The 57671-nt window shown below is 45.2% G+C and carries 46 protein-coding genes and 1 pseudogene (2 of these 47 only partly in view); 22 read left to right on the forward strand and 25 right to left on the reverse strand.

The genetic code is table 11. The features are described 5' to 3' along the window. Together BCT11_RS11275 and BCT11_RS11280 are read left to right on the forward strand one after the other, a co-directional pair. On the forward strand, nucleotides 1-10 hold the final stretch of the coding sequence (locus tag BCT11_RS11275) for a helix-turn-helix domain-containing protein (protein ID WP_102388396.1). It extends 1427 nt beyond the left edge of the window; 10 of the gene's 1437 nt are visible here — the last part of the coding sequence; its start codon lies off the left edge, out of view; the stop codon is at nucleotides 8-10. Nucleotides 11-139: 129 nt separating this feature from the next. Then, a complete protein-coding gene (locus BCT11_RS11280) occupies nucleotides 140-2797 on the forward strand; it encodes an alpha-amylase family glycosyl hydrolase (protein WP_198593939.1) in 2658 nt (885 codons plus the stop codon). 103 nt (nucleotides 2798-2900) lie between these two features. Here BCT11_RS11280 and BCT11_RS11285 read toward each other — a convergent pair whose 3' ends face one another. Further along, the gene (locus BCT11_RS11285) at nucleotides 2901-4067 is read right to left on the reverse strand and encodes a D-alanyl-D-alanine carboxypeptidase family protein (protein WP_102388347.1); all 1167 of its coding nucleotides are present in this window, start codon (nucleotides 4065-4067) and stop codon (nucleotides 2901-2903) included. Between the two features lie 253 nt (nucleotides 4068-4320). On the opposite strand from BCT11_RS11285, the gene BCT11_RS11290 reads away from it, so the two are divergent. Next, on the forward strand, nucleotides 4321-5616 hold the full coding sequence (locus BCT11_RS11290) for an alpha/beta fold hydrolase (RefSeq protein ID WP_039977904.1): 1296 nt from the start codon (nucleotides 4321-4323) through the stop codon (nucleotides 5614-5616). 100 nt (nucleotides 5617-5716) lie between these two features. On the opposite strand, the gene BCT11_RS11295 is transcribed toward BCT11_RS11290, so the two are convergent. The 4 genes from BCT11_RS11295 to BCT11_RS11310 form a co-directional block, all read right to left on the reverse strand. Beyond that, nucleotides 5717-6205 (reverse strand): GNAT family N-acetyltransferase, encoded by a 489-nt coding sequence (locus tag BCT11_RS11295; RefSeq protein ID WP_005441955.1) that lies wholly within the window; start codon nucleotides 6203-6205, stop codon nucleotides 5717-5719. Nucleotides 6206-6436: 231 nt separating this feature from the next. Continuing rightward, nucleotides 6437-6679 carry a glutaredoxin domain-containing protein gene (locus tag BCT11_RS11300; protein ID WP_005529518.1) on the reverse strand — a complete coding sequence of 81 codons (243 nt, stop codon included), beginning with the start codon at nucleotides 6677-6679 and terminating at the stop codon, nucleotides 6437-6439. Between the two features lie 25 nt (nucleotides 6680-6704). Then, nucleotides 6705-7637, reverse strand: coding sequence for a ribonucleotide-diphosphate reductase subunit beta (locus BCT11_RS11305; RefSeq protein ID WP_102388348.1), 933 nt, complete (start codon nucleotides 7635-7637; stop codon nucleotides 6705-6707). 52 nt (nucleotides 7638-7689) lie between these two features. Then, the gene (locus BCT11_RS11310) at nucleotides 7690-9948 is read right to left on the reverse strand and encodes a ribonucleoside-diphosphate reductase subunit alpha (protein WP_102388349.1); all 2259 of its coding nucleotides are present in this window, start codon (nucleotides 9946-9948) and stop codon (nucleotides 7690-7692) included. 464 nt (nucleotides 9949-10412) lie between these two features. Here BCT11_RS11310 and BCT11_RS11315 point away from each other — a divergent pair, with 464 nt between their 5' ends. Then, nucleotides 10413-11393, forward strand: a complete 981-nt coding sequence (locus BCT11_RS11315) for a rhodanese-related sulfurtransferase (protein WP_102388350.1) — start codon at nucleotides 10413-10415, stop codon at nucleotides 11391-11393. Nucleotides 11394-11471: 78 nt separating this feature from the next. Here the strand turns inward: BCT11_RS11315 and BCT11_RS11320 are convergent, their stop codons facing one another. The 3 genes from BCT11_RS11320 to BCT11_RS11330 form a co-directional block, all read right to left on the reverse strand. After that, a complete protein-coding gene (locus tag BCT11_RS11320) occupies nucleotides 11472-12641 on the reverse strand; it encodes a DUF1501 domain-containing protein (RefSeq protein ID WP_102388351.1) in 1170 nt (389 codons plus the stop codon). Between the two features lie 8 nt (nucleotides 12642-12649). Beyond that, nucleotides 12650-14038, reverse strand: a complete 1389-nt coding sequence (locus BCT11_RS11325) for a DUF1800 domain-containing protein (protein ID WP_102388352.1) — start codon at nucleotides 14036-14038, stop codon at nucleotides 12650-12652. Nucleotides 14039-14116: 78 nt separating this feature from the next. Further along, on the reverse strand, nucleotides 14117-14422 hold the full coding sequence (locus BCT11_RS11330; protein WP_009706480.1) for a DUF6482 family protein: 306 nt from the start codon (nucleotides 14420-14422) through the stop codon (nucleotides 14117-14119). A 110-nt stretch (nucleotides 14423-14532) separates the two neighbouring features. Here BCT11_RS11330 and BCT11_RS11335 point away from each other — a divergent pair, with 110 nt between their 5' ends. The 3 genes from BCT11_RS11335 (at nucleotide 14533) to BCT11_RS11345 (ending at nucleotide 17326) form a co-directional block, all read left to right on the forward strand. After that, nucleotides 14533-16014 carry a deoxyribodipyrimidine photo-lyase gene (locus BCT11_RS11335; RefSeq protein WP_102388353.1) on the forward strand — a complete coding sequence of 494 codons (1482 nt, stop codon included), beginning with the start codon at nucleotides 14533-14535 and terminating at the stop codon, nucleotides 16012-16014. An 80-nt stretch (nucleotides 16015-16094) separates the two neighbouring features. Continuing rightward, nucleotides 16095-16595, forward strand: coding sequence for a fasciclin domain-containing protein (locus tag BCT11_RS11340; protein ID WP_102388354.1), 501 nt, complete (start codon nucleotides 16095-16097; stop codon nucleotides 16593-16595). A gap of 41 nt (nucleotides 16596-16636) precedes the next feature. Further along, nucleotides 16637-17326, forward strand: coding sequence for a flavin reductase (locus tag BCT11_RS11345; protein WP_102388355.1), 690 nt, complete (start codon nucleotides 16637-16639; stop codon nucleotides 17324-17326). 17 nt (nucleotides 17327-17343) lie between these two features. Here BCT11_RS11345 and BCT11_RS11350 read toward each other — a convergent pair whose 3' ends face one another. Together BCT11_RS11350 and BCT11_RS11355 are read right to left on the reverse strand one after the other, a co-directional pair. Next, nucleotides 17344-18216 (reverse strand): patatin family protein, encoded by an 873-nt coding sequence (locus tag BCT11_RS11350; RefSeq protein WP_005437919.1) that lies wholly within the window; start codon nucleotides 18214-18216, stop codon nucleotides 17344-17346. Between the two features lie 182 nt (nucleotides 18217-18398). After that, complete coding sequence (locus BCT11_RS11355; RefSeq protein WP_005437917.1) at nucleotides 18399-19040, reverse strand: MarC family protein; 642 nt, start codon at nucleotides 19038-19040, stop codon at nucleotides 18399-18401. Between the two features lie 212 nt (nucleotides 19041-19252). On the opposite strand from BCT11_RS11355, the gene nfsA reads away from it, so the two are divergent. The 5 genes from nfsA (at nucleotide 19253) to BCT11_RS11380 (ending at nucleotide 28602) form a co-directional block, all read left to right on the forward strand. Next, a complete protein-coding gene (nfsA, locus tag BCT11_RS11360) occupies nucleotides 19253-19975 on the forward strand; it encodes an oxygen-insensitive NADPH nitroreductase (protein WP_102388356.1) in 723 nt (240 codons plus the stop codon). Nucleotides 19976-20545: 570 nt separating this feature from the next. Then, a complete protein-coding gene (locus BCT11_RS11365) occupies nucleotides 20546-21667 on the forward strand; it encodes a polysaccharide export protein (RefSeq protein ID WP_102388357.1) in 1122 nt (373 codons plus the stop codon). Between the two features lie 72 nt (nucleotides 21668-21739). Further along, nucleotides 21740-22180, forward strand: coding sequence for a phosphotyrosine protein phosphatase (locus BCT11_RS11370; protein WP_038881349.1), 441 nt, complete (start codon nucleotides 21740-21742; stop codon nucleotides 22178-22180). Nucleotides 22181-22210: 30 nt separating this feature from the next. Then, entirely contained in the window at nucleotides 22211-24361 is a 2151-nt protein-coding gene (locus BCT11_RS11375) for a polysaccharide biosynthesis tyrosine autokinase (RefSeq protein WP_102388358.1), read from the forward strand. Between the two features lie 173 nt (nucleotides 24362-24534). Next, entirely contained in the window at nucleotides 24535-28602 is a 4068-nt protein-coding gene (locus BCT11_RS11380; protein ID WP_042604763.1) for a hypothetical protein, read from the forward strand. A 48-nt stretch (nucleotides 28603-28650) separates the two neighbouring features. Here BCT11_RS11380 and BCT11_RS11385 read toward each other — a convergent pair whose 3' ends face one another. After that, a complete protein-coding gene (locus BCT11_RS11385) occupies nucleotides 28651-29025 on the reverse strand; it encodes a hypothetical protein (RefSeq protein WP_102388359.1) in 375 nt (124 codons plus the stop codon). Between the two features lie 4 nt (nucleotides 29026-29029). Next, a complete protein-coding gene (locus BCT11_RS11390; protein ID WP_102388360.1) occupies nucleotides 29030-29338 on the reverse strand; it encodes a monooxygenase in 309 nt (102 codons plus the stop codon). 109 nt (nucleotides 29339-29447) lie between these two features. Here BCT11_RS11390 and BCT11_RS11395 point away from each other — a divergent pair, with 109 nt between their 5' ends. Together BCT11_RS11395 and BCT11_RS11400 are read left to right on the forward strand one after the other, a co-directional pair. Then, a complete protein-coding gene (locus BCT11_RS11395) occupies nucleotides 29448-30338 on the forward strand; it encodes a LysR family transcriptional regulator (protein WP_102388361.1) in 891 nt (296 codons plus the stop codon). Nucleotides 30339-30569: 231 nt separating this feature from the next. Continuing rightward, complete coding sequence (locus tag BCT11_RS11400; RefSeq protein ID WP_102388362.1) at nucleotides 30570-31841, forward strand: DUF1835 domain-containing protein; 1272 nt, start codon at nucleotides 30570-30572, stop codon at nucleotides 31839-31841. A gap of 9 nt (nucleotides 31842-31850) precedes the next feature. On the opposite strand, the gene BCT11_RS11405 is transcribed toward BCT11_RS11400, so the two are convergent. Further along, nucleotides 31851-32447, reverse strand: a complete 597-nt coding sequence (locus tag BCT11_RS11405; protein ID WP_038881339.1) for a TetR/AcrR family transcriptional regulator — start codon at nucleotides 32445-32447, stop codon at nucleotides 31851-31853. Between the two features lie 280 nt (nucleotides 32448-32727). On the opposite strand from BCT11_RS11405, the gene BCT11_RS11410 reads away from it, so the two are divergent. From BCT11_RS11410 to BCT11_RS11425, 4 genes and pseudogenes are all read left to right on the forward strand, one after another. Next, nucleotides 32728-33534: a hypothetical protein gene (locus BCT11_RS11410; RefSeq protein WP_038868995.1), complete on the forward strand. Its 807-nt coding sequence runs from the start codon at nucleotides 32728-32730 to the stop codon at nucleotides 33532-33534. A 12-nt stretch (nucleotides 33535-33546) separates the two neighbouring features. Then, nucleotides 33547-34671 (forward strand): annotated as a pseudogene (locus BCT11_RS11415) (BamA/TamA family outer membrane protein). Nucleotides 34672-34680: 9 nt separating this feature from the next. Further along, complete coding sequence (locus tag BCT11_RS11420) at nucleotides 34681-35748, forward strand: DUF4056 domain-containing protein (protein WP_102388363.1); 1068 nt, start codon at nucleotides 34681-34683, stop codon at nucleotides 35746-35748. A 317-nt stretch (nucleotides 35749-36065) separates the two neighbouring features. Then, a complete protein-coding gene (locus BCT11_RS11425; protein ID WP_038868990.1) occupies nucleotides 36066-37370 on the forward strand; it encodes a dicarboxylate/amino acid:cation symporter in 1305 nt (434 codons plus the stop codon). A gap of 78 nt (nucleotides 37371-37448) precedes the next feature. Here BCT11_RS11425 and BCT11_RS11430 read toward each other — a convergent pair whose 3' ends face one another. The 6 genes from BCT11_RS11430 to BCT11_RS11455 all read right to left on the reverse strand — a co-directional run bounded on the left by BCT11_RS11430 (nucleotide 37449) and on the right by BCT11_RS11455 (nucleotide 42283). Then, nucleotides 37449-38573: a lipase family protein gene (locus BCT11_RS11430; RefSeq protein WP_038868987.1), complete on the reverse strand. Its 1125-nt coding sequence runs from the start codon at nucleotides 38571-38573 to the stop codon at nucleotides 37449-37451. A gap of 3 nt (nucleotides 38574-38576) precedes the next feature. Then, the gene (locus tag BCT11_RS11435; RefSeq protein ID WP_133152148.1) at nucleotides 38577-39092 is read right to left on the reverse strand and encodes a DUF6795 domain-containing protein; all 516 of its coding nucleotides are present in this window, start codon (nucleotides 39090-39092) and stop codon (nucleotides 38577-38579) included. A gap of 251 nt (nucleotides 39093-39343) precedes the next feature. Then, nucleotides 39344-39718: a YkvA family protein gene (locus BCT11_RS11440; protein ID WP_009698021.1), complete on the reverse strand. Its 375-nt coding sequence runs from the start codon at nucleotides 39716-39718 to the stop codon at nucleotides 39344-39346. A gap of 223 nt (nucleotides 39719-39941) precedes the next feature. After that, nucleotides 39942-41066 (reverse strand): M20 family metallopeptidase, encoded by a 1125-nt coding sequence (locus BCT11_RS11445; protein ID WP_042604770.1) that lies wholly within the window; start codon nucleotides 41064-41066, stop codon nucleotides 39942-39944. A gap of 9 nt (nucleotides 41067-41075) precedes the next feature. After that, on the reverse strand, nucleotides 41076-41543 hold the full coding sequence (locus BCT11_RS11450) for a YjiG family protein (RefSeq protein WP_005374849.1): 468 nt from the start codon (nucleotides 41541-41543) through the stop codon (nucleotides 41076-41078). Then, entirely contained in the window at nucleotides 41543-42283 is a 741-nt protein-coding gene (locus BCT11_RS11455) for a nucleoside recognition domain-containing protein (protein ID WP_063344166.1), read from the reverse strand. The genes BCT11_RS11450 and BCT11_RS11455 overlap by 1 nt, the downstream gene beginning before the upstream one ends. Before the next feature lie 376 nt (nucleotides 42284-42659). Here BCT11_RS11455 and BCT11_RS11460 point away from each other — a divergent pair, with 376 nt between their 5' ends. Both BCT11_RS11460 and BCT11_RS11465 read left to right on the forward strand, forming a co-directional pair. Next, nucleotides 42660-43028, forward strand: coding sequence for a hypothetical protein (locus tag BCT11_RS11460; protein WP_038868980.1), 369 nt, complete (start codon nucleotides 42660-42662; stop codon nucleotides 43026-43028). 97 nt (nucleotides 43029-43125) lie between these two features. After that, nucleotides 43126-43842 carry a DsbA family protein gene (locus BCT11_RS11465; protein WP_038881328.1) on the forward strand — a complete coding sequence of 239 codons (717 nt, stop codon included), beginning with the start codon at nucleotides 43126-43128 and terminating at the stop codon, nucleotides 43840-43842. Between the two features lie 129 nt (nucleotides 43843-43971). Here BCT11_RS11465 and BCT11_RS11470 read toward each other — a convergent pair whose 3' ends face one another. After that, nucleotides 43972-44769, reverse strand: a complete 798-nt coding sequence (locus BCT11_RS11470) for a helix-turn-helix transcriptional regulator (RefSeq protein WP_102388365.1) — start codon at nucleotides 44767-44769, stop codon at nucleotides 43972-43974. A 192-nt stretch (nucleotides 44770-44961) separates the two neighbouring features. Between BCT11_RS11470 and BCT11_RS11475 the strand changes: the two genes are divergently transcribed. Next, the gene (locus tag BCT11_RS11475; RefSeq protein ID WP_042604805.1) at nucleotides 44962-46134 is read left to right on the forward strand and encodes an MFS transporter; all 1173 of its coding nucleotides are present in this window, start codon (nucleotides 44962-44964) and stop codon (nucleotides 46132-46134) included. An 88-nt stretch (nucleotides 46135-46222) separates the two neighbouring features. On the opposite strand, the gene BCT11_RS11480 is transcribed toward BCT11_RS11475, so the two are convergent. The 5 genes from BCT11_RS11480 to BCT11_RS11500 all read right to left on the reverse strand — a co-directional run bounded on the left by BCT11_RS11480 (nucleotide 46223) and on the right by BCT11_RS11500 (nucleotide 56770). After that, entirely contained in the window at nucleotides 46223-48283 is a 2061-nt protein-coding gene (locus tag BCT11_RS11480) for an alpha-amylase (RefSeq protein ID WP_042604773.1), read from the reverse strand. Nucleotides 48284-48463: 180 nt separating this feature from the next. After that, nucleotides 48464-49138, reverse strand: coding sequence for a monofunctional biosynthetic peptidoglycan transglycosylase (gene mtgA / locus BCT11_RS11485; RefSeq protein ID WP_268988996.1), 675 nt, complete (start codon nucleotides 49136-49138; stop codon nucleotides 48464-48466). 166 nt (nucleotides 49139-49304) lie between these two features. Beyond that, nucleotides 49305-51509: a 1,4-alpha-glucan branching protein GlgB gene (glgB, locus tag BCT11_RS11490; RefSeq protein WP_347231046.1), complete on the reverse strand. Its 2205-nt coding sequence runs from the start codon at nucleotides 51507-51509 to the stop codon at nucleotides 49305-49307. A 250-nt stretch (nucleotides 51510-51759) separates the two neighbouring features. After that, nucleotides 51760-53940, reverse strand: a complete 2181-nt coding sequence (gene malQ / locus BCT11_RS11495; RefSeq protein WP_102388367.1) for a 4-alpha-glucanotransferase — start codon at nucleotides 53938-53940, stop codon at nucleotides 51760-51762. Between the two features lie 376 nt (nucleotides 53941-54316). Continuing rightward, entirely contained in the window at nucleotides 54317-56770 is a 2454-nt protein-coding gene (locus tag BCT11_RS11500) for a glycogen/starch/alpha-glucan phosphorylase (RefSeq protein WP_102388368.1), read from the reverse strand. Between the two features lie 569 nt (nucleotides 56771-57339). On the opposite strand from BCT11_RS11500, the gene malT reads away from it, so the two are divergent. After that, nucleotides 57340-57671: the start of an HTH-type transcriptional regulator MalT gene (malT, locus tag BCT11_RS11510; RefSeq protein ID WP_038868966.1), read on the forward strand. Its footprint extends 2377 nt past the window's final position; 332 of the gene's 2709 nt are visible here — the first part of the coding sequence; the start codon lies at nucleotides 57340-57342; the stop codon falls past the right edge of the window.

A 57671-nucleotide genomic window follows, 5' to 3' on the forward strand; every position in this document is an offset into this window, starting at 1 on the left:
ACTCAGTTAAATATGTAACACAGTTCAAATTCAGCACTTCGTGACATCATTTCACGTCTCTTTTGGCGCGAAATGACACTCTCAACTTCAAACCTTTGATTTATCGTTTCCGCATTGCTGCATAACGGAGACAAAAGCCGTGTTTGAAACCTTACCTAACCCTATGAATAAAATAAAAATACTCCCTCTAGCGATCGCCCTAGCTCTTTCTGGCTGTGGTAGCGATGAAACTACGCCAACCGACATAGGAAGCCACGTGGCATCTCCTGATTGGCAAGACCAGATCATTTACTTCTTGATGATCGACCGTTTTAACGACGGCGACAACACGCTAAACGATCAAGGTCAGAATGAGTACGATCCTACCTCAGACAAGAAATTCAGTGGTGGTGACCTTGTTGGTGTCAGTGACAAGCTAGGTTACATCGAAGACCTAGGCGCAACCTCTATCTGGATTACGCCGCCAGTGGCAAACCAGTGGTGGGACGCAGAACAAAACTACGGCGGCTACCACGGCTACTGGGCGCGTGATTTCCAAAAAGTGGATGAGCACTTTGGTGACATGGAAAGCTACCAAGCGTTAGCGCGAGAAGTGCACGCTCGTAACATGTTTTTGATCCAAGACATCGTGACCAACCACGTAGGTAACTTCTTCACTTACGATGACCCATACAATTACGATCCTAGCCTACCTTGCCAAGGTTTCCGTTTGATCGAAAATGCGCTGCCAGCAGGGCAAGAACTGCCTTACCCACTCAACATGAATGAGTGTAAAGAAGATGGCACAGGCATTTACCACTGGACGCCAAGCATCACCGACCACAACGACCCAGTACAAGAAAAAACCTGGCAACTGTCGGATCTGGATGACCTGAATACATCCGATCCTGAAGTACGCGCTTATCTAAAAGAGAGCTACCGTAAATGGATTCGCGAAGTGGGCGTTGACGGTTTCCGTATCGATACTGTGAAGTTTGTTGAGCACGATTTCTGGAACGACTTCCTGCACGCCGATGATGGTGTGATGACTCAAGCGGTTGATACTGGTCGCGATAACTTCCTGACCTTTGGTGAAGTCTTCGAAACATCTACGCCTTACAACACAGAAGGCGAAGAGAAGATGCTGACTTACATCGGCGAAAGCGGCTCGCCGGAGCAGTTAACCTCGGTGTTGAACTTCCCATTGCAAGCCACCATGACTCGCGTATTTGCAGCAGGACAACCGACCGATTACCTACGCTTCCGTCTTGAGAAAATGATGGAGATGTTCCCGAATCCATACATCATGCCAAACTTCATTGATAACCACGATATGCCACGTTTTCTATCACAAGGCAGTGTCAATGATATGAAGCAAGCGCTGATTACCATGATGGCGGTACCGGGCATCCCTGTGATTTACCAAGGTACAGAACAGGAGATGTCAGCGGCGCGCGATGCGATGTTTGCTGGCGGCTACCGTGAAGACGGCGACTACGTAGACTCATTCGACCAAAACAGCGAGATGTACTTGTTCATCCAAGAGCTTGCTAAGTTGCGTACCGAGAACAAAGTCATGACACGCGGCGAAATGAAAGTGATTGGTAGCGATAAAGCCGGCGCCGGTGTGTTCGCCTTTACCCGCACTTTGGATAGCGACGAAGTCTTGGTGGTAATAAACACATCGAATTCCCCAATGTTGATGAACCAACTCGATGTAGAGCAAGCGGGCGGCACCGTCTTCCAACAACAAATCATGTCGAATTGGGCGGACGCTCCAGAGCAGTTAATCGCCGATGAAAACGGTCACGTAACCCTTGAGCTACCAGCCAAATCTGCCGTGATTTACTCAAAAACTGACGACACCCAATCGGTAGATACCCCAGACCTCAACATCCAACTGGTACAGGATTGGGAAGGACAAACCATTACTGATGACATCGTGATTGCTGGTACTGCTAACGCAAACGAGAAATTAAACCTTGTCGTCGACGGTAATCTGGAAACAGCACAAGCCATTACCGTGGGTGCTGACGGTCAATTTAGCGTGACTTTATCTACCCGTCACTTTGCGATTGGCGAACAGCAACACCGCTTCGCGATTTACTCCACTGAGAAAAAAGCAGGCATTGAAGATGTGAACTTTGTGTCGGACTTAAGCTGGTCGAACACGCCAGACGACACTATTGATGACGCTGGTGATGCGCAAGATGGTATGGGCGGCCCTAACGGTAACTACTCGCTACCAACGGATCCAACGTTCGATAAAGACAATAGCCAACTCGCAATCAACAAAGCCGAGGTATTTACCGTCGGCAGTAACGTGCGCTTGACCTTCACCATGGACAAGATAACCGATACTTGGTTACCGCCAAACGGCTTTGATCACGTTGGTTTCACCATCTTCATTGATTTACCGGAAGAAGCAGCAAGCAACCTAACGGAACTGCCAAAGATCAACGCTTCTATGCCAAGTGGAACATGGAGTCGCAATGCCGTGGTCTTCGGCTGGCAAAGCTCGATTTACAACACTCAAGGCGCAAACGCGACAACATGGGGTGAAGCGGTAACGCCGGCACCAATGGTCACCGTAGACAAAGCCAACAACACCATTTCGATGGACTTCGCGAGTGACGCACTAGGTCGACCTGATTCACTGGATGGCATTCGATTCTATGTGACAACTTGGGACTTGGATGGATTGTCTGCCACTTACCGTCCACTGGAACAAGACAAAGGTCCTTGGAACTTCTCTGGCGGCGCATCGGATGAGAGTAAGATTTGGGATGACTTACCAATCATCACCTTGTCTGAATAATCACTAAAACTGCAATAAACGCGAAAGCAAAAAGCAGCTCACCTTCGAGCTGCTTTTCTTTGTCTGAAATTCTGAAATCACTATCGCGAAACTCGCCCTTGCACTAGTTAAACAGCGACTTCACCCAAAGTACTAAACTGTCCCATAACTTCCCAATCCACGAGCCCTCTTCCACTGCTTGGTTACTCACCAGCGGATAGCTCGCCACGGTTTTATCGTCACTCTTCCACACGACTTTACCAACCACATCCCCTTTTGCGATGGGTGCGATCAACGGTTCATTCACGACCACGCTCTTGTCTAAACCAGCGGTTAGAGAGCGGGGCAGCGTCAGGTACGCATCTTGAGCGAAGCCCAAATCAATCTCACTGACATCACCCTTCCACACTTTTGCACTCGCCTGAACTTCGCCCTGTTTTGCCACTTGTTTGGTGTCATAGAAGCGGAAGCCATAACTGAGCAGGTTCTTAGACTGGCTAATACGCGACTGTTTGCTTGGTGTCCCCATCACTACCGAGATAAGTCGCATCTTTCCTTGCTTAGCAGAACTGACCAAACTGTACCCTGCATTGCTGGTGTAGCCCGTTTTACCGCCATCGACATCCATCGATTTGTCCCACAACAGTTTATTACGGTTGTATTGGGTGATCTTGTTCCACTTAAATACCTTCTCACTATAAAACGCATAGACTTCGGGCACATCATTGATGATGGATTGCATCAGCGTCGCCATATCATTAGGAGAAGTTTGAATGCCCTCGCTATCCAGACCATGCGAGTTAACGAAGTAGGTATCGTTCAAGCTGAGCTTATCCGCCCAACCATTCATCAAGGCGACAAACGCCCCTTCACTACCGGCAACATGTTCGGCGAGCGCCACACAAGCATCATTACCAGATTGAATGATCACTCCACGCATTAGATTGGCGACGGTGATTTCATCTTTGGGTTGGATAAACATTTTTGAGGAGTCTGGGAATTTGGCTGACCACGCGTTCTCACTCACCGTCACTTTATCATCCCATTGAAGCCGCCCAGATTTGATTTCTTGCCCCACGACGTAAGCGGTCATCAGTTTGGTTAAACTGGCTGGGGCTAATCCGGCACGCGCGTTTTGCTCAGCAATGATGGCACCGGACTGAAAGTCCATTAACACATAGCCTTTCGCCTGCAACTGAGGCGGATTCGGCGTTACAACTGCCAATGCAGGGGCGCTTATGGTCTGTAGTAGTAAACAAGTGAGCGTTATTCGGGTAAGTGACGTGTTCATCAAGCATCCTCCATGGTCAATGACCGCCAAATGTCTCGTTTCATAAATACGGTAAGACAGTGATGTCTAAACTGCACCTATCAGATCATAGTTCACTCAGTGCATACCAACACGGAAAGATCGAAGAGTTTCTGTTTTGAGTGCCATTCCTTGCCTTTCCCGCTTCAAAAATCGAGTTCTTACAACAAATCTATTGTTTCTAATAAGGAATTCGATATCGTAAAGCGACTATAAACAAGGACAGACCATAACAATGAACGCTCAATCATTTATCGACGCAGGACTGCATTACACGCCCCACTCGTTCACCGTGCCACTGGATTACCAAGATCTAAGCAAAGGCACGATCAACGTCTTCGCTCGCTCCGTTTGTTTAGTCGGCGATGAAGACTCCGACAAACCATGGTTAGTGTATTTTCAAGGTGGTCCGGGCTTCCCTTCTCCTCGTCCAAACGGAAACAACGGTTGGATAAAACGCGCACTGAGTGAGTATCGTGTATTGCTGCTCGACCAACGCGGCACTGGCAACAGCAGCGTGATCAATCATCAGACGCTTGCGCACCTCACGCCGAAGCAACAGGCTGACTACTTAAGCCACTTCCGCGCAGACAACATTGTTCGCGATGCGGAATTTATCCGTGAACAATTTGGTGTTGAGAAGTGGGCGATTTTGGGGCAGAGCTTTGGCGGCTTCTGTTCACTAACTTATCTATCGCTGTTCCCGAACAGTTTGCTCCAAAGCTACATTACGGGTGGTGTGCCTTCGGTTTCTCGTCATGCCGATGATGTGTATCAAGCAACCTTTAAGCGCACCATGGAGAAGAACCAAGCCTTCTTCCAGCAATTCCCACAAGCGCAGCAACTGTGCCAAAACATTGCCAATCACTTATTGGAGCACGAAGAGTTTCTGCCAAATGGTCAGCGTTTTACTGTCGAACAATTCCAACAAATTGGGATTAACTTTGGTGTCAGTGATACCTTCTTGCCAACTTATTACTGGCTAGAAAGTGCCTTGATTGAAGTGAACGGTAAACCTCAGCTTCGTTATGAATTCCTCAACGACATGTTGGCACAGCAAAACTTCCAGACCAATCCAATTTACGCGATTCTGCACGAATCAATTTACTGCCAAGGGTTTGCTTCTCAATGGAGCGCACACCGAGTGCGCCAAGAGCATGATGCGTTCAATTACGAACAAGGTAAGTCGTTCTACTTCACTGGAGAAATGGTCTTCCCTTGGATGTTCGATCAATACGTAAACTTAAAGCCACTGAAAGAAGCTGCAGAATTACTGGCAGAGAAAGCCGATTGGACGCCGTTATACGATGCCCAACAACTGGCAAACAATAAGGTGCCTGTGAGCTGCGCTGTCTATGCCGACGATATGTTTGTAGAAATGGACATTAGCCGTGAAACACTCGCTGCAATGCCAAACTCAAAAGCGTGGATCACCAATGAATATGAGCACAACGGTCTTCGTGCAGATGGTGAGCGTATTCTCGACAAGTTAATTGCGATGGGTAAACAAACCGCAACAACGTTGAAATGAGCAGCTAACGCTCAGAATTCGCTAAAAACCTAGATAGAAAAACGCCTCTTTATCACGAGATAGAGAGGCGTTTTTGATTCGATTCAGGTTTAAATTAGCGCTAGTCTTTGACTCGCTTGGTCATCATTTTGGTGATCACGCGGTAACCCATCTTATGGTAGAAATCTTCGCCTTCGTGATTAAATGACGCCACGGTTAAACCAAGCTCTTCAATATCTTGGCTGCACAAATCACTCTCGATTTTATCCATCAAAGACAAGCCAATACCTAAGTTACGATGGCTTTCAGACACCACCAATTCATTGATATAACCGACGCGTCTTTCCGGAGAGAGAATCGAGTTAACCTCTCGCACGGTGCCAGAAATAAAGCCAACCACCTGTCGGTTAGAACAAGCAATAAAAGCCGTGATGCTGCCATCAAAATATTTATCGAAGATGTTGCGATCTTCCCTTAACTGCGCCATTTCTTCCGGAGAACGGTAGAAATCTGGCTCAGCATTATAATGAGAGGTGTCGAGTTCGACCAAGAGCGTTTTCAACAGTGGGACGTCTTCTTCTCTTAGTCTTCTGATATGAAACTGTTGCATGTTGAATTCCTTTGCCAACCGACCTGTATCAAGCACAGATCTTTGCTTCAACTGATTATCGGATAAGAAGTTTTAGGAATGTGAAGCGATTCAACAGTACAAATTTCGACCATTTATGTCGAGTACGTTTTCAACAGTTTTACGAGTTTTTACTGATAATTTGAACATCCACAAAATTTAAGTGGAAATAAAACTCTCCTTTTCTCAATAAAAGGGGATTATATACATAATTTAGAAAGCGGCATTTTGCTCAAAAGCGAGTGCCGATTTTAAGCGACTAAAATCACCAATCGGTTCGCCATCGAGCATAAACTGCGGATAGCTTCTTGCGGTTGGGAATAACTCGAACAAGGTTTCCCGATCAAACTCCACATCCAACTTAAGCGTTGCCACGTTAAAGCCCTGATTTTGCAACCACATCGCAGCGGTCTCACATTGGGAGCACTGCTCCTTACTGTACATTTCTATTTTCATCACTCTTCTGTGCTATTCCTTGCCGTTAGAAATCTGCATCAAAACTCAACTGGCGATCTTGAGGTCGTTTGTATTCAGTAACGCGTTTTTCGAAAAAGTTAGTTTTTCCTTCCATGTCCAATAAGCGCATGTAATCAAATGGGTTTTCAGCACCAAAGAGCGGGGTGAAACCAAACAAACCAGCGATAACATCGGCAGTGTGCTCAATGTATTGGCACATCAGCTCAGCATTCATACCAATCAAGTCCACTGGTAAGGCTTCCGTTACAAACTCTTTCTCAATTGAAACGGCTTCTCGGCAAATCTCTTCAAACTCTTGTTGTGTTACCTTGCCTTGACCTAAGGTTTTGAATAGCAGCGCAGAGAAACTAAAGTGCAACCCTTCATCACGAGCAATCAAGTCATTACTTGCCGCTAAGCCTGCCAGCAAACCACGTTTACGGAAGTAATAAATGGCGCAGAAGCTGCCAGCGAAGAACAAGCCTTCCACTAGACCAAAGGCAATCAAACGCATTGCCAATGGTTTGTCGGAAGAGATCCACCTCATTACCCACTCCGCCTTACGTTTTACGGTCGGGACGTTTTCAATCGCATTGAACAAACGCTCACGCTCTTCAACATCAGGAATGTAAGTTTCGAGTTGCAGCGCGTAAGTTTCTGCATGAATGACTTCATTAAATGCCTGCAAAGCAAGGAAGCAGCGCGCTTCTGCGATTTCAATTTCGCCATAAAATCGAGTCAATAAGTTCTCGTTAATCATCCCTTCGCTCTGAGCAAAGAACGCCAACACATGTCGAATGAAGTGCTTTTCGCCTTCGGTCAGCTTGGCAAGATCAGCAAGGTCTTGAGCAAAATCGAGTTCTTCTGTCGTCCAGAAAGCCGCTTCGTGAGTTTTATACGCTTGCCAAATCTCTTCGTATTGAATGGGGAACAAGCTAAATTTGTTTTTAACAATCATACCGTTTCCTTACTTTCGGTTGATGTGAATCTTTTTAATTGGCGAGATAGGTTTATGCGCCGCAGTTTAGGCAATCTTCATCTTCGCTCTGCTGACCAACGGTGACTTTCACCGCATTCGTCGATGGCTTGGAGCGCAAGTAGTACATGCCGGTTTTTAGACCACGTTTCCACGCATAGAAGTGCATCGCATTGATTTGGGCGAATGTTGGTGATGCGAGCCATAAATTGAGGCTCTGCGATTGGCAAACAAACGGGGCACGAGCTGCCGACATATCAATGATCTCTTTCTGAGAGATTTCCCACACGGTGCGATACACGGATTGAAGATCGTCTGGAATGGCATCGATACCTTGTACTGAACCGTTATTGAGAATAATGGCGTCACGGATTTTGCTCGTCCAAAGACCACGTTGTTCCAGATCGCTCACCAGATGTTTGTTGATGATGATGAACTCACCCGATAATGTTTGGCGTTTGTAGATATTGCTGGTTTGCGCTTCAAACGCTTCGTTGTTACCTAAAATTTGCGCTGTCGACGCCGTTGGCATTTGAGCAATCAGTAGTGAGTTACGCACACCGTGCTCTGCGATTTGGCGCTTTAGCTGTGACCAATCCCAGCGGCTGCTTGGATGTTCACCCCACAGATCAAATTGGAACTGACCATGACTGATTGGTGAGCCGTCATAACTGGAGTACGCGCCTTTTTGCGCCGCGATTTCACAAGACGCTTCAAGGGAGGCGTGATACATGGTTTCCGCGATGTCACGGTTTAGCTGCAATGCTTCTTCGCTATCGAATGGAAGGTGCATTTTGAAGAACACATCCGCCAAACCTTGAATACCCAAACCAACAGGACGATGCGCGTGGTTCGATTTTTCAATCTTATCGGTTGGGTGATAGTTCACATCGATAACGCGGTCGAGGTTTTTAATCGCAACTTTGGTGACTTGGTGAAGTTTGTCGAAATCAAACCCCGTGTCTGTAACGAACTTAGGCAGTGCCATGGACGCCAAGTTACAAGCCGCCGTTTCATCTGGCGTCGACACTTCCATGATCTCTGCGCACAAGTTACTCGATTTGATGGTGCCGAGGTTTTTCTGATTCGACTTTTCATTACACGCGTCTTTGTAGAGCATGTACGGCGTACCCGTCTCGGCTTGTGACTCAATGATTTGCGTCATCAATTGGCGGGCTTTGATGGTCTTCTCGCCCAAGCCCATACGCTCGTATTCTTGGTACTTCTGAGTAAACTCAGCGCCGTATAAATCAGACAAACCTTTGGTATTGTGAGGGCTAAATAGAGTCCATTCCGCATCGTTTTCAATACGTTCCATGAACAAGTCTGGTACCCATAGAGCGAGGAACAAATCACGAGCTCGGAACTCTTCTTTACCGTGGTTTTTACGTAAATCGAGGAAGGATTCGATATCCGCATGCCAAGGTTCCAGATAAACCGCAAACGAGCCCTTGCGCTTACCGCCACCTTGGTCGACATAGCGAGCCGTTTCATTGAAAACTTTCAGCATTGGCACGATGCCATTCGACACACCGTTAGTGCCAATAATTGGCGCACCCGTCGCTCGAATATTGTGGATGTGTAGCCCAATGCCACCCGCCGATTTAGAAATCAGCGCACAATCTTTGAGGGTGTCGTAAATACCGTTGATGGAATCTTCTTGCATCGCTAATAGGAAACACGAAGATAGTTGTTGCATCTTACAGCCAGCATTAAACAGCGTTGGCGTAGCGTGAGTGTAGTAACCAAGGCTGAGCAAATCGTATAGCTCTCTAATTTCTTCAAGATCGTCACCCGCGACAGCGACCGCTACACGCATGAACATATCTTGTGGTCGTTCAACCACCACACCTTTTACTTTCAATAGGTAGGAACGCTCGAGAGTTTTGTAGCCGAAGTAATCAAACTGATAGTCACGTTTGTAGTCAATCATCTCTTCGAGCGCAAACTGATTCTTGGCAACAAAGTCGACGTAAGCATCGGAAAGAATACCGATTTCAGAGAGCTCACGTGTTGCAGTGGCGTATCCGCTGGTTTCTTTTTGCAGAGAACTCACCATCACGCGAGCCGCAAGCTTGGCATAATCGGGGTGTTCCGTCGCAAGGCTTGCTGCCGTTTCAGCGAGGAATACATCGATTTCCGTCACCTTAATGCCGTCGTACAAACCGCTTACCACGCGTTGTGCAACCGCAATAGGTTCGACTTTTAGTCCATCAGCCAGCGCTTCGGCTCTTCGAGTAACCTTATCTAGACTGGCTTTTTCTTTCCGTCCATCTCGTTTTATAACGTCCATAATCTATATCTTGTGTGTAGTTTGAATGATGAGCACCATATGTACGCAATAGATCTAGATGATAATAGTTATCATTACAAGAAAGTTTTTTAAAAGTTAGAACTGACGATAGAGAGGGTAAGGAAACATATTGACACTGACCCAAGCTCGATAGGAACAGCAATCAGAGCCAAGCACCGCAAACGTGATAAAGTGATGAAGTTTTCCACAAAGCTTTAATTTTCATTAACTTAGTTCAATTCTAGAAAAGAACAACAAATGTGATCCAGTTCAAATTTTCATACCCTTTAATTTCCAATGCTACGCGCTGAAATTTGTTGAAAAAATCGCTGGGGCAACATGACTAAAAATATCCGCATAGTTTGTCCGTATTTCCGACTAAATTACTCAGGTATACTCCGAGCCGCTAAAATTGTTAGGTATCGAGCCGTCGAACCATCGACCCTTTAAAGTAAGGAATAATCATGAGTCAGTATGTTGTCTGCGCCCTGTATAAGTTTGTGGAACTGAAAAACTACCAAGAGTTACGCGAGCCATTGCTTGCCCTAATGGAAGCCCACGGTGTACATGGAACGTTGCTACTGGCGAGTGAAGGTATTAACGGTACGGTAGCAGCGAAACGCGAAGGTATTGATACACTGCTTGCATGGCTAAATGCCGAACCTCGCCTTACTGGTATTGTTTACAAAGAGTCGTACTCAGATACTCAGCCGTTTAACCGCACCAAAGTAAAGCTAAAGAAAGAGATCGTGACATTGGGCGTTGAAGGCATCGATCCTCGCCATGTCGTTGGCACCTACGTGAAGCCCCAAGATTGGAACGATCTGATTGCTGATCCAGAAGTTTTTGTGGTTGATACTCGTAATGACTATGAAATCGAAATCGGAACATTTAAAGGTGCAGTTAACCCAAATACTGACACGTTCCGCGAATTTCCTGACTATGTAAAACAAAACATGGATCCAGAGAAACACAAAAAAGTCGCGATGTTCTGTACGGGTGGTATTCGCTGTGAAAAGTCGACTGCTTACATGAAAGAGCAGGGCTTTGATGAGGTGTACCACCTAGAAGGCGGTATTCTGAAATACCTTGAAGAAGTACCAGAAGAAGAAAGCTTGTGGGAAGGCGATTGTTACGTATTCGACGGTCGCGTTGCGGTGAACCACCAGCTGGAAAAAGCAGATTACGACTTGTGTAATGCTTGCCGACTGCCAATCACGGAAGAAGACAAACAATCAGAGCAATTTGAGCAAGGCGTAAGCTGCCCGAAATGTTTTGGTAAACACAGTGAAGAGCAAGTAGAGCGCTTCCGCGAGCGTGAAAAGCAAGTGTCGTTAGCAGCGGTTCGTGGCGAACAACACGTCGGTGGTGAAAGTGCCAAACAACGTGAGCAGCGACGCGTAGAAAAGTTGGCAAAGAAAGACACACAACGTAAACAAGCATAAGATTCAAACACATTAAATACAAACGCCCCGCTTCTGGCTTGCAGACGGGGCGTTTTTGTTATCGTTGTAAGGTAAAAACTAAGATGTTCTAATAAGGCCTGCGTAAGCTTTATCTGAGACGCTGTCAGGAAATACGCTTTCTAGCGCACTCGATTCTATGCTCATGTGTTGCTGTAGAACGGCTTTGATCACCGCCCTCATATCATTAGCAGGGGCTAAGTCTCTCCCTTGATAAAGCTCAGTTTGGGCAAGCCCTGGAAATTCTCCCAATACCTTGCCACCTTCGATGGCTCCACCAGCAATAAACATGGCGTTTGCTGTTCCATGATCGGTGCCTTTGGTTCCGTTTTCCGCTGCGGTGCGTCCAAATTCACTTGCCGCCATCACGACAGTTTTCGACCAGTTATCCCCTAACGCTTTCTTTAGGTTGGCAAGACCGTTATCCAATTTACGCAATTGATTGGCGAGCCTTCCTGTTTCTGCGCCTTGGCCTGCATGAGTATCCCATCCGCCCAGTTCCAATACCGCGATGTTTGGACCGCCTTCAGCAGAGAGAAAAGTTCCCGCTTGAGACGCCAAGACAGGAAACTGCTTACCGGGACGATTACGATTCGACATCATTTCAATCTTCAGCGCTTCTTCAAAATTACTCGCAAGCTTCTCATCACTTTGAAACAAAGCCTCTAGCAGCTCCACTTGGCTGTCTCGCGCTTGCAAATTGTTTGGATACCAACTGCTGACCGCCTTCTCTCCTTGAACAATCAAAGGTAACCCTGAATCGATCGCCAAACCTTTCGACTTGGCATCCAGTTGCAGCAATCGGTTTAACCATCCATCACGATGTAACGGATTGTCTGTGCCGTTCTCCAACACCTTTTGCCCATCAAAATGAGAGCGCTCACGATACGCGGTGGCACAAGCGTGCACCATCGCCATCTGCTTATTTTGATACCACTCGAAGCTGGTTTTCATCGCCGGATGCAAACCATAAAAATCGTCGAGTTTATTCAGTTTTTCTGTTGCTAAACCAATCGTCGGACGGAGAGCTAAATACTGCTTATCAGCATAAGGAACCACAACGTTTAATCCATCCATCGCACCCCGCAACGTAATCCAAACAAAGATATTTGGAGAGCTTGATTGAGCAAAGACTGCATTAGGCAACAAGCTTGTTGCGCCCACGGCTAAAGCGGATTTTAAAAATTGTCGACGAGTCGATGTTAAGTTCGTTTGTTTATCTATTGTCATCACTCACCTCATCGATACTGAAATTGCGGACTAAGCCAAAGTAGAGAAAGCTTCATCTCTGCCGATGGGGCTTTGTTCATCACCAACCTTGTGTGTTCGTCTAACGCATTGCCGTAAAGCTGTTGGCTAATTTGCTCAACAAAAGCTTGTGGTTTCACACCTTGGGACTTGGCACTTTTCACCGCCAGTCGAGCGATTCGATTCGCTAACTGCCACCGCTGAGTTAGCGCCGATGGACTGTTGTAATCCGCGTCTTTGTCTGGCCAACCAGCAGGAGAACCCGCCATAAAAGGAGGCTGCCCTAAGCTTCTTTGCGCACCGAGTAATTTATTCCCAGACTTGCTCATTTGCATGTCATTCGATTCAGGAAAACGGACATCAGCACTGCGCAAAACCGCGAATAACCACTCTTGAGAAGTACGAAAGCGCACCGCTTCTGCCGATTGGCTCAAAGCGCTTTGAATCAACAATCGATAAACCAGGAGCAAATCCCCTTTACCTTTTAGGTAAGCTTGGCTGAGCGGTTCAACCAAGGCTTCACCGGAAGGTCCTAGGAAATGCTGCACCAACTTACGTGCAATATGTTTTGCAGTATCAGGATGAAGCGCAAGATCTCTCAAACACGCTCGTCCTTGTTCAATACCTTGTTGAGAATAGCGCTTGCCAAGCAGAGTTATCGAGCCTGGCTCATGGGTTCTTGCATTAAATTGGAAACCAACTTTTGGCGCTTTGAATCCAACGCTCCAGCCAGTAATGGCTTTTGCCAGCTCAATTACGTCTTGTTGTGTATATTGGCTATCGACACCAAGCGTATGCAGCTCCATGATTTCTCGCGCGAGGTTTTCATTGAGCCCTTTACCCTGTTTCAGTCCTTGTTTGGAGTTCGGTCCTACCGACAAGTTGTTATCCAGAAACATCAGCATGGTTGGGTGCTGACTCACCGCTAAGAGCATCTCAACAAAGTTGCCATTCCAGTGTTCTCGAATCACTTCATTTTCAACGCTAGCCACAATCGGACGCACCTTTCGTGTGTCTGCCGATATGGCAAAATGGTTGCTCCAAAATTGAATCAAGCGTTCCTGAAATCCACACGGAGTGTGCAAAGTCTGTTGGTTGCGAGCCTCGACTTGTCGCAAATATTGCTCACGAAAGAACGCACCAATTTGCTTTTGCACTTCACGCTTTTTGGTTGGGGATTGCTTGAGCTCTCGTTTGGTGTCATTGAGCTTTCTCAGTTCCAACAACACTTCGTTTGTACTCGGCAACTTGGTTATTGCCTCATGCCAATAGGTATTACTGCTTAGTTGCTTTTCTAAACTTGGCGAACTGTGTTGATAAAGGGGCCCAAAGCCGAACCGCTGCTCATAGATAATGTCTTGAGTTGGGTAATACTGCATAGCCGATTCCGTGTGATGCTTTATGTCAGTCTAGCAAGCATCACATGGCGTCGAGTTCAATTTTTGGTTATTTCTCAGTCAGTAAAGCTGGTTATCACGCAGAGGAACTTCTAATTCATTAGTACCATCTTTGGATGACTGCCCAACCATTTCGTCATAAGCACTTTGTTGGCGAAGCACCTGCTGTTTCGCTTTCAAGTGACGACATTGCTTTTGCAACTCCAGTATCGAATGCGCTCTTAAAAACTTGCCTTTATCGTCGGTAACAAAGTGTTCCTCTCCATCGACTAAGACGGATACTTGATACAAAGCGAGATCGAGAGAGTGGATAACGAGCTTGTCGATGTAGAAGAATTTTTCCAATTTACTGAGTGGCATAGACATGAAGCACCTCCTTGCTCCGTGCCTTTACGTCAACACCAATAAAATCGATCACTGAGTGAGAAATATGCCCCGCAAATACGTAAAAACCGGAAAAACAAGCGAGGGGCACAATGCAAACAATCAATTTAGTGTGGCTAAAACGCGATTTACGCCTGACCGATCATAGGCCTTTGCAACACGCTTTATCTTCAGAGCATCCAACTGTGTTGCTTTATATTGTCGAACCCATGTTACTGGATGACCCACATTACTCTGCTCGTCACTGGCGTTTTATTTGGCAATCACTCCAAGATATGAACAGAACACTTTCGGCTCTTGGTCATCAAGTGTCCGTAATGTCAGGTAGCGCAATAGATTGCCTCAGCGCGATTCAGAATCAGTTCAACATCAACGCTATTTTCTCCCATCAAGAAATAGGACTGCGTTGTACGTTTGAACGAGACAAACAAGTATCAGAATGGCTTCAATCACAATGGATTCCGCGGCACGAATTTGAACATGGCGCCGTCATTCGAGGAGCAAAAGACCGACTCGGCTGGGATAAGCATTGGGATACGGTTATGCGAGCCGAGATTGAAGATATCGACCTTGAAAGTGCTTCTCTTATTACCCTCGATGTTGACGCACTTGGTTGCTCGTTTACGCCCCCTCCTTCTTGGTTAGAAAAAATAAAAGGCATGCAAACGGGCGGAAGTTCGCTCGCTTGGCAAACCATGGAAGACTTTTTTCAACGTCGGGGACGCGATTATTATCGAAGTATTTCCAGCCCGACGGCATCTCGAACTGCATGCACTCGCCTCTCTCCCTATCTTGCATGGGGCAATATATCGCTTCGAGAAGTGTACCAATACCTGCTGCAACATTGGCAAGTGGCTGGGTTTCGTCGCAGCTTAATAGCACTGTCTTCGAGATTGCATTGGCATTGTCACTTTATGCAGAAGTTTGAATCCGAATGCGAAATGGAGTTTCGTTGTGTCAATAGGGCTTATGAACCTTTATTACAGCAAGCAAGCGTCAGAGAGGAGGCACTCTTGGACGCTTGGAAGTCAGGCACAACCGGGATACCGCTCATCGATGCTTGCATGCGCTGCCTCCATCACACCGGATACATCAACTTTCGCATGCGCGCGATGTTGGTGAGTTTTTTAACGCATCATATGAACATGGATTGGCGCGATGGCGTGACTCACTTAGCTCAGTTGTTCCTCGACTTTGAACCGGGTATCCATTACCCACAATTTCAAATGCAAGCAGGTGTGACTGGCACCAACACGATTCGCATCTACAATCCGACGAAACAAGCACAAGAGCACGATGCTGACGGTGAGTTCATTCATAAATGGATTCCAGAACTCGCAATGGTTCCCACTCCCTTGTTGTTTGAACCATGGAAAATGACCGCAATGGAAACAGTCATGTACCAAATGGATCCCGATTCCCGATATCTCGCGCCCGTCGTAAATGTAGAGGCAAGCGCAAAAGCAGCAAGAGAGCGATTGTGGGCATGGCGCAAACGCACAGAAGTGAAAGTAGAAGGAGCGAGAATTTTGGCACAACACGTTCGGCCTTCGAACAAAAAGAAAGCCAGTTGATCGCCCAGAAAGAAGCGCGCGTACAAACAAAGGCTTTTATCAGGGAGAGAGCGGTACCCAAACAACGAAAGGAATGCACAATGTTAAAACGTATTTTGGTTACAACCACGGTTATGTTTGCCACTTTTTCATTTTTAATGCCAGCGCAAGCCCATGAACACGGAATGATGAAAGAAGATATTGTTGATGTCGCCGTTGCAAATGGCTCTTTCAACACCTTGGTGGCAGCAGTCAAAGCCGCAGGCTTAGTAGACACGCTTAAAGGAGAAGGCCCATTTACGGTGTTTGCACCGACTGACGAAGCATTTGCTAAGCTTCCAGATGGCACGGTTGATATGTTGCTGATGCCAGATAACAAAGACAAGCTGGTCGCGATTCTTACTTACCATGTGGTTCCGGGCAAAGTGATGGCCACAGACGTAGTAAAAATGGATAAAGCGACGACAGTCCAAGGGCAAGACGTGATGATCAAAACTATGGGCGATAAAGTGATGATCAATAACGCTACCGTGATTGCTACCGACGTCAAAGCAAAGAATGGCGTGATTCATGTAATTGATGAAGTCATCATGCCGAAATAAAATCAACAAGGAGGGCGGGTTCACCCGCCCCTTTCAGGGATATGGAAAACATCAAACTTTCGAAGCACGACATTCAAGCGATGGAGCAACGCCAACGCACCCGATTGATAAACTCTCTAGCGGGATACAAAAGCGCTAACCTCATCGGCACAAGAGATAGACAGGGGCAAGAGAACCTTGCTGTGGTGAGCTCGGTGGTACATTTGGGTTCGCATCCACCTCTATTCGGCTTTATCGTTCGTCCACGCAAAAGCCGCCGTCACACACTAGAAAACATCCTCGATACCAAGCATTTCACCATCAACGCTATCGGCGTCGACTTTGTGCAAAAAGCCCATCAAACCTCCGCGCGCTACCCAAAGCATATCTCAGAGTTCGAAGCAGTAGGCCTGACACCTTATTATGATGATGCGTTTCCTGCACCTTTTGTCCTTGAAAGTAACCTCAAGATGGGCCTAGCTTTGAAAGAACACATCAAGATTGAAAGCAATCAAACTGAGATGTTGATTGGTGAAGTGTTAATGGTGCACGCACCGGGAAGAGCGATCATGCCAGATGGTTATCTTGACTTGGAACTTCTCGACTTGGTGACCATTTCTGGGCTCGATAGCTACCACGTGACACAGCGCCTACATCGGTTAAGTTATGCCAAACCTGACTCTCGTCTGTTCCCCCTAACAAGAGAAGGAGAACCTTCGTCTTGGGGAGCACTTGAAGTCGATTTGGACTAACTCCTCATACTCAAGAATTAAATACAAAAATGGCAGTTTTCTCTGTCCAAGCCGTGTTCACCAGCCCGGTTGGTAAGGTGAGCGCGTCCTGCTTCTAGCCCCATTTCATAGCCTTCAAGCAAGACAGATTGACGCATAGACAATCGCTGAACGTTGAATTCATCTGGCGGAGCAACCACGCGAACACGCGTGCCTTTGGGTGGATTGCGAATAAACTCAAGCGACTCATTGTAATTCTCTGAGCGATGAAGCATAGCCTCTGCCATTTGTGGATGTTCAGCGAACAGCTTCTTCATTAACCAAGGCGTCTTCACTGGCTTTTTCTCATAAGCCAAAGGATGTGAAAGAACAACCGTGATATCACGAGCACCACGACGATAGGCTTCTCGTACAGGAATGGAATCCGCCACACCACCATCGGTATAACAACCACCGGAGAAGCACGGGGTATGTTTGTAAGCAATAGGTAGAGCAGTTGTTGCTTCCATCGCGTTGTGGAAGTTATGACGATTCACTCGGTAGTAATCCGCTTTACCTGTATTGATGTTCGTCGTTGCCGCTAAGAAAGGAATGCCTTCAAACAGTTTTGCTTCATCGACTGGGTACAAACGATTTGACTCTTCAAACAACCATTTCACGTCGATCAAATCCCCACCTTTCAAAAAGCGGGTAGGATCGAAAAAGCGTTTGCTCGTCGCCAACTTGGTGATGACGTTAATACTACGGTGCGGATAATCAGTGAGATAGCCGATCAAGTTTGAAGCCCCGGCTGATACGCCAATCGCAAAATCAAATGGTTTGTAGTCTTGCTCTAAGAAAGCATCTAATACGCCGCTCGCAAAGACGCCACGCATTGCGCCACCTTCGACTACGATTGCTTTTGTTGCCATGTTTCCCCCCAATAAAGACGTTAAAAAGATTACTGAAATTCGTGCTACAGCAACAATCGGTTATTCTTATTATTGAGATAGGCGAAGTCTATGTGTTTCTTGCATTTTAAGTGGAAACTTAGGATCAAAAAATCCACATCAACCAAAGCGTTGATGTGGATTTGCAGTCGTTAAATCAGAGATTACGCAAAGACGGTTTTATACGCTTCGGCAGCACCTTCAATAAACATCTGTGTGCCAATCACCGCAAGGATCAATCCCATCATTTTGGTGATCACATTCAGGGCGCTTGGACCAACAGCTTTCACTAACTTGTCACCAAACAAAAACAGGACATAAGTCATCACACAAAGGACTGCGAATGAAGCAATGGTAATGATGGTTTCGGTGATTCCACCCGTTGTTGCAAAGTTCATCGCCGTCGCAAGTGTTCCTGGCCCCGCCAATATCGGCATTGCTAATGGCGAAACGGCAATGCTCAACGCGGCTTGTTCTTGCTCTGGTGAATAAGCCTTTTCCTTGGTCTTCTTGTGTGTCGATTCCCCTTGCAACATGTGGAAGCCAATGAGGAATACTAAGATACCGCCAGTAATGCGCAATGCGTAAAGGGTAATACCAAATAGGTCAAAGATGACTTTGCCAGCAATAGCGAACACTGCAACGATAACAAAGGCGATAAACACAGAGCGAAACGCAATTGAGCGCACGGTTTGCTTGTCTTCATCCGCGGTCAGACTTAAGAAAATTGGGATATTAGCGATTGGGTTCATGATGGCAAAAAAGCCCATGAATACAGTGACGGTATGAAGTATCAGTTCTTTCATGTTTTCTACATTTGGTAAGTTATTGATTATTAAAAATCATTATATACCCAACTTTATAAATAACGTCACTTTATGTTCACTGTACTTTCCAAGCGCCTCACCTTTTGCTCATCGCCACAGTTTGAAGCCCATGCTGGTTTACGCTCAATATAAATAGCGTTATGGTGAAGATTCAGCCAATACTAAGAACAAACTAAGGAAGTTGATTGATCATGAACAGTACGATTGAAACCATTCTCGGTCATCGCTCTATTCGTAAGTTCACCTCTGAGCCTATTGCAAGTGAACAACTACAAACGATTCTCCAATCTGGATTAGCCGCCTCTTCTTCTAGCATGCTGCAAGTGGTCTCTATCATTCGTGTGACAGACACAGAAAAGCGCAAACTGCTAGCACAATACGCAGGCAATCAAGCTTATGTTGAAAGTGCCGCAGAATTTTTAGTGTTTTGCATTGATTACCAGCGTCACACAACCATCAACCCAGACGTTCAAGCTGACTTTACTGAGCTGACTTTGATTGGTGCCGTGGATTCCGGCATCATGGCGCAAAACTGTTTGTTAGCTGCCGAGTCTATGGGATTAGGTGGCGTATACATTGGTGGCTTAAGAAACAGTGCTGCGCAAGTCGATGAGCTACTCGGTTTGCCTAAGAACGCCGCTATCCTGTTTGGTATGTGTTTGGGCCGCCCTGATCAAGATCCAGAAGTAAAACCACGCTTACCCGTTAACGTTATTGTCCACGAAAACCAATACCAAACGCTGAATGTAGACGATGTACAAGCCTACGATCAAACCATGCAAGATTACTACGCGAGCCGCACAAGCAATCAAAAGCAGAGCGCATGGTCACAAGAAACAGCCGGAAAGCTATCTGGTGAGTCTCGCCCGCACATCCTGCCTTATCTAAATAGTAAGGGATTGGCTAAGCGATAATGAAAAAGTTCGTTTAATTGATCGAAAGATCAAAAAAGGCCTCGGATGAGGCCTTTTTCACAAGAAACCATTCATGTCATTTTCCACACATGGCATTAGCATCAAAGTCTGACCATTTTCGGTTTTATTTTTGTCAAAGCCATAACAAACCCATATTGACTGAGAAGAAAAAACAAGATCCAAATCACAATATAAGACAAAATAAATAAATTTTATCTTTAGATATACCGCATTTATAACTAATTGAATTTTACGAAAAATACGCATTCTGTGAGCCGATACCAAAAATTAGAGCCAATTAATAAAGTTCCTAATCAAATAAACCCCACCCAGACCTCATAAATATAAAAAATAGCTATATATCACTAGCATTTTATCAATTTATCGTCTATTGCCCCGACAAACGAAATTCTTTAGAGTGCGCTCGCCGGATGCAATCCGTTTCCTATTGAGTATTTTATAAATTAAAATGAATAATAAAGCTTAATGAGTAATAGCGTGTTGTTATTCCCTAGAAAACATTGTTGCCTCAGCAACATGCTCTTTTACGTCAGATGAATGAAAAAACGAATGAACGTCAACCATACAAAGCTAGGCAGTTTACTCCTTTCCTCTGTGCTTCTTGCTGGATGTACAGTACCGGGCAGTCACTTATCCACGAGTGGTAAGCACATCATTGAATATGGCAGCACCAATACAGCTGCAGATTTCAATGTATTTCCACTGACTCTTGATAAAGTCTCACAGTTAAAAAGCTCGGATATCGAAACCAAAGCGAACCCAACGCTTGACCATCAACTCGCGGCTTACGAGTATGAAGTTGGTCCTGGCGACATTTTGAATATCACTATTTGGGACCACCCTGAACTTACTATTCCTGCTGGTTCTTATCGCAGCTCTGCGGAGGCCGGTAACTGGGTGCATGCAGATGGCACCATTTTCTATCCCTACATTGGAATCGTTGAAGTCGCAGGAAAAAACGTTCGCCAAATTCGAACAGATATCTCCAAAAAATTGGCTAAATACATCGAGAGTCCTCAAGTCGATGTCAGTGTTGCCGTATTCCGTTCCAAGAAATCTTATATAACCGGTGAAGTTAATAAGCCAGGGCAACAAGCGATCACCAACATCCCTTTGACTCTGCTAGATGCCGTGAATCGTGCTGGTGGCTTAGGTCAAGACGCAGACTGGCGTAACGTCACACTCACACGACAAGGCAAAGTCGAGAACATTTCTCTCTATGCATTAATGCAAGAAGGCGACCTTACTGAAAACCGATTACTTCAACCTGGCGACATCGTGCATGTACCAAGAAATGACACTCAAAAAGTGTTCGTCATGGGGGAAGTTAACGATCCCAAGCTATTGAAAATGGATCGCGCAGGTATGAGCTTGACCGAAGCTCTAAGCAATGTTGGTGGTATCAATCAACTTTCTGCAGATGCGACTGGTGTGTTCGTTATTAGAAAAGCACAAGACAATCAAGCATTAGGCGATATTTACCAACTCGATATATCTGACGCAGCCGCGTTAGTAATTGGTACTGAATTTGACCTAAAGCCTTATGACATCGTGTATGTCACTGCGGCACCAGTCAGTCGTTGGAATCGTGTTATAGCACAACTAGTACCAACGATTTCAGGCTTCAATGAGCTTACAGAAGGTGTGCTTCGTGTAAGAAATTGGCCGTAGCTCAAACATTATTGACAGGGCTTATCTAGAACAGGCAAGCCCTGTCGGAAAGTTATTGATAAGGAATAAATCATGTTTTCAAACATTCTTGTTGTGTGTGTAGGTAACATTTGTCGCTCTCCGACAGGAGAACGAGTGCTTCAACAGCTTCTTCCGAATAAAACCATTTCTTCAGCAGGTATTGCCGTTGAGAAAAGCCGCCTAACTGGGAAACCAGCGGATGAGACCGCAACGCTGATTGCCTCAGAAAAAGGGTTTTCTCTCGAGAATCACCAAGCGCAACAACTGACTGCGCAGCTGTGTGCGAAGCAAGATCTAATCTTAGTGATGGAGCAAGGTCATATTGATGCGCTGACTAAGATCGTTCCAGAAGCCAGAGGCAAAACTATGTTATTTGGACATTGGATGAACGCAGCCAGCATTCCTGATCCGTTCAGACAAAGCAGAGAGGCCTTTGATCATGCGTTTTCTCTAATTGAACAATCCGCCCATGCTTGGGTAAAAAAACTATAACTTCAGATTACTTGGCGAAATAAAAAAACAATGGCTAACCAAACTATAAGTTCATCTGCACCAACTGATGATGAAATCGATCTCGGTAAACTGTTTGGCATATTAATCGATGCTAAATGGTTCATCATTGGTATTACGCTTCTCTTTGCAACATTAGGCATTGCTGTTGCATTGCTATCTACACCAATCTACAAAGCCGATGCGTTGATTCAGATCGAACAAAAAAGCTCTGGCGGCATATCTGCGATGGTTGGCGACATGGGGGATCTTTTCGCTGCCGAATCCTCAGCAACTACAGAGATTGAAATCATTAAATCTCGCATGATCCTTGGCGATACCGTCGATAAGTTTAATTTAACGACCATAACCACCCCAAACTACCTAGCGTTCATTGGTAAAGGTCTGGCTCGCATCAATGGCACTCAAGATTACATTTCTGTCTCTACTTTCGAGATTCCGCGTACCGCACGAACTTTAAAACATGAGTTACTGGTGACAGATGCAGAAAAGGGGACCTTTGATCTTATGATTGAAGATCAAGTCGTACTATCTGGTATCGTTGGTCAGACGATTGAAATGAATGGCTACCACATCAAAGTTCGTGAGTTGGTTGCACAAAACGAAGACAGTTTTTCAATCAGTAAAATTAGCAAGCTTGACGCGATCAACAGGCTCGCTTCACAACTATCAATTTCTGAGCGAGGCGCTAAGACTGGTATTGTCTCGTTGAGTATTGAAGGGGAATACCCTGAGCGTAACCAACAAATCTTGAACGATGTTGTTCAAAACTATTTCCTGCAGAATGTGAGAAGAAACTCAGCAGAAGCCGAACAAAGTTTAAACTTCCTCAAAGATCACTTACCTGAAATCAAAGATAAGCTGAATGGCTCAGAAGATGTACTGAATCGCTTTAGACAAGAAAACAAATCGATCGACTTAAACCTTGAAGCACAATCAACACTCAAAGTGATGGTCGCACTTGAAGCGCAACTGAACGAACTGACATTCAAAGAAAGTGAAATCAGCCAGAAGTTCACTCAGGATCACCCAGCATACAAATCGCTACTGGATAAGCGCCAGACGTTACTGCAAGAAAAAGCTCGTTTGAACCGACAAGTTCAAAAACTACCAAAAACGCAGCGTGAAGTCCTACGTATGACGCGTGATGTCGAAGTGAACCAACAGATCTACATCCAGCTTCTAAACAAAGTTCAAGAGCTGAACATTATTAAAGCGGGTACCGTTGGTAATGTACGTATTATAGATAGTGCACAGTCTTACGCCATTCCAGTGAAGCCTAAAAAGCCTCTTATTGTTGTTCTAGCAACACTATTAGGCGGAATGGTGGCCGTTGCTTTTGTCCTTGTGAGAACAGCTTTCCACCGTGGTGTAACCTCTCCAGATGAGATAGAACAAACAGGTATCTCTGTTTATGCCAGCGTTCCTAAGTCCGTACAACAACTGGAAGTCGCTAACAAGCTTAAGCGCAAGGGTAACAAGGACCTACTGTTACTAGCAGAAGAAAACCCAGCAGATCTTTCGATTGAAGCATTACGTGGACTTCGTACTAGCCTTCATTTTGCGATGATGGAAGCGAAAAACAACGTACTGATGATCTCGGGTCCTGCGCCTTCAATTGGTAAAACATTCGTATCGACAAACTTTGCAGCAGTAGCAGCTAAGACAGGTCAAAAAGTTCTGCTGGTCGATGCGGACATGCGTAAAGGTTACTTGCAGCAATGTTTTGGTCTGACGGCTGATAACGGTCTTTCTGATTTCTTAAGCGGCAAGATTCGTCAAGAGACTGTGATCAAACAGACTAAAGTTGAGAACTTGGACGTTATTACTCGTGGTCAAGTACCACCAAACCCTTCTGAGCTTTTGATGCACCCACGATTTGTTGAGTTTGTAGAAAAAGCGTCGCAAGAGTATGACCTAGTTATCATCGATACACCGCCAGTATTAGCAGTGACTGACCCAAGTATCGTTGGTGCGATTGCAGGCACCACTCTGATGGTTGCACGATTTGACCAAACGACATCAAAAGAACTTGAAGTCGCTCGTAGCCGATTTAAACAATCTGGCGTAGAAGTTAAAGGTGTAATCCTTAACGCCATTGAGAAAAAAGCCGCAAGCTCATACGGTTATGGGTATTACAATTACGCCTACAAGAGCGAGTGATCCAACCAAGTAAGAACCTGCCCTGCTGCTATTGCGGGGCTTTTTTCAATGGTTATCACAATCTGAGCAATCAAAGCTGTCCTCTTTATAAATATCTCCATCTTTTCAGTGACATAAATATCAGCTCTACTTATTCTCACAACTCTTATGTGAACAGTTGTAGTGCAAGTATTATGTCAGTTGCTTTAGATACCCAATCTATGGTCGTGGAATACGACCCTCAATCTTTCGAATCTTTACGCCAAGCCCTAAGACACTATCGAGAAGCCCTTCTGCAAGAAAATGCCTTTGATAACTATCATTGTCATGTTCGCTTCCAAGTAAATAGCGGGAGTGACGATCAAATTGGCTCATTGGTTGAAAATAAAATTGCTCAAAAAGTGTTTGCTTACATTGGCTACTCGTACATAAGTGATATTCAACCAACTCAGTTATTAAACAGCACCTATTTAACCAGTGAAGGCGCATTTTTTCTTCGAGCATGTCAACATCAAGCACTAGAGTCTGAATTAGAGGAAACGGCTAAATTGATTTGCCACCTCGCTAGACAATTTAATGACTCTAGTGAGATGTGGGTATCTGAAGAGCAAGTATTTGGGTTGTTACCACTTTTGATTGTAGGGCTCACGTTCCCTCGCTTGGCTTTTTATCTTGGCGGTTACACCATCCCATATTGGGACAGTGAGCACGCTCCCCACGGTGAGTTTGCACTGGGAATTCTGACAAACCATTTGGGTTATACCCACGATACACTGAAAGCATTTTGCTACTGTGATAACAGTGCTGCTCGAGGATACATGTTTGATGATTCTAAACATGAAAGTGCAAGCGACCTAACGACTCGTAGCCAAGTCACTGGATTGCTTAAAATCTTCCGCGAAAAGCCTCACGAGTTCGAAGTATTTCGATCTTTGATGAAGCAACGCTTCGCTGATCAAGACTACCTACAATATACAGATGACTCTCGCTACTATGTTGAACGCCCAGTAGACCGATTCATCTATTCCATCATGTCCCCCATTCATGGCATTGATATCGACTATCATGAAGTAGATTATCACGCGGTGATGATGAGCGACTTCATTGACTCATCAGCAGAACAAGCAGCGGTCGCACTTACCAGTGAGATCGAAGCATATCTGGGTCGTCCAATTGTTCCACCCAAAGTCATCGAAAATGAAGATGACTACTACCGTGATCACTACTACTATCGAGGCACTGGTATTGCGCAATGGAAGTCATTCATTACCGAAGGTTTTAATGAAGGGAAAACAATTTGGCATTACATCGAGAGTGGGGAAGATGCACAAGTCCTAGATGTGATTGAACCGTGTAACATTCAAATCGCTGCGAGAAAAGGTAACTTCGATATCTCCGAGAAATTCGAATATTACCTCGGCCGCTATGACTCTTACCACGAAGAGATGATGACCATTGCCGGTGACATCCTACACGATTGGCACAATGAAGACTTGGATGACGCAGCGATAGCGGAAAACAATCAAAAGATCTTGCGCTTGTTTGACGTATTACATTGTTGGAACAACAAAGCGTCTTTTCATGCCGATGTGGCTCATGGGCTTGTCCACGACTTTGAGCTCATAAGTGATGAGGATTTCACCCAACGCTATAACGGTGATTGGAAGGCGCAGTTTCTAAACTATGTCAAAGAATGTGGTGCATACCGAGACAATATTCGCCAGAAAGAGACCCAGCTTGCCCATGAGTTATTGAACAAACATCGTGAAGAGGCAACTGATCTTCTCGAACAATTGGCTGACGCGTTTGATGACGAGTTTAGCTTAGCCAGTCAACTGGCCTTCTGTGCTGGCATGCTTTACCACGATAAAAAGCACGGTATCAACGACAGGACAACAGAAGCATTTGAGGACAAACTTGCCTCAAGCCTAAAGTCAGAGCTTCTTCTCGCTTTGAGTGAAAACAGTCGATTCCATTGTATTGAGACTGCCGAGAAACGTTGGCGATACGTTCCTCTCACAGAGGAAGAGGAGTCCCAAGCAAAACAAGATTGGAAAATCGTCGATGCATTTCTAAACAATGAAAGCGATGATTTCGATGTCACGCTAAAATCTTTTAAAGACAACATCGAACAGCTCAGTGACAGCAGACAAATCAACAAAAATCAGCCTTATTATGAGTTTCTGCGTGACTTTGACGACAAAGCCCAAAAGCTATTAGTTGCTGCTCATGTTTGGGGCTCACTACAAAATACTCCTGAGCAAATCTATTGCCATCGCTTACTTTTACTCTGGTTGGCATCAGCTCCGGCGAAAGTCACTCGGATGCTGTCTTATTTTTATTGCGATCGTTATGGAGAGTTAAGCGATCAATCACACTCATTTGTCGATGACTTAGAATATCATTCAGAGATCGATAAACTGACTGGGCGCTTGGAATTACTATTGTCTCAAATCGATCGCAGAGAAGTTGATGAAATCAGTTTGATGGACATGTATTTCGATCAGTTCGAAGCGCAGCAAAAAACAGAACAAAGCAAACAGTGCGTTCGATCAGCACTAAAACAACTCCGTCCGGATGCTGAGCTGCGCTTCTTCGAGCTGCTGGAGCAACGAAGACCAAATATCAAAACCAGTTACTACGATGAAGCGCTCTTAGACTCTATTTGCTACACCGTAAGTGAACAAATGGGACGTCGTAACCCTAATGGTTACGCCATCACCAAAGAGCAATCCAAAACAGTAGAGTGGATCACTGCTCAGATCGCCCAAACGACATTGCTCAACTCAGAGCAATTACAAACGTTACTGGATACACTAACAACTAGCTTCATCAGTGATTTTGATACCTGTTACGGAATTCCTGGTATTGATGAACTGTATTGGAAAGCCTCACCGCACATCCAAGATAACCTCTTGCGATTATTTGCTCTTAATCCTAGCCTAGGGTTGAAGCAGCTTGAGAATGAACGAGTGCTTTCTCTACCTGAATTATGTCAACAACTGTATGAACGCGATGCGCAACTGATCGTCTTACTCAAGTATGCAATTAAGCAGCATTGGGTCGATGCGATGCCTTGGTTTGCCAAACAAACCGAACTAAAGCGCTATACAGACCAATTGGAGATAAGCCAACTACTTAAGTTTATTGAGTTGGTCGCTAACCTCCCAGAGTTCACAACACTCATCAGTGAATATGCGCAGCACGCATCGTTGAAAGTCCAGCAGCTTGTAGCAGATATACAGGCTGGAAAGTATCGTCATGCCGCGCTTTCTCCTTTTGAGTTGCTCGATTGGGGCATTTACCATATTCCAGAAGATGATGACCCAAGCGAATTAATAAAACAAACCACCCTAGTCCGTGCGGAAAATCAACGTTGTTTTGGGCTTCGTATCGGCTATTTCCCAGAAGACGGTGAGGAAGATAACTACGAACAAGAGGTAAACTTAATTGTTCGCCTAGATCACCCGTATAGGGCCTCGATAGGAGGCTATTCACACGAATATGAATCCTCCATTAAAGTAAATCACTCTAACTGTTTGACATGGAATTTAGGCGAAAAAAGTTCTAACTCAATCGGCGTCTATCGATATCGAATTTATCATCCAAACGGCGACTTGCTTGCGGATAAAGTGTTCCATATCGTCGATGACAGTCCTAGGCAAATGGCGCTACTGGAAGAAGCTCAACAGAAAGCACCATTTGAAAGCTCTCACATTGGTTCGATTTGCCTTAGTCAAGGGCTTCTCGATTTTGTGGATGCGAAAACGAAGCCGTACGGAATGATCTTTGATTGTAAGTTGCCAGAAAAGCCGATGCCCGTTCACTGTCATACAAAAGACAACCAATTGGAAGTCGCTGAAATACACGTCACTCCTGCCGAACCGACACAGTGGTTCTATGCTTCAAACCCAACTTATGCTTTTATGGAACAGCGCGTGAAAAGCCGAGTGCTTCTCGTTGGTAGTACAAGCACCATAACCGAGACTCAATCAAAAAAATCGCTATGGAAAAATGCGGTCAAACAGAGCTCCCCCGTTGCTCTCATTCAACCAGATGAAACAAAAGCCAACAATATTGCTGCAATTTATCTCGATAAGTGTGGAGCAAAGGTGTTTTATGGTTTTGATGAGAAAGACAACTTATGTCGTATCGCGGTAATGAACGTTAAATATGGTTTGGCTCGGCGCTTCTTCATCCGTGTCATGAACCGTATTGCGAAAAAGATAATGAAAGATGGTGGCGAGTTTATGCCTCATTAAAAATGCAAGCCCCGCGCACACCGCGGGGCTTTCTTGATATGGTTTGCTCTACGATTGTTTCTTCCATTGAATAAAAGTGAGCACACTCAGTAATAAGAAGAAAGCAGGGTCACTCCAACCAAAGCCGACAAATACACCGGTAATGCCAGCATAAGTGGTGATCACCACGCCTAAGAGATTAGTGGTCAACAGCGCTTTGAACCGTTGCTTGGCTGTAGTGCTAGGCTCCACATCACGTAACATCAAACTGACCGCAGCAATCCCACCTAAAAAGATCGACGTATGCTGCGATAAAAACAGCGCGTACTGGTCGTTAATTTGTACACCATACATCGGCCACATCATGGTCGGAACAAAAAACAGCGCAAACGCAAATACCGTATATATGACACCATGAACGGTTAGAAAAGTGCGGTTAGTCATAATGTTACTCTCCAATTGGACCTTGGTTGATGATACTCAGTGGCGTATTGATATCAAATATCTGGCCTCTTACTTCTTCTACACCCATCTGTTTCAAACGAGCAATGTGCATTTCAAGATAAGCTTGCGCCGTTGCTTCATCTTCAAAAAGATAGATGCCACCACCAAGTTTGTCTTTTTCGCTTTCCGTCCAGATTTTCCAAATCATGCCCGGCTCTTGGTTAATTGATTTCGCTAAATCGATCAGAGCATTCGACATCTCTTCACCAAATGGGCCATGAAATTCAAAATCAACTTGCAGTAATTTCGTCATCTTGAGTCTCCTCTTATTATTGACTCGCTTTCGATAAGAAGATTATTGCCTTTATAAAACTGACAAAAAAGTTCATAATTTTGCCATTACCTGTCGAAAAAACTGACCAATGAGACTCAAAACAACCCTAGAGCAATGGCAAACACTACAAGCAATTGAACAGGCAGGAAGTATTCAATCAGCCGCAGTAACGCTCAATAAAAGCCATACCACGCTTATCTATTCGGTGAAAAAGCTCGAAGAGCAGCTCGGCATTAAGTTGATAGAAGTGAAAGGCCGAAAAGCAGGGCTAACCGAACACGGTAAAACCATGCTTCGACGGGCTCAGTCAATGCTTGAGCAGGCTCGTGAACTTGAAATGATCAGTGAACAACTAAATAGCGGTGTAGAGTCGCAAATTACGGTAGCTATCGATCACCTGTGCGACCCAAGTTGGCTCTATACTCCACTTAGCGAATTTCTCACACAAAACAACACAACTTCAGTTCAAGTCGTAGAAACCTCTCTGAGTAAAACCACAGACATGGTAGTGAATGAATTAGCAGACATCGCGATCATCAACCTTCCCATTACTAACTACCCAGCAGAAGCGTTCGGTACGACCACGATGGTGCCAGTGATTTCGGCACATCATCCGCTTGCGCGAAAACCACAAGTGTCACTGTCAGACTTTGCTACCACCAGCCAGATTGTGGTGCGTGATCTAGGAGACTCTGATAAAGCGAAGCAAAATGTGGGCTGGCTGAGAGCGCGCCAGCGAATTACTGTCGATAATTTTGACCACGCTTTCAGAGCCGTAGAACAAAGTGTCGGGTTTTGTCGGTTGCCTCAACATCTGGTCGAATATCGTCAGAACAACAAAATCAAAGTATTAGAATTAGAACACTCCAATCAGTATCAAGTGGCTTTGCACCTTGCATTACCTAAAGGTGCGAAAAGTGGCCCCGCTGCCCTTGCGCTATACCAAGCTTTGCTAAAAAGCGCCGAATACCGAGCTTAATCCTCTTGGCTCCAATCTTTTATTTTGTGACACCATTCTCTCGCAACGTATTGCATGACAAAGCTTGAGCACCTAATATCAGGGTGCTCAAGCCTAAAGCGCCCAACACTCGCGGAAAGAACTCAGTTCATGGCAATTCAACTTCCCTGCTCTCATTAGCAGGAACAATTTGTTTTTACCTTCTTTATAGCTTCTGTTAAGGCGAGTGTGGAAGAATAAGAAAGGTGAAAAATGCAATCTCACAACAGCTTCTCAATTAATCTAAACCAGCAAAAATCCGTGGCAAAAAAACGCTTGAAAGCGATCCGCCAAAATAATGAAGATACCTTAAAGCTGGTTAAGCAGTTTCATACTCAGCCAGAAAAGCTCACGCCAGAATCAGTCAAACTTTCGGATGTGCAACACGCCTTAGCAAGAGAGCTTGGTTTACCTAGTTGGAGCAAGTTAAAAGCGCACGTGGAAAAGCTCGAATTCCATAAACATGCCATTGATAATCAAGAAAAGCCACTCGATGCCGAGTTGACAACGCTGCATGTACGCTGCGGTCATGACATTCAGCAGCAACTAAAGACATGCGGTTTCGAAGGTGACTTCTTGCCCATGATTGATCCGTTGTGTATTGGTCCAATTCCCGATGATGACAACACGTTTCTTGCCCTAAGAGCACAATACGTTGTGGACCGATTGCTGCCTGTTATGGGGAGAAAAGACTCGGTGCAAGAGGTAGCGCAGTTTGAGCAAGACAATATCCATACCCTGCTCGACGTGCAGTATGAACGTATCGTTTTTTGGGTTGAACATGATGCCTACGATCAATTCATGCTACTTCGAGGGCTCTCTCTGCTAGAGGAAACCGAAGGCAAAATCATTGAGATCATCGAATTCAATCAGTTTCCGGGAACCGAGCGCTTTATTGGGTTTGGGCAACTGCCCGCAGAAGCCATTCGCTCTTGCTGGCAACACCGAAAACCTGTCTCTGCAAAACTATTAAGTCAAACCGCGCGGTGTTGGCAAGCGTTAACATCCCCCACGCCGGATTCACTTTTGAATTTAATCAAACATCACGAGTTAGATTGCTTGCCAAACATCAAAACTGTATTAAAACGGCACCTTCAAGAATTGCCTCATTCAAGTTCAGGGTTGAGCCTCACACAAAGATTGGCATTGGAAACATTAACTAAGCACAGCGCCCCAATTACGGTCAAAGATTGGTTTCAGCAGTACCTCGCAAAGGAACCACTACCAACCTTGGGTGATGTGATGTTTTACGCTTTGCTATTACCACTCTCCCAATACGAAGAACCGCTGTTTACGATAAGTGAACTCGAGAAAAACTGGTGGGAACATCAAGTTAGTTTAAGTAAACAAGGTCAAGCATGCTTGAATGGTAAATGCCGAGCCACACAAAGTTACTGGGTTGGAGGCATCCGCAATCAAAGGCAAGACTTCTGGACATGGGATCACGAGCAACTGCCTACATTGCGTCGCTTAACCACAAATTAGAGATAAGAGTTAACAACAATAACCATTGAAAAACAGCGTCAGGATTGATTCAACAGTTTCCTTGCGCTGTTCTTCATTTGGTACAGCTTGATTCGCCACAAGTTGTGGCCACAAAAAGTTGCCCTTGAGCAAACACATCAGCATGTTACTCATCATTGCAGGATCAAGAGGTTTGAATTTTCCGTCTGCAATCGCCTCAGCAAACCAAGCTTGGAGAAGTTCATCTTGACGTTGAAGTTGATGAAGGTAGTTTTCAGCTAAATCTGGTGTACGCATAAACTCACTGATCACCATTTTAGCCAAAGGTAAACCAAAGTCTTCGTACATAGAATCCAGCTTAGAATACAAATAGTCACGAAGCTGAGATTCTATATCCACATCTTGTCTGTATGTGAGTTGCAAACGCGCTCTTTGTGTTTCAAGCACCGATTGGATCGACTCAATAAACAACACATCCTTACTTTCAAAATGGCGATATAAGGTTCGCTTTGATGTTGCTGCTCGCTCACACACTCTGTCCATATTCGCACTGCTATAACCGTGTTCAATGAACTCTTGTTGAGCTGCTTCAATCAGCGCTAAGCGTTTCTTTTCTGAAAGTTTCATGGTCCTAGATTCACCAACCTCATGTAAGTGGATGCAGAGTATAGCGCACAACAATCAAAAGTATACTTTGAAGTTTACTTTCTTAATTTTAGGAGTAAGATGCGCTCGCCGACGTTAAGATTCCACGAAAATACCAAACAATAATCACTCTTAACTCACGCTGTGGCGCTTCGTCCTTCTGATGAAGCTGTGATTTTTCCGTGACACAAACTCCAGAGTCGATGCCCTTATTACAAGGCCCCTGGTGTTGTTGTGATCGTCACGTTTAATGAAGTTACTTATGAAATTACGCTCCTTGCTTGTTGCCGCTTCCTGTCTATTCACTGGCGTGGCGAATGCTGACTCGATCTCACTGCCAATCTGGAAAGATAAAGCAGAAGCACTTGGCTATGACTTACCAAAACCCTTTGGCTTAAACCTAAGCTATATGAGTATGGAACAAGGCATCAATGTCGATTCTATTGCTCTAAGCGGACTGCATGGCTTAGAGAAAATGCTCAACATGGAAGCTGGTGCAGGAAAACAAGCCAGCGATGTGGTGACGTTGCGCGGTGATGTTTGGCTGCTTCCATTCCTAAATGTGTATGGGTTGGTGGGTACACTGGATGGCTATTCAGAGACCAACGTAAAAGTCAGTGTCCTTGGCCAAAAAATTGGTGAATTTCCATTCCGCCTAGACCTCGAAGGGTACACCTACGGTGGTGGTTTTGTTCTTGCTGGCGGCTACGACCAACTATTTGCCCTTGTTGACGCAAGCTACACCCAAACAAATCTCAATGTGATCGACGGTGCAATTGACGCGATCGTCGTCTCTCCTCGTGTTGGCTTCGACTTCCACAAAAATGGAGTACCAGTTCGACTTTGGGTTGGTGCGATGTACCAAAACGTAGAACAAGAACTTTCAGGTACGTTGAAACAAGCCGGTATCAACCTCTCTGGTCGCTTCGACGTTAAACAGCATTTGGAGTCCGAATGGAACACCATCGCAGGCATGCAATACCAAATCAATGACGATTGGTACCTTTTGGGCGAAGCCGGCTTTGGTGATCGTGAAAGCATCTTCTTCTCTATAGATCGTCGCTTCTAAGGTAAAGAGAAGATGAAAGCTTCTTATTCCCTTGCAATTGCAGCACTGTTTTGCACACCACATGTGTTTGCTATGCAGCAAGATGAGAGCAGCTTGATGGATGACATCCTAACTAAGCTGGGTTCAAGCGAAACGGTGGATGAATCGAAGTTAATCGATTGGGGTGTATTACCGGGTCCATTCGTCAACCCAGAGCAAGGCTTCGGAATCGGCGTAGCCGCCGTTGGGTTGTACACACCATACGACTGGTAACAAGGCGACCCTTATTCAACCGTCACTGTCACTTCTTACGGTTCAACCTCAGGCTCTTATGGCTTGGGCTTGAACAATCGCACTTATCTAAACAGTGACAAAGTCCGCTTACTTGGTGAAGCGTGGATCAGCCATACGCCCGGTTACTACTGGGGTATTGGCAGCCAAGCGGCTGAAAATGATCGCAACAAAGTTCAGTACGAAGGACAACGCTTGCAACTGAGTCCCAAAATTGCAGTAGAAGTCGCACCCAATACCTACGCGAAATTGGGCTGGCAATGGCAATCATTTAATAAAGTTGATGGCGTGGATGGTGACATCCTACCTTCCGAAGTCACAGACGCCACCAGCAGTGGCGTATTAGTCGGAATGGAATACGATACTCGCGATTTCGAACCTAATCCCATGAAAGGGCAATTTCTCGATATCGAATGGGTTGCGAACAGAGATTCACTGGGCGGTGATGAAGACTACGACAATCTTATTGCTAACTACCGCCTTTACCAACAATGGTCTGACACGACGATTGTTGCGATGGAGGTATATTCACTATCTATTTTCGGTGATGCGCCTTGGTTCGATTACGCCCAACTGGGTGATGATCAACGCATGCGCGGGTACTACCAAGGGCAGTATCGCGACAAACATCAGCTTTCGACACAAGTAGAAATTCGCCACACCATTTCTGGTCGTCACGGTGTGGTCGGTTGGTTAGGTGCAGGTAACATTGCGCCAACCTACCACGATTTGTTTGCCAGCAGCTGGCTACCAACCGTCGGCGTTGGCTATCGATTCGCCTTTAAAGCACGCATTAATGTCCGTGTCGACCTTGGTATAGGTAAAGACAGCACCGGTTTTTATTTCCAAATCAATGAAGCATTCTAGGAGTATGGTTTGAAGAAAGCAGCACTATTACTACTTAGCCTTTGTAGCGGGTTCGTCCAAGCACAAGCACTGAAGGCGCCCGTGGGCGTCAGGCCATGTTGCGCATTCGGAGTCGATCTCAAAGCTGAGTTAGGAAGCGTGCCAGTACCCTTCTTCTCCTTAGAAAATGTATTGTCTAGCAACGAAGTGGGTACTCACCACTACAATGACGGCAGTGAGTCTGTACCCGGCAGTCTGCTTGGATTAAATGAAGAAGCCAATGGTCTGATTTTTACCGAATTAGGCGGCTTTATTGATACGGCACACGTGCGGGACACCTCAGATTACACCTACTATCTGTTTCAGTTAAATCGACACTATTTAGGCAGAGCAGCACACTTAGATCTGCCTGAAGAATTGCGTGTTCGACGTATTCGTTGGTACGAGCATAAAAACAAACTCAGCGAGCAAGAAAACATCGAACGCAGCGCTCAAGCTGCAGCACTGACTGCTTTTCGTCTCGCACAATGGCATGAAATCGCTCAATGGTTTGGCATGGTATCGGTGAGTGGCTTTAAAGAGCTGGCCTCTGCGTTTTCCTCTGAAGATCTTTACTCAAATATGCTTGGTGCAAACCTAGCAAAACAGGTACTGCTCAGTAACCCAGATCTAACACCTAAAAGTTTTTCAAAAGCCATGGACAGCGCTTTCCAACAAGCATTAAAGGATCTGCAAGCACAACCTAAATCCGTGACAAAAGCAAAGATTCAACAACTAGACGGAGTATGGTGGGATAGTTCAAAACGCTTGCCAGATAAATGGGTAGTGAGATTCCGCGACTACCATATGGCGCTACAATTAACACCCAATTACTCCGGTGCGAACCATGAGCTTTCATTAGATGCTTACTTTGCCGATCAACAACCCATCGATCACTGGATGAGCGTCGAACTAATAGCAAAAGACAAGGAAAAAGCATTTTCGTCATTGCCTAGCGCGCTAAAGTCACGCTCCACTTGGTCTCCAGCCGACTACCAAGCATTGTCGAACTTCGCTCAAAGCGTTGATGAAAAAACTCGCCCACCGTTAAAGCAATAACCTGAAAGCAAGGTGAATAAATGATGCTTAGTTATGCACTGAGCATCAAAAACCTCACCTTTATGCATACTGTTTTCTATTAACTAAAAATGTAAGAAATCATTTCTATCGGTTGTATATTCGATAAATTTGTTAAATTTAAAACTTTTCAACCATTCAATTCGTTACTTATTGGTTAAAATTCTATTTTTTAGAGTGACTCACTTCACATCTATTAACCATTCAGACGATTATTCTTTCGTATTTTCACACTCCACTGCTAATCTGCTCGCCGCCTTGAAGTGAACTTAAGGTGCATAACTATAAGGAGTGTTCTCATGAATACCAAGAAACCGATGTCGCTCACCAGCCGCGTAATTTTGGGTATGGTAGCGGGTATCTTGACAGGATTTGCAATTCGCACACTTTTCGCCGACAACGGATTTGTCGACGCATACATTGTTAATGGATTATTCGAAGTTGGTGGACAGATCTTCGTTGCCAGCTTAAAAATGCTTGTCGTACCGCTAGTATTTGTTTCGCTAGTTTGTGGTACCAGCTCCCTAAAAGACCTATCAACATTGGGTCGCATGGGTGGTAAAACCCTTGCTTTCTACGTAGCAACAACCGCTATCGCAATCACACTTGCTTTAACCATGGGTACGCTATTCCAGCCAGGCGCTGGTGCAGACCTAACTGCAGCAAGTTCATTCAAATCAGCAGAAGCGCCATCTTTGGGTCAAGTGATCATTGATATGTTCCCGACTAACCCAATCAGCGCGATGGCAGAAGGTAAAACCCTGCAAGTTATCGTGTTTGCCGTCCTATTCGGTATCGCGATCAGTGCAGCGGGTAAGCCAGGCGAGCGTATTGCCGCTTTCTTCTCTGATCTGAATGAAGTCATCATGAAGCTGGTTGCGATTTTGATGAACCTAGCGCCTTACGGTGTGTTCTTCCTAATGGCGAAGCTGTTTACCGGTCTTGGTCTAAGCGCAATCTTCAACCTTGCTGAATACTTTGTTGTACTAGCAGGTACGTTATTGCTGCACGGCCTTGTAACTTACAGCTTGATGCTAAAAGGCTTCACGGGTCTAAACCCAATTACGTTCCTACGTAAGATGGAAGACGCGATCATGTTTGCTTTCTCGACAGCATCATCGAACGCGACGATTCCAGTGACAATGGAAACGGCTAAGCACCGCATGGGTGTTGAGAACCGCGTATCATCGTTCACAGTACCGCTGGGTGCAACCGTGAACATGGATGGTACGGCGATCATGCAAGGTGTGGCGACAGCGTTCATCGCACAGGCATTCAATATCGACCTAACTATGGGCGACTACCTAATGGTTATCATGACGGCAACATTGGCGTCGATCGGTACCGCAGGTGTTCCTGGTGTTGGTCTAGTAATGCTAGCAATGGTATTGAACCAAGTAGGTCTACCACTAGAAGGTATTGCACTTATCATGGGTGTTGACCGTCTACTTGATATGATTCGTACCGCAGTTAACATCACCGGTGACAGTGCAGTGACTATCATTGTTGCTAAATCGGAAGGCGCATTGGATGAAGCTCGCTTCAACGATCCAAAAGCTGGAGTCGAAGAAGAAGAAGTACATCTAAAACGCGCGGAAGCTTAATTCCTTCCAAGCTAAATTATCCTGTCTAAATGAAAGCCCCGATGGAAACATCGGGGCTTTTGTTTTATTTGAGGAAGTTCAAGCTGCAACTTTAAGTGCGCTTCTGGCTAATGAATCAAGTTTATTTATCAGCCTCGTAAAAGACCACTTGATCACTGAGTAAGTTATAATGGAAAGATTAACAGCGGGGTTGCCAGACATTATGTTTATATGACCTAATATACCTTTAATACGTGAGGCATAGTTGTCTTTGAGACTAGATAATTTCGCTAATGTTCTTGCTAATACATCCCACATCGTTAATGTCGAGGAAAATCCTCCCTGCAAGATATGAGCAAATCCGGAATCTCTCAATAGAGTTAGTATTGCAGAAAATACTCTTTCAATCCAAGTCGTATTGAGAGTCGCTTCTTTTCTCCTCTCATAACTTAAGTTAACACGTTTGTTCAAAAAATCCGTTGAGCGTTGTTGTAGCTTTTCCCATTCTTCATGACTCGCTGTATTTATATACCCAGGGGTCCCTCGCTTCGGTAAAGTATGTGTAAAAAAGTAAACTCCTGAGCTTCCATCTAGTCGATATTCAGTACCTGAGTGAGTAAATGGCCACAACGGAATCATTGTCACTGGATCTGCGCCATGTGTACATCTATAAGATTTATCAACGTTCCTCAGAGCATAAGACTTGAGTCCAACCCTTGGGGCACCAAACGTATATAGATGAACGCAATACTTGTATTTCGCTTTAATCCAGTCAGCCGTAAGAGAAGCAATAGCTCCACCTAAACTATGCCCTACACAGTGCACGACTTTAGGAGCTTGTCTTCCTGAAAAAAAGTTAGTGAGTTGAGGTCTGAGACTGTTGAATAGATTAACAAAACCAGCATGTGCTGGCTGACCATTAGAAGATCCCTTCAAGCCAATATTACCATCAGCAAGCTTATCGCCTATATTGTCTTCAGTTCCTCTAAATGAAAGTACTAAATGATCGGAAAACTCACCTTTACCATACCCTATAACCATAAAGTCAGAAGTCATGCTACCAAGCCCAAGGAAACCTCCCGTTACTCCTTGAAAAACATCCCGGCGAGTATTAAATGAAAATGACCTAGCGATGTAAGGTTGTACTCTTTTGTTATCTTTGCCATAAGCTAAATATGGTATTTCAGCTATTCTTGATGCTAATCGTGGTGATAAAGACTTCATTACTTATTCCTCATATATTCCAGAATCAACATATCCAAACAATCGACACTGGCTATATACATAAGTATCATCATCGCCATTTTCGAAATAAGAGAAAGCAAAGTAGTAAAGTTCATCAGTCACTTCACAATTTAAATCAATCATATTTTTTTTAGCAAAGTCATCAATCTCGTAACCATCAATAGATGACTCCCAAATAGTTATTTCTTCACCAGATTTCAAATATGTTTTCAGGAACACCAGTACATATTTTTGATCTAAAAAACTAGAGCTAGTAGGTTTAGTTTCTTGAACAGATTGAAATGAAAACCGACCTTGGTCATCAGTTCGTGCGATAAATTCTTGTATATCTCCTCGAACTCCAACTCTTAAAACGACTTCCTGATCATTCATCGGAGTGCCACTTTGCGTCAACACACCATGAATCTCTGGAGTGTACTGGTACACTTCTTTCCCAACCAAGCTACTGCTCCCTAAAAATAATAGAATTGATAAATTCAAAGATTGAATTAATTTCATAATGTCATACAGAATTAATTTACGTAGACATTAAACTTTTGAGAGAAAGCATTCGATAGGAAGTTCACTAGAATGCGAGCAACTTTTACTGAAAGGGAAATTGTTAGAATTAATATTTACACTCAAGCAGGTTTAAAGATAGGACTACTTTGTTTGAATATCGCCATCGGCAATTACACGACATAGTTCAGGCTGTTCGAAATCATATTATTTAGCCTTGGAGCGATACAGATTATATGAAGAATTGACGCCTACTCCGTCATCGAACTCAGCTTTTCTCTCGCTTGTTCTTCATGCTCGTCGGTAATGGCATTGCCGACCGAGTTCGCGGCTAGGGTAAGTGCTGCCATGTCATCGGTAAAGCCGACGCCTGCTAGTACGTCGGGCACCATATCAGTGGGGAGAACAAAGTAAGCTAATGCGCCACCTAAGATAGCTTTGTGGCGAACAGAGGTATTGGAATCTGCCATCGCGAGCCATGATTTGATGCCCATAACAGCAATCTCTTCGCCTGCTTTCTTGACGGAATTTTTCATTTTACGCCAGAAGGTTTTCTCATCTGGTGCTTGCATCGTTTGGTCTAAGACGTCATCGGACGCCGAATTTACAGACATGCTTGTGGTCATCGTGCCTCCTAAACTTATGACTGTGGCATAGATATTAAGGCGATGAACCTGAACGTAGGATTAATAGCGAGTAATGATAATGAAGAAAGGAAGCCAATTGGCTAAATAAAAAAATCCCCAAACCGAAGTCCGGGGATTATTGCCTTGGAAACAAAAAAAGTCTTGGAAACTAAAAGTTTTGAAACCAAAAGCTTTGGGAACCAAGCTTTAGAAGCAGAATGCCTTATTGAGCAATCTTCTCCAGTACACGCATCAGCATTTTGATACGTGGTTCAATAGACTCAAGCAACAAGTACTCTTGATCACTGTGGAAGCCTGCACCGATAGGCCCTAGACCATCCAAAGTTGGAACGCCAAGAATTGCAGTGTTGTTTGCATCAGAGCCACCACCTACTTCTTTCCAGTTGATGTCGATCGCCAGTTCACTTGCCGCTTCTTCAACTAGCATCATCAGGCTTTCTGTTTGTAGGCTTGGCACCATAGAAGGCTTATAAGCTTCACGAACCAATTCGATACTTACGCCATCAACGAATGGTGTTTCCAGCATGCCGTTTAGCTTGCTATCGACATCATCGTATTCTTCGTTGCTCCAGAAACGCACATCCACAATCGCTTCAGCATGTTCAGGGACGATGTTAGCGCCATTACCACCAGAGACAATACCAACGTTCAACGTGGTACCAGATTCAAAGTTGGTCATTGCATTGACTGCCAAGATCCAGTTCGCCATCTCAGTGATTGCGCTGCGACCATTTTCTGGCTCGTTACCTGCGTGAGCAGCAACGCCATTAAAGGTCATTTTGTAGCGAGCCATGCCTTTACGCGCTTTCACTAAACCACCGTCTGCACGTGCTGCTTCTGCAACCAGTACATTCTTAGCGTTTTTCGCTACTGATTGAATCCAATCCACAGAATCCAGAGAACCCGTTTCTTCATCTGGGTTCATGCAGATAGCAATAGACAGCTTATCCAACACCGCTTGGTCTAGATTGCGCATCGCGTATACGATGTTCAGCAAGCCAGATTTCATGTCCGAGACGCCCGGACCGTAGGCTTTCTCTGCATCTTGAGACATTGGACGAAGCTCAGCGGTACCCACAGGGAACACGGTATCCATGTGACCAATCAACATCACGTCGATTTGCTCAGCTTCCGGCTTATTTCGAACTTCAAGACCAACACCGGCTCTGCCACAGTCGATGCGTTTTACGCTCCAACCTGACATCGCTTGGTACTTCTCTTCAAATTGAGAAGCGATGAACTCGATACCATCAGTGGTGTAAGTGCCACAATCCACATTGATTAGCGGACGTAGCTCTCCTAGATATTCATTTAGAGAGAATTGCATGACTCACTCCTAGACAAACAGATTCATCACCAGCATTGCACCAAACGCGTTCAATACTGAGATTGCAATCATAACTGGGATGTAACGACCTTCAGTACCAATTGGGCCCATGATACGACCCATGTACTGAACTTGAGAACCCATAAGGTAGATAGCAGGCGCTAGAATCGCAATGTGCGTGCCGTTAAGGATACCTTGGTCAAACAGCGTGATAACCACACCCACTGCACCGCCCATCGACATCCAAGCGCCGATAAGAACGGCTGCCGCTTCACCAGGAAGACCAAACACCGCCATGATTGGAGAGAACACAGTACCCATCAGATCCAGCGCGCCAGTGATTTGCAGCGCTTTGATGATAACGAATGCCATCAATACGTTAGGAACCGTAGAGGTAGTCGCAATCACCCAACCTTTCTTAGCACCTTCGACGAAGATATCCGTCACCATTGGTTTTTTCGCTTTAACGTCACCCATTATGCCGTCTCCTCTTTTAGGTTCTCAGATTTGTTTTGGTTTTGTTTGTCTTCTTTACCTTCCGTCATGTTTAGGTAGATACGGAACAAGTTCGCGCCGATGATCTTAAATGCAAACATCACAACAACCGCTAAACCAATTGAAGACGTTACCGCTAGAGAGCCGTCAGCCATCGTCAACGTAAACAGTACCGCACCCGATGAGAAGAAGTTCACGATAGTTGCACCCGCAGTGAACTGGAACATGGTAAATACGTCCGTTTCACGCTTAGTCAGGTGACCTTCATCTTTTAGCTGACGCGTCATTGCCGCACCTGCATCGGTACTTTGTAGAGAAGCAATCAAAGCCAAACCAGAGTTACCAGGGATGCCCATAAGAGGACGTAGAAGAGGAGTAAGAAGCTTACGAGCAGCTTCAAGTGCACCGTAGTGCTCAAGTACGTTGATCATACCTAATGCGAACATAACGGTTGGAATCAAAGTAAGTGCGAAAATGAAACCGTCACGAGCACCGCTACCGCCAGTACCGCGGAAAGAGGTAGTCGCAGCTTGTACCACGCCATCCGCACCTTCCGTTACGCCGTAAGCCACTTTACCGAAAGAGCCATTAAGAGTGGTAAAGTCGAATACACCATACCATTCGTTGGATTGCATTAAACCAGAGAAGAACACAACCGCAAACGCGAGTGCGATGTAACACCCAATCGTTACCTTGCGTTCAGCATGAACAGGGCTTGTCATAAATTCACCTATATATGTGGAACAGAACACATAGATGATCCCTTGAATAATGTGCTAGAGAGATGATCAAAATCAATCCGTTTGCCGAACAATCATCTCACTCAGTTATGAAGTTTTATTTTATGATTTGAATCACATTTAAAAGATAATAAATATTTATGACCAAGATAAGGTAGATTTATCTAACATCCGTACGAATCAAACGTTTAACAAAGTATGTTTAACTTTTGAGCAAAATTGTATTTAACCACACCTTCGACGTGCTTCATGTTTTGTTGCTTATTTGGTGTTTTCTGACCAAAAACTAACAAAAGCCCAATGAAATTTAATTTAGGGTTGTGCGGTCATATATAGAGTTTCACCTAGGATTTGCCTTTTGCTTCGATCACAATCTAACATCGCTCGCTGGACACTTGCCCTCGTAGCTTGGGTGATCGTGATCTGTTTAAGTAAAAATGCGGGCCTCTATCAATCTTGCCCTCTCATAGCGGATCAAGTCACGGCTGAACACGCTACTGCGCAACAACAAAAGAGCGAGAAAGGCCTAACGAAACAGTGTGAACTATCTGAAAAGTTGATTCAGGTTTCACAAAACCATCTGGATAGCTTCATTGTTCCCTTATTTCTGTTTACGTTGATCTTACTCTCTATCTGTGGTGGTGAACGTAACGCTTTCCGTCATCATACCGAACCGATACCCGAAAAAGTTCGGGTGCACCTAAAACTGTGTGTGTTTAGAGAATAAAACCCGATTGTTAGGGCCTATTGCCCCCAAATTAATTGTTTTATTTTTAACCACTTCACTAACAAAACAGTGAAGACCGATAGTTTTAGGAAAGATCATGAAATTCACACGTACCCTTTTAACGGTAGCACTTACGGTAGTGCCAATGTTTTCACAAGCAGCAGAAAAAACCACTCAAGAGAAACTGGATGACATTACGCAGATACTGCAAGAGAACCCGCAAGTCCTCGACTCTTTGCATCAAAACTTACAAGAGTACGTCGCCTACCAAAAATCATTCAGCTCTACGCTTGAAGAAGTGCGCACTTACTTGAACGATGGCAAGCACTCGTATTTCGGGGCGGAGAATCCAGAACTGACTATCATCAATGTGACTGATTACAGCTGTCCTTTCTGTAAGCGTCTTGAAGGCGAGTTGGTGAAGGTAGAGAAAGCATACCCGCAAATAAAAGTACTGAACATGACGGTATCATTCAAAGAACAGTACGAGAAGAACGGTTACAACTCAGCAAGCTACGCATTGAACGTATGGCAAAACCAACATGACAAATACAAGCAAGTACATGACTTATTGGTGAAAAAACCGGGACCACACGATGCAAGTTCGCTGCAAAAAATCGCTAAGAAAACAGGCACCGAAGCACAGCTTGTTGACGACAAAGAGACCAAAGCGCTGTTGGATAAGAACTACGAGTACTTCACTCGCCTAGGTCTACGTGGCACACCAGCGATCATCATTAATGACCAAGTTATTCCGGGTTATGTACCTTTCGAAGAGCTTGAGAAAGTCATCGACCAAGAGCTAAAGAAATAAATAGCGATTGATACCGATAGCTATTGAAGTAGCTAAGTAAGAATCGAAAATAACAAAGCCCTTCCCTGAGTCGTCAAGGAAGGGCTTTTCTTTATCATAAGAGCACGAGGCTAAATAGCAATTGGACGACTATTTGAGTTGACTCCCAAAACTTGGCTCATTGTTTAAGTAACTCATTGGCGTGGTCCCCGTCTTTTGGCGGAAAAAGTAAATGAATGCGCTGTCACTTGAAAACTCCAACCGATGCGCAACATCCGATAGCCTCATGCCGCTGGATAACAACTCAATGGCCCCCAGCAGACGCCATTGCTGACGCCAACTTTGGTACGGCATCCCCGTCTCACGATTAAAGATCCTCGTTATCGTCTTTTCACTCGCCCCAACCAATTGGCTTAACTTAGCCAAAGAAGGCGCTGTAAACGCTTCATCATCGATTTTCGCGATCCACGACTGTAATCGATAATCTTTAGGTAACGGCAATTGTAAATAGACATCTTCAGAATCGTTAAGCTCTTCTATAAATAAATTCAGGGTATTGATCTGTTCGCTTTCAGGTTTATCAAATGGCCAGAAAGACATCCTTTCGATCAAGATTCTCATCAGAGGCGTCACATCGAAAATTCGAATCTTCCGCGGCAAACGCTCTGTCAATGACGGGTCAAAATAGAGAGAACGGTATTGCGCCACATTCGTTGACTGAGCGTTGTGTGATACCCCTTTAGGAATCCATGCTGCTCTCATAGGTGGCAACACATACTTGACGTCCTCAAGCGTTATCGTCATGCAACCATGTTGTGATGAAAGTAATTGGTCTTTCGCATGGAAATGAACACCTGAATCATGATCCGATACCTCGACAGCGACGCCAATGACCAATCCATTGTGTTCATCAGCACAAAAATGATCACCTTTCGAAAGTAATGCCATTGAAATCAACCTGTCCTTATTTCGATATTTTATGTTTGATTCTCATTATAAGCCCAAAGCATGGCACAGATATACTTTGCTGCATCACGTAAACCAAGAAACGTGAAGCACGTAATTGAATGTCGTTCACTCAACATCAAGCTAAATGTTCAAACGACGCTCAGCAATAGAGGTATTTTTGAGAACTTAACAATGAATAAATTAATAGAAAAAGTGTCCATTCCGTTGGCTGTTGTGCTCTTAATGTTTCCACAGATCATCGAGACAATGTACAGCCCTGCACTGACTTCCGTGAAAAGTACGTTTGGCGTCAGTAGCAATGAAGCCGCACAAGCGATGTCCATTTTCTTTGTCGCTTTTGCGTTTGGTGTGGTTTTTTGGGGAAGAATGTGTGACGTCATAGGTCGAAGAGTATCAACGATACTAGGGCTGATCGTCTTTATTATTGCAGCCATTTTTACCATGCTCGCACCAACATTCAATTTGCTGCTAACCGGTTTTGGTTGCTGCGCTTTTGGAGCGGCGGTTGGTTCTGTCTGCACGCAAACCATCATTCGTGATGGCTATCATGGTAAAGAGCTCAGCCACGTTTTTTCGATTGTTGGAACATCGATCGGCATTAGCCCTGTGATCGGAATGTTGGCTGGCAGTTGGCTAACATCATTCGGCGGATACCAATGGGTTTTCATCGCCATGGTCGTGTTCATCATTGCACTGTTGGTTTGGTCGTTGTTCAAATTGCCGGAGACAAAGCCAGCACACACCAAAAAAGATAGCCTGTTATCCGTCGGTATAAAGATGCTGACCGATGCGCACATCTGGTACATCACACTCATGGTAGGGTTGTTTAACATTGCGCTGTTTTCTTATTACAGCATCGCACCATTTATGTTTGAAAAACTGGGCGCAAGCGTTAACTTTTTCGGCAATACAGGGTTCATACTCGCACTGGGTTCTGTATTAGGCTCTGTCATCAATATGAAGTTAATACGCATGCATTTAAGTCACGAAAAGATTGTGATGTTTGCATCGTGGCTACTTTTGATTGGCGGATTTGGTGTATTCATCATGCAAGAGTCAGTTTGGTTTTTCATCCCTGTGGTATTGGTTTCCCTATCATTTGGACTAGCTATTCCAAACCTCTTAAGCGGCGCGTTAACTCACTATCGCGATCACTTAGGGAGTGCAGGAGCACTATTAGGCTTGTTCTATTATCTGGTCATCGGATTTGGCCTTCACAGAGCCGCTGAGTTTGGTGATTTGGCGATGACTTTAATCGGCTGTGCTGGCATTGCTTGTGTCATATCCATCATCAAATATCTTGTTGGACTGATTACTTTCAAAACCTCTGATATTGATTTTTAAATACGACTATCTAGAAATAAAAACCTATTAGCACTCACGCAGCCCCTCCCCACATTCAAGCGAGGAGGGGCTGATGCCGTAGTGTCGTTTATTTCTCACGACCAACAAACGCCACAACGACTTTGTCATTGCCAAGCGAACGAGAGAACACGTACGCGCCTTCTTGTTCAATCACTTGATGCTGACCCGCACCAATCGCTGGGTGCGCTTTACGGAACTGACCAAGTGTTTGCCAATGTTTTAGCAATGCTTGCTTCTCATCTGACAGTTTCCATACCATGTCAGAGCGTGTGCCTTGATGGAAATCGTCTGCGTAAGGACCAATGTTACGACCCACTTCGTCACCGTAATAAACCTGAACAGCTCCTGGGCTCAAAAGTAGTGCATTCGCGGCATTACGCTGCATGCCATAATCTTTGAAACGAGAGAAGAACAGCTCGGTATCGTGAGAAGACATATAACTCACTGGGTTGAAGTCTTTCTCATTAGCGATAGTATCTGCGTAACTTTGGTAGGTGTCTGCCATTTGGCTGAAACACGCCGCGCCTTTGTCTAACTTCTTCTGCATGTCGAAGTTAATCAAGGCGTCAAAGCCATCGTCAAAGTAAGGGCTGCGATAAGCGGTATGTCCCCATACTTCACCCATCATCCAGAATGGTTGACCCAATTTACCGTTCTCTTTACGCCACTGTTCAAGGCTGCTCGACGCTTCTTCTTTTAAACGCTTCCACACATCACCTTCAACGTGCTTCACCGTATCGACACGGTAACCATCAATACCAAAGCGTTTCACCCAATCAGTTTGCCACTCAATGAGGTAATCGGAAACGGTGTAATTGTCACGCGCTTCTACGCGAGTGCCTGGGTTATCCAATAGCCATTGTGCAGGCTTCACGGCGTTGTCTGATTCGGTGATAAAGTCAGGTAAACCCGCCAATGACATGGTGATATCGCTGCTGCCCGGTGCAGGGTAGCCCGGCAAACCTGTTCTTACCCAATCACCGCCCCACCATTTCGCCCAGTTTGGACTCTGGTAATCAATATTCTGGTGGTAGCTATGCCAATTTTCACCCGCTTTTGGTTGCCAGTCGCCCCACTTCTTCGGTAAATCAGTGTTTGGTTTTAACACCTCAATACCGTCAAATTGCAAATCGGCTAACGTTGAGTAACCGGTGTGGTTGATTACTGCGTCCATCAAGACTTTAAGGCCACGTTTGTGTGCCTCTTCCACCAACTTTTTAAGATCAGCTTCGTTACCGAAGTTCTCATCAATCTTGGTAAAGTCACGCGTCCAGTAACCGTGGTAGGCATAGAATGGGAATGAGCCGCTATCGCCGCCGCCTACAAAACCATGCACTTGCTCAACGATTGGCGACAACCAAATCGCATCTGTACCTAGGCTTTTGATGTAATCCAGTTTCTCAATCACGCCTTTTAGGTCACCGCCGTGGAAGGTACCAATCTCTTCTTTGCCGTCTTTCTTGCGCCCATAGCTGTTGTCATTTCTCGTATCGGCATTATTGAAACGGTCGACCATCACGAAGTAAATGTTGGCATTGCGATAATCAAACGGTACTGCTTCTTTGGTTTTCTTCACTGGCTCTAGTAGCACCAACCCGCCTGAATCTTTGCTTGGCGTCAGCGATACTTGCTGATCTTTTACTTCGACCATTTGCCCGGAGTAAGCATCACGCAACTTGGTGCCATCTGGGAAACTGTCACCTAACGCGATGGTGACTTCGCCGCCTTGGTAAACCTCACATTGCACTTGTGGGATTGGGCGTTTGAACTCAGTGTTAGCAGATTTCTTTGGTTCACGCTTAAAACGCAGTGTTTTCGCTTCCGTATCAAAAGCGAAAGAGTAGTCGCCGGTAAAGCGGATTTTTAACGGCAGTTCTGTTGGCTGTCCACAGTTCAGCGCGATAGGTTTGTTGAATTTGACCTTCTGACCATCAGGCGCCACACAGTCGCCTTCAACGCCAGTGATTTTGAGCGTATAGCCATCTTTGGTTAATGGCACAACCAAAGGCTGCTCTGCACTTAAAGGAAAGTCACGGCTGTTGGTCGTGGTAGAAATGGTGATGTTTGGCTCGGCGATGGCACTTGCCGATGCAAGCAATAAGGTAGTCGTAATCAGATTCAGTTTCATCGTTCAGTCCATTGGTTGCGCATAGGCGCAGTATTCGTGTTGTAGTTTTATTCACACTAATAGTAAATGGATGAAAAACTGATCACATCATTCTGAAAGGCTACGCCCTAAAGCTTGTGACGCTTCACATTTTGCTTTTATTGGGGCGTAGTTCTATTTATGAGCAGGATAAAAGGGAGTTTAAAGCTGAACGCTACCAAGGTTGCGCATTTGTCTCATCGCCCAATTGACGCGGCTGATGGTGTATGAAGTCTGAGGGTAGACTTTGATGCGATATGGATTTGGCAGCACTACTGCAAGCCTTGCTGCTTGGCGTGTTGAAAGTTGTTTAGCAGGAATACCAAAGTAGTTTTGCGCAGCGGCTTCCGCGCCATAAATACCCGGCCCAAATTCCACCACATTCAAATACACTTCGAGAATGCGTTCTTTACTCCACATTGCTTCCATCAGCAGAGCAAAATAAAGCTCATACGCTTTGCGCACATAAGAGTGGGAAGGAAACAGAAACACGTTCTTTGCAGTTTGCTGAGTAATCGTGCTCGCACCACGCGAAGGGCCATTTTCTCCGGCTTGAGAAATCACTTTAAATAAAGAATCGAAATCCACACCGTAATGGGTCGGGAACGTTTGATCTTCTGTCGCGATCACGGCCAATTGAATGTGCTTAGAAATATCGTTCAAAGGCACCCACTCATTCTGACTCTCTTCAGGGAATCCCTCAGGAGGAGAAATCATGCGGCTGATCTTCCATCCCCAAATTGGTGGATCGACGTATTTCACTATGCCAACGAGCATCACTGGTAAAAGCAAAAGCACCAATAAGATATTGAACAGAATGGATTTAATCTTTCTCAAAGTCCGACCTAGCCTGATTTCATAAAACAACATGGTGCAAGTATAGAGTATGGAGTCTGTTTACCGTTAGTGAAAAAACGGTCAAAAAAAGCCCGATTTACATTGTAAAGCGGGCTTGATGTTTATCAGGTTCTTTGGCTATTTGAGTTATGTGCGTAAACTCAGCTTACTTTGCCAATTTGTAGAATACGGTTGATAGTGGCGGTAAACGCAGCTCAAGAGACTGAGGCAGCGATTCGCTTTCTACTTCTTCTGTTTCTACGCTGGCCAGCACTTCAAAATCGCTGCCATCGTATTTCACATCATCAGTATTCAACAGAAGCTCATATTTGCCTTCCATTGGAACACCCAAACGGAAACGCTCATGTGGTACTGGAGTGAAGTTACTGATCACCAATACACGCTCGCCTTTTTGGCTGATACGCTCGTGCGCCAAAATGCTAGAATCAGCTTCATCTTGCAGACGCCATTCAAAACCAGCAGGCACGCAATCTTGGTCGTGCATCGCCGCTTCGTTTCGGTACAAGTGGTTTAAGTCACGAATCAGCGCTTGTACACCTTGGTGGCGACCAAACTCAAGTAAGAACCATTGCAACTGATCGTCGTGGTTCCATTCAGCCGTCTGGCCTAACTCAGCGCCCATGAAGTTGAGTTTCTTACCTGGCTGCGCATACATGTAGCCGTAGTACGCACGTAGGTTTGCCGTTTGCTGCCACTCATCACCCGGCATCTTGTTGTGAATAGAACCTTTGCCGTACACCACTTCATCATGAGATAGCGACAATACGTAGTTCTCACTATGTGCATAAACAAGCGGGAATGTGATGGTATTGTGGTGGTATTTGCGGTGAACAGGGTCTTCTTGAATGTACGATAGACTGTCGTGCATCCAGCCCATGTTCCACTTAAAGCCAAAGCCTAAACCGCCCATAAACGTCGGAGCAGACACACCCGGGAATGCGGTCGATTCTTCTGCAATCGTCATCGCATTCGGGAAGTGCTTGTACACCTCTTCGTTCATCCACTTCAAGGTTGCGATCGCATCGTAGTTCTCATTACCACCGTCGACGTTCGGGATCCACTGATCGTGGCTGCGTGAGTAGTCTAGGTAGAGCATTGAAGCGACAGCATCAACACGAATACCATCAATATGGAATTGCTCGAACCAGTACAGTGCGTTAGACACAAGGAAGCGACGAACATGTTCACGACCTAAATCGTAAATGTATGAGTTCCAATCTTGGTGCCAACCACGACGAGGATCTGGATCGTGGAACAGTGGCGTACCGTCGAAGTTCGCTAAGCCATGGTCGTCCGACGGGAAGTGAGCAGGCACCCAATCCAGTACCACGCCCAAGCCAGCTTGGTGACACGCATCGACGAAGAATTTGAAATCGTCAGGTGAGCCGTAACGACTGGTTGGGGCAAATAGGCCAACTGGCTGATAACCCCAAGAACCAAAGAACGGATGTTCAGACACTGGCATGAGTTCAACGTGGGTATATCCCATGTCGACTAAGTATGGAACCAACTCAGTCGCCAGCTCACGATAATTTAGGAAATCACCGTCCGCATTGCGCTTCCAAGAACCAGCATGGAGTTCGTAGAAGGATAAAGCCTCATCACGTTTTTGCGTGACCGTTCGGTTTTGCCATTTGGTGTCTTGCCATTGGTAACGATTATGATCGTACGTAATCGATGCGAAAGATGGGTATTGTTCAGAGTAGAAGCCCCAAGGGTCTTGTTTATGAGGAAGCCCTTCCCCATTCGGACCTTTGAGTTCAAATTTGTATTGTACGCCCTCTTCCAAACCAGGAATGAATAGGCCCCAGATACCGTAGTCTAGGCGTTGCATTGGATGACGACGGCCATCCCACTGGTTAAAGCTACCCACTAGGCTGATAGCAGATGCATGAGGTGCGTAAACAAGGAAACGAACGCCTGAGATATTTTTACCATCTCGCTCCATCGTCACGAAATGTGAGCCCATGTAGTGGTACATGTCTTTGGGCGTATGCAGGTGCTCATATTCTTGATAAATATTGTGATATTGGTAAGGGTCGTCGACAAGCTGTTCAACACCATCCCAATTCACCGCTAATTGGTAGTGTGTTAAGTGCAAATCGCGCACTTCTTCTAGGACAAAAATGCTGTCACCATCGCGCTTTAATTCCACACGTGGCTCGCCTTCGACAACCAGTTCAACTTTGTCTGCACCTGGCATCCAGACTCTTAATGAACCTTCTTCGTCATTCGCAAAAGGACCCAGTGTAGCAAACGGGTCTGAGTAAGCCGCCTCAGCCAATAGTTCGTATGCGCGTTTGTGGTTTTTCTTTACCTTAGTTTTCAAATCTTTCTCCCTAGCACCGATATTCTCCTAGTGGTTTTTGAATATCGGATTTCCTCAGCCAAACGTTGCGAATTCACAAAAATATAAAACCGCTCACTTTATCCATTCAATGAATAAAGTGGCATCAAAAAACAAAAATGCCCGCTATTGTTGCGGGCATAATAACGGTACTCCATCCTAACGGATCGTACCGATTTAATGAGTGACCTAGGCTGTACTTTCGTACCTCTACGCAATTAAATTCACGATTTCCTACATCACTCAATACTCATTATTTGCCTACTTTCGCACGCACTTCAGTGAGACGTTTCGAAATACGGTTTACGTCTTCGCGGCTAAAGATTTCATCAAGGTTCATAGACAGCTTACGACGCCAGTTTGGATACTCATCTACCGTGCCAGGAATGTTAACTGGTTGATCCATCTCTAACCAGTCTTCAAGCTGAACACTCAGTAATGCAGAATCACCCGCAGCAACGTGCAATTGAAGCGCTTCACTCAAGTAAGTGTCCATTGGAACGTATTGAGCATCATGGCCAATACCTTCTGGCAAGTAACCATGCCAACGAACACTATCTAGAATGCCTTGTTTACACTTCAAACGATCCTCAAATAGACCTTCTAATTGTTGCTCGTCTGGGTAAAGACCAATCTCACGCCCCATCTTTAAGTCATCACAATGCCAGAAACCACGGAGGGTTGGCATGTCGTGTGTACACAATGCCGACATCGACTGTTCAGCGTAATGCTTCGGAGAAATGAAGCCGCCATCGTCTTTTGATGTTTCGAAGAAGAACACTTTGTATGAGTGAACGCCTGCGTCACGTAGGATATCGACAATTTCATCTGGCACGGTACCCAAGTCTTCACCGATAACTGAACACTGATGACGGTGAGATTCAAGTGCTAGGATTGCTAGCATGTCTTCAACTGGGTAGTACAGGTAAGCACCTTCAGTCGCCTTTTCGCCTTTTGGAATCCACCATAGACGAAGTAGACCAAGAACGTGGTCAATACGCAGTGCACCACAGTGCTTCATGTTGGCACGTAATAGCTTGATGTACGCATCGTAACCAGTTGCTTCTAGCACTTGTGGGTTTAGCGGTGGTAGACCCCAGTTTTGACCTAGAGGACCAAGAATATCTGGCGGCGCGCCGATACTTGCATCTAGAACTAGGTTGCCTTCATCAGCCCACGTTTCACTACCTGAATCCGCAACGCCTACAGCGAGATCTCGGTAAAGACCAACGGTCATACCTTTTTCTTCAGCCAGTGCTTGCGCTTCTTTGATTTGATCGTCAGCGATCCACTGTAGGTACATGTACAGGTGAACACGATCTGCGTTGTCTTTGATGTACTTCTGAGTCGCCGCCGAGTCAAATGTACGGTATTTCTCAGGGAATACAGGCCAACCCCACACGCTTGAATCTTCCGCGTGCAACTCACCATGCAAAGCATCAAATGCCGTTTGGTGAAGTAGGCTGTCACCGCCAAGCTCTACAAACTCTAGGAATGCACGAGCACGGTCAGTGTTCTTGTCTAAGTGACGAGCTTTGAATTCACTAAATAGTAGCGGTAACACGCTCATCTTCAGCTCAGACACTTCGGTGTAATTCACCCAATGTGATTCACGCGCTTTTTGCAGACGTTGTTGGAACTCTGCGCTGCCAACACGTTGCTGTGCTTCTGCACTTAACGCGAATTCAGGTACAGAGCTTACGTCGATGTACATGATGTTCAGCCAACGACGAGAAGACGGGCTGTATGGGCTCGCACCTTCTGGGTTCGCAGGGAACAATGAATGAATCGGGTTCAAACCAATGAAGTCACCGCCACGAGATGCGATATCACTCACCAGTTGCTTTAGATCGCCAAAATCACCGATACCCCAGTTATGCTGAGTACGCAGTGTGTAAAGCTGGATGCTTGGGCCCCATAGCTTTTTGTGTTGGTTTAGATCTTCTTGCTTGAAACACGCTTTAGGTGTGATGATCAGTGACATTTCGTAAGGCGTTTTGCGACGCTTACGGCTGATGATCAGTTTGTGGTAACCCCATGCCAAGTTCTTTGGCAATGCAAACACTAGAGGGCCACCCTCAGCTCGTTCATCACGAACAATTTGCGACTGAAGATAGCCTTCAAGTACCTCTCCTTGTTCTGTTTCTAAACGCCAGCTAAATTCACTCTCGCGAGCACTCGTACCTAGGTTTAGTTCCACTTCGACTGGTTCGCCGTCGCGTAAAACAAGAACAGGGGCTAGTACGTCTTTCTTATGTTTTTTCTCAGCTGAAGCCAATAGCTTCTCATCGCTGCTAGTATCGTAGCCAAGTGAAGTGAGCAAGCGGCGCAGTGTTTCTTCAGAAACTTTTGCCTCGTCTCCCCACGCGCTGACGTAGCTATCTGCTAATCGCGCCATGTCTGCGACTTTCTTTAATGCTGTTTGTTCTTTCATCGCTTTCTCCGAAGGTAATACCAACACCTTCCATGTAGGGTTTTATTGTTATCAATAACTAATCTTTGAAAATGACCAAAGGTAGCACTCGGCTACCTTGGTCTTATACCCAAGTGACCTCAAGATGCCACAGTTCAGAGCGTTGTCATTGATTCGAGTTCAAGGAAAGCAACGCCGCGGAATAGCAGCCTCTTTCCAAGTTGTTTGACACCGAAATCGGGTCAATGACACGCTCCCAGAGGGCGAGTTGCCTTGTCTTACATGCTTCGTTAACAATTTTTGATATAGAACCACTATATCTTCAAATCGTTGCCTTGCCTGAAAACCAAGTCAATCTCGCTGAACAAAGCATCCTGGGGTTACTTGGGTATCACTATTAGCGTTTTACCGTCTCAAGTTTCCAGATGTTGTTCACGTAGTCGCGGATAGAGCGGTCTGATGTGAACTTACCAACTAGGGCGGTGTTAAGAATGGCTTTCTTAGCCCAACCCGCTTGGTCTTTGTATTGTTTGCCCATGTCTTCATGCGCTTTCACATAAGATGCAAAGTCAGCAAGACATAGGTATGGGTCACCGCCATCTAGTAGGCTATCAAATGTCGCACGCAACAGACCTGGTTGACCTGGTGTAAACTCTTCGCCTGTTAGTAGGTCTAGAGACGCTTTCAGTAAGTGGTCAGCATTGTAGTAATCGTAAGGGTTGTAGCCAGTAGCTTTCACCGCTTTCACGCCTTCAACATCAAGACCGAAGATGTAGATGTTCTCGTCGCCCACTTCTTCACGAATCTCAACGTTAGCACCATCCATCGTACCGATAGTTAGGGCACCGTTAAGAGCCATCTTCATGTTACCTGTACCAGATGCTTCTTTACCCGCTAGCGAGATTTGTTGTGAAACGTCTGCCGCAGGGATGATGATCTCAGCCATGCTCACGCGGTAGTCAGGGATGAATACCACTTTCAGTTTGTTACCGATGCGAGGATCGTTGTTGATCTTCTCTGCAACCTTGTTCACTGCGAACATAATTTCTTTCGCTAGGTGGTAGCCCGGTGCTGCTTTTGCTGCGAAGAAACATACGCGTGGCTCACACTCGAAACCAGGTTCGTTCAGGATGCGGTGGTATAGAGACAGAATGTGTAGCAAATCTAGGTGCTGACGCTTGTACTCGTGTAGACGCTTGATTTGAACGTCGAAGATAGCGTTAGTATCTAGCTCGATACCCATGTTATCTAGAACCCAATCAGCAAGACGCTGTTTGTTTTCTTTCTTAACAGCCATGAATTCTTTTTGGAATTTCGCGTCTGTTGCGTATTTAGCGATGCCTTCTAGCTGCTCTAGTTTCGCAGGCCATTCTGGACCCACTTTCTCAGTGATTAGCTTAGATAGACCTGGGTTACAGAACTTCAGCCAACGACGAGGAGTGATACCGTTCGTTACGTTGTGTAGACGAGTTGGGTACATCTCGTGGAACTCTGGGAATAGGTCTTTCTTAACCAATTCAGAGTGAAGTGCTGCTACACCGTTTACTGCGTAAGAACCGATTACACATAGGTTAGCCATGCGAACCATGCGGTTGAAACCTTCTTGGATGATAGAAAGCTTCGCTTGCTTCTCACCGTCACCAGGCCACATCTTACGAACTTCTTGTAGGAAGCGGTGGTTGATTTCAAAAATGATTTCCATGTGACGTGGAAGTAGACGCTGGATTAGCGACTCTGGCCATGTCTCTAGTGCTTCTGGAAGTAGCGTGTGGTTGGTGTACGCAAATGTCTTAGAACTGATTTCCCAAGCCGCTTCCCAAGTAAGACCTTTTTCATCCATTAGAATGCGCATTAACTCAGGGATAGCAATTGTTGGGTGCGTATCGTTAAGCTGGATAGTCTCTTGCTTCGGTAGATCCGCTAGCGAGTAGCCTGCAGCTTCGTGGCGACGTAGGATGTCGCGTACAGACGCTGCTGAGTGGAAGTACTGTTGCATTAGACGCAGTGTTTTACCTTTCTCGTGGTTATCGTTCGGGTAAAGCACTTTAGTGATGTTACCTGCGTCGATCAGCGCGTGCTGAGCTTCGAAGTAATCACCGTTGTTAAAGCTTGCTAGTGAGAATGGTGCGATAGCCTGACATTCCCAAAGACGTAGAGGGTAAACCGTGTCTGATTCGTAACCGACGATAGGTAGATCCCAAGGCATTGCTTTTACAGACATGCCAGGAACCCATTTACGAACTTCTTTACCGTTCTCGTTTACCACTTCAACGTGACCGTAGAAACCGATTTCTTGCGCAAGCTCTGGACGAGCCACTTCCCAAGGGTAACCTTCTACACCGCGCCATGCGTCTGGTGCTTCTTGTTGACGGCCGTCTTTGAACGACTGCTTAAATAGACCGTATTCGTAGTGCAGGCCGTAACCTACGGTAGGGAATTCTTGCGCCGCACATGAATCCATGAAACATGCTGCTAGACGACCTAGACCACCGTTACCCAATGATGGGTCGCGTTCTTCTTCTAGAAGGTCAGTTAAGTTGTGACCTAGTTCAGCCATTGCTTCAGTGATCTCTTCGTAAAGACCCATGCTGATTAGGTTGTTACCCGTCAAACGACCGATTAGAAATTCTAGAGAAAGGTAGTTAACGCTTTTCGCATTCTTGATGCGAGGATCTTCTTCTGTAGCAAGCAAATCACAAGTCGTGAATTCTGCCAGTGCGCGACCCATTGCTAGGTACCATGCACGGCTATCTGCATTTTCAATCGTGTGTGCATAAGTTACAGATAGATGCTTCTTCACACTCTCTTGGAACGACTTCTTGTCAAATTGTTTTTGTTGAGTTGGTTTCATTAAGAAATTCTCACGTCATTTAGTAATTCATCTGCCATACATCCTGCATTTCCCTCTGTGAATAAACATCCTCCTGTTTCTCCTCCTTCGTGGGAGGAGGGGGTAGGGCGTAGAGGGAGTACCATTGAAAAGTTAGTGATCCAAATCGCAACACAGCTCTCTCTCGTCCTGTTCTTAGTGATTCGGATCACAACCAATCTTGAGAAAGATTAAAATTTGTTCATGACGGTTTTTATGCCCCCTTCCCACTCCAATGTAAAAAGTGTCTAATCGATCACATTACGTCTTTTAACATCGATAATTTTTTCGTAATAGATGTGCAACTCAAACTACATGAAATCAATACTAGCGACGTTTAAGTGACCAAAATCACAAATACAGGGCGTAGTTGACGGCATTTTCATCAACTCTCGAGAATTAGGAAGTGGATCAAAGTAAGAGGCATTTCTGATGTCGTACCATCCCAAACGACTCACAAGCCTGTACACTTTTCATACAAACTAAAATTTTTAGTGGTGTGGGTCAGTTTTCTAGTTTCGCTAGCTCAAAAAACAAGGACAGAATCAATAATGTGGATTCCATCTAAACTTACTCGTCCGGGTCGTTTGCATAATGCTATCGTCCGTCCACGAGTATTGGACTTACTACAACAAGCGCCTTACTACAAATTAGTACTATTCCGCTCGCCTGCTGGTTACGGGAAAACCACCATGGCGGCTCAGTGGCTGTCAGATAAACCCAATGTCGGTTGGTATAGCATTGACGATAGCGATAACGATGGCTTTCGTTTCGTAAACTATCTACTGCAAGCCTTAAATAAAGCCACCAACTACAACTGCTCTAATGCTCAAAAACTGGCGGAGAAACGTCAGTTCTCTTCGTTGCGCTCTCTATTCAGCGA

The organism is Vibrio sp. 10N.222.52.B12, from assembly GCF_002875385.1.
Lineage (GTDB): Bacteria > Pseudomonadota > Gammaproteobacteria > Enterobacterales > Vibrionaceae > Vibrio > Vibrio jasicida.

What these genes read in the sequence shown, in the direction of transcription:
- BCT11_RS11385 (WP_102388359.1), bottom strand. Translation starts at nt 29,025, where the DNA reads ATGACTAACCGCACTTTTCTAACCGTTCATGGTGTCATATATACGGTA.
- BCT11_RS11355 (WP_005437917.1), bottom strand. Translation starts at nt 19,040, where the DNA reads ATGAAAGAACTGATACTTCATACCGTCACTGTATTCATGGGCTTTTTT.
- BCT11_RS11320 (WP_102388351.1), bottom strand. Translation starts at nt 12,641, where the DNA reads ATGACAATAGATAAACAAACGAACTTAACATCGACTCGTCGACAATTT.
- BCT11_RS11455 (WP_063344166.1), bottom strand. Translation starts at nt 42,283, where the DNA reads ATGACAAGCCCTGTTCATGCTGAACGCAAGGTAACGATTGGGTGTTAC.
- BCT11_RS11470 (WP_102388365.1), bottom strand. Translation starts at nt 44,769, where the DNA reads ATGGCATTACTTTCGAAAGGTGATCATTTTTGTGCTGATGAACACAAT.
- BCT11_RS11365 (WP_102388357.1), top strand. Translation starts at nt 20,546, where the DNA reads ATGAACGTCAACCATACAAAGCTAGGCAGTTTACTCCTTTCCTCTGTG.
- BCT11_RS11430 (WP_038868987.1), bottom strand. Translation starts at nt 38,573, where the DNA reads ATGAAGTCTTTATCACCACGATTAGCATCAAGAATAGCTGAAATACCA.
- BCT11_RS11370 (WP_038881349.1), top strand. Translation starts at nt 21,740, where the DNA reads ATGTTTTCAAACATTCTTGTTGTGTGTGTAGGTAACATTTGTCGCTCT.
- BCT11_RS11325 (WP_102388352.1), bottom strand. Translation starts at nt 14,038, where the DNA reads ATGCAGTATTACCCAACTCAAGACATTATCTATGAGCAGCGGTTCGGC.
- BCT11_RS11300 (WP_005529518.1), bottom strand. Translation starts at nt 6,679, where the DNA reads ATGAAAATAGAAATGTACAGTAAGGAGCAGTGCTCCCAATGTGAGACC.
- BCT11_RS11410 (WP_038868995.1), top strand. Translation starts at nt 32,728, where the DNA reads ATGAAATTACGCTCCTTGCTTGTTGCCGCTTCCTGTCTATTCACTGGC.
- BCT11_RS11435 (WP_133152148.1), bottom strand. Translation starts at nt 39,092, where the DNA reads ATGAAATTAATTCAATCTTTGAATTTATCAATTCTATTATTTTTAGGG.
- BCT11_RS11425 (WP_038868990.1), top strand. Translation starts at nt 36,066, where the DNA reads ATGAATACCAAGAAACCGATGTCGCTCACCAGCCGCGTAATTTTGGGT.
- malQ (WP_102388367.1), bottom strand. Translation starts at nt 53,940, where the DNA reads ATGAAAGAACAAACAGCATTAAAGAAAGTCGCAGACATGGCGCGATTA.
- BCT11_RS11335 (WP_102388353.1), top strand. Translation starts at nt 14,533, where the DNA reads ATGCAAACAATCAATTTAGTGTGGCTAAAACGCGATTTACGCCTGACC.
- BCT11_RS11350 (WP_005437919.1), bottom strand. Translation starts at nt 18,216, where the DNA reads ATGGCAACAAAAGCAATCGTAGTCGAAGGTGGCGCAATGCGTGGCGTC.
- BCT11_RS11400 (WP_102388362.1), top strand. Translation starts at nt 30,570, where the DNA reads ATGCAATCTCACAACAGCTTCTCAATTAATCTAAACCAGCAAAAATCC.
- BCT11_RS11290 (WP_039977904.1), top strand. Translation starts at nt 4,321, where the DNA reads ATGAACGCTCAATCATTTATCGACGCAGGACTGCATTACACGCCCCAC.
- BCT11_RS11465 (WP_038881328.1), top strand. Translation starts at nt 43,126, where the DNA reads ATGAAATTCACACGTACCCTTTTAACGGTAGCACTTACGGTAGTGCCA.
- BCT11_RS11445 (WP_042604770.1), bottom strand. Translation starts at nt 41,066, where the DNA reads ATGCAATTCTCTCTAAATGAATATCTAGGAGAGCTACGTCCGCTAATC.
- BCT11_RS11305 (WP_102388348.1), bottom strand. Translation starts at nt 7,637, where the DNA reads ATGATTGTTAAAAACAAATTTAGCTTGTTCCCCATTCAATACGAAGAG.
- BCT11_RS11500 (WP_102388368.1), bottom strand. Translation starts at nt 56,770, where the DNA reads ATGAAACCAACTCAACAAAAACAATTTGACAAGAAGTCGTTCCAAGAG.
- BCT11_RS11375 (WP_102388358.1), top strand. Translation starts at nt 22,211, where the DNA reads ATGGCTAACCAAACTATAAGTTCATCTGCACCAACTGATGATGAAATC.
- BCT11_RS11345 (WP_102388355.1), top strand. Translation starts at nt 16,637, where the DNA reads ATGGAAAACATCAAACTTTCGAAGCACGACATTCAAGCGATGGAGCAA.
- BCT11_RS11405 (WP_038881339.1), bottom strand. Translation starts at nt 32,447, where the DNA reads ATGAAACTTTCAGAAAAGAAACGCTTAGCGCTGATTGAAGCAGCTCAA.
- nfsA (WP_102388356.1), top strand. Translation starts at nt 19,253, where the DNA reads ATGAACAGTACGATTGAAACCATTCTCGGTCATCGCTCTATTCGTAAG.
- BCT11_RS11340 (WP_102388354.1), top strand. Translation starts at nt 16,095, where the DNA reads ATGTTAAAACGTATTTTGGTTACAACCACGGTTATGTTTGCCACTTTT.
- BCT11_RS11295 (WP_005441955.1), bottom strand. Translation starts at nt 6,205, where the DNA reads ATGCAACAGTTTCATATCAGAAGACTAAGAGAAGAAGACGTCCCACTG.
- BCT11_RS11440 (WP_009698021.1), bottom strand. Translation starts at nt 39,718, where the DNA reads ATGACCACAAGCATGTCTGTAAATTCGGCGTCCGATGACGTCTTAGAC.
- BCT11_RS11330 (WP_009706480.1), bottom strand. Translation starts at nt 14,422, where the DNA reads ATGTCTATGCCACTCAGTAAATTGGAAAAATTCTTCTACATCGACAAG.
- BCT11_RS11450 (WP_005374849.1), bottom strand. Translation starts at nt 41,543, where the DNA reads ATGGGTGACGTTAAAGCGAAAAAACCAATGGTGACGGATATCTTCGTC.
- BCT11_RS11315 (WP_102388350.1), top strand. Translation starts at nt 10,413, where the DNA reads ATGAGTCAGTATGTTGTCTGCGCCCTGTATAAGTTTGTGGAACTGAAA.
- BCT11_RS11390 (WP_102388360.1), bottom strand. Translation starts at nt 29,338, where the DNA reads ATGACGAAATTACTGCAAGTTGATTTTGAATTTCATGGCCCATTTGGT.
- BCT11_RS11480 (WP_042604773.1), bottom strand. Translation starts at nt 48,283, where the DNA reads ATGAAACTGAATCTGATTACGACTACCTTATTGCTTGCATCGGCAAGT.
- BCT11_RS11395 (WP_102388361.1), top strand. Translation starts at nt 29,448, where the DNA reads ATGAGACTCAAAACAACCCTAGAGCAATGGCAAACACTACAAGCAATT.
- BCT11_RS11285 (WP_102388347.1), bottom strand. Translation starts at nt 4,067, where the DNA reads ATGAACACGTCACTTACCCGAATAACGCTCACTTGTTTACTACTACAG.
- BCT11_RS11475 (WP_042604805.1), top strand. Translation starts at nt 44,962, where the DNA reads ATGAATAAATTAATAGAAAAAGTGTCCATTCCGTTGGCTGTTGTGCTC.
- BCT11_RS11380 (WP_042604763.1), top strand. Translation starts at nt 24,535, where the DNA reads ATGTCAGTTGCTTTAGATACCCAATCTATGGTCGTGGAATACGACCCT.
- BCT11_RS11310 (WP_102388349.1), bottom strand. Translation starts at nt 9,948, where the DNA reads ATGGACGTTATAAAACGAGATGGACGGAAAGAAAAAGCCAGTCTAGAT.